Source organism: Brevundimonas sp. SGAir0440 (assembly GCF_005484585.1).
Taxonomy (GTDB): Bacteria; Pseudomonadota; Alphaproteobacteria; order Caulobacterales; family Caulobacteraceae; genus Brevundimonas.
Window position 1 is genome coordinate 673,720 of sequence record NZ_CP039435.1, and the last position, 54,358, is coordinate 728,077.

Consider the following 54,358-nt stretch of genomic DNA (forward strand, 5'->3'; position numbering starts at 1 on the left):
TTTGCCGCAAACGCTGTGCAGGAGGTGTTCCGTCGGCGGGCGATCAATCTTATCGGATTCAACGAGTTTGACAAAAAGGTCGTCGTCTTCACCAAAGGAAAGCTGACCGCCGCAGAGCAGAAGCTCGTCCCTTTCCAGGCTATCCCTGGATACACCATCGAGTACGTAACAGGCGGCCTCGCCGACGTGAAAGGCAGTCCGCCGCCGCCGCAGCGGCACTATCCCTATGCTCTGCGTAATGGGAAATATACCTGCGGCAGCTCCGTCTACCCTGCCGATTGCATTGGTGCCGGAACATTGGGCGCCCTCACTCGGAAGCCCGATGGGAAGCTTTTCGGTCTGACCAACAACCACGTGACGGGAGCCTGCAACAATGCGCAGCCGGGCTTGCCCATCCTCGCGCCTGGCCCTCTCGATGTGTCGAATGAGCATTGCGATCCGTTCACCATTGGTCGTCATTCACAGCTGCTGCCGATCAACGACGGCATCCCGGAGAACATCGAGATTAACCTGAACGCCGATGCGGCATGCTTCGAGATCACCGATCAGGCAACGGTGTCCTCATATCAGGGCGATGCCTTCGATACGCCGGCGGAGGTCGGAACACCTCGGCCGGGAATGAAAGTCGAGAAGATCGGCCGGACCACCGGACACACTACCGGCGTCATCATCGCGCAAGCAGTCTCGCCGGTCCCGGTCGCCTACGCCGTGCAGGAATACAACGTGCGGAAAACGGTCTTCTTCGACAACGTGTTCGTGGTCCACAGCACTACCGGAGAGCCCTTCTCGAAGGCCGGAGACTCTGGATCGCTGATCGTGCAGACCGATCCCGATGGCGTGAAGCGCGCGGTTGGTCTTCTGTTTGCTGGCAACCCCAGGACCGGCGAGACGTTCATTCTGCCGCTCGCTGAAGTGCTGAAGAAACTCGACCTTAACCTTGTCTCAGGTCATAATGTGTAATGGTCGCGATCACCGCCGACACTGCCGCTAGACAGCTGGCATCAGAGCTTGCTCTGCCTCCCTCCAGAGGGAGTGTGTTCGCGTGGTTTGACCCGGCTGGAGCCAAAATCGTCATTCGAGCCGAGCGGAGTTGGCTGCGTCGCCATCCCGAAATCCCGAATACGTACCTCGGTTTCACGGTTGAAACTGACGAGCCTTCAGGCGCGGTCGCCTTTCGATCCAACCGTCGCTAGGCGCGCCGCATCTCGACCACCGTCCCGGTCTTCGGGCGGTCCAGATAGCCCGCCCAGGCATCCATCAGCTTGATGCGCTTCTGGAAGGCATCGCCGCGCCGGTAAGCGCGCTCCGTCTCGTCCCCGACCCTATGCGCCAGCGCCGCCTCTGCGACAGAGTCCGCGAAGGCCGTGCATTCCCCGGCCCAATCCCTGAAGGTCGAGCGGAAGCCGTGGACGCTGTAGGCGTCGTCACCCATGCGCTCGAGCAACGCGGACATCGCCGCCGTAGAGAGCGCCGCGCCGTCTGCCTTGGCGAAGATGAAATCCGCCTTCGGCATTTCCTCCATCAGCTCCGTCACGATCTGAACGGCGCGATCGGTCAGCGGTACCCGGTGCGCGACCTTCATCTTCATGCGGTCGGCGGGGACGTTCCAGACCTTGTTGACCAGATCCACCTCACCCGGCCGGGCGAAGATCGTCTCGCTCGTCCGGGCCGCCGTCAGGATGGTGAACTCCAGGGCGCGCGCGGCGAGCGCCGGGCGGGCGCGCAGACGGGCCATGAAGTCGGCCGCCGCCTCATAGGGCATGGCCGGATGGTGGCCTTGCGTCAGACGTTGCCGCTTCGGCAGCAGCAGGGAAAGGTGGCCCTTCCATCGCGCGGGGTTCTCGCCCTTCCGCAAGCCCTTCGCCTTCGCGGCGTCCAGAACCCGCTCGATCCGGCCGCGAGTGCGTGACGCGGTTTCGGGCTTAATCGACCAGATCGGCTTGAGCACGTCCAGCACGTCCTCGGTCGAGACCGCATCGATGGCCAGCGGCCGCAGGCGGGCGGCATCGACGGTCAGGCTCTGCTTCCACTGATAGAGGTGCTTCGCGTTCTTCCACTCCGGGGCCAGCGCCTTCAGCAGATCGTCCGCGACATCGCCGAAGGTCACGCCCTCAACCTGGGCTGCCTTCTTGGCCTCGATGGGGTTGATGCTCTTCGCCACCTGGCGCCGAGCTTCCTCGGCGATCTCCCGAGCCTCGGCCAGCGACGTGACCGCCAGACCACCGAGGCCCATCTGTTTGCGCGCGCCGCGCCATTGGAAGATGAAGGTCCAGCGCTTGCCGACGCCGCTCTTATCGACTTCCAGATACAGACCACCGCCGTCGGCATGAAGGCCGGGCTGTTTCGTCGTGGTGACGAAGCGGTGTGTCAGACGGTTGGTCGGTCGCGCCATAAGTAGAACGTAGCATGAACTCGCGTTCTTGGCGCGTTCTGCCTTACCCTAAAAGTTACCCTAAAAGCGGACGCGGCTTGCACCGCACCGCCACGGACACTTACGGACGACGCGCCCCGCAACGTCAATGGTAGCGGGCATCTTCTGGACTGATGTGAACCTTCTCGAATACAGGTCGGTGTTCCCTCGGCTCCACCAAATCCTTGCTCCACAAGGGTTTGGACGGAAACAGGCGATAAAACTGACACCACGCTGCTACACACGGCTTCCAAGCGACCGTCGAAAAAGCGTTCTCATACAGTTAGTTCACTGTCGCGAGACTGTAGCACCACCTCGTCGCACACACCGTTCAAACGGCCTCTTCAACCGTCCCCTCGGTCATCTGATGCTCGGCGTCGGCAATCGTCTGGCCTGATCGTTCGGGGATCGACCTACTATCTTCGGCTTCGTGTTCCGCGTTCGTTGGCCGGGATCATCGGCAAGACGGAGGTCATGAAGTCTCTCGGCACCGGCTATCGGGCTGATGCTGTCCGCAAAGCTCGGATCGTCGCAGCAGCGTTCGAGCAGCAATGGCGAGACATCGAAGCCCACGGCATTCAGCCTGTTATCCCGATTACGCCAGACCGTTCGAAGCTCGTGCCGACGACCCCGGCGTCACCAGCGGATAAGACGCTTCGCCAAGCGTTCGAACTGTTCCGATCCGATCCCGCGAAACAGCGCAGCCGGAAGACAGACCTCCACTATCTGAACCTCATCGAGTTGACGGTCGGACTTTGGGGCGAAAGTCGCACGATCCGCTCCATCGACCGTGAAGCGTCACGCGAGCTTCTCGATGTGCTCCTGTGGTTGCCAGCGAACGCCGAGAAGAAGTTTCCGAAGCTGTCGCCTCTCGCGGCTTCGAGGATGGCGAAAGAGAAGGGCCTGACTGGGCGGCTCTCGCCCGCCTCTGTTAACGGCTACATGTGCAAGTTCCGCGCGGTGATGAACTTCTGTCAAAACGAGGGTTGGATCGAACGGAACCCAGCCAAGGGGCTTCAGGTCATCGACCGGGTGAAGCGAAGGGATAAACGCCTACCATTTTCCACCGAGCAGCTACGCCTTATCTTCGATGCGCCGATCTACAGAGGTTGCGTTGACGATTGGGCCGGATACTCCACACCCGGTTACGCGCACCCACGTCGTGGCCGGTTCTGGGTGCCTTTGATCGCCTTGTTCTCGGGCATGCGAATGAACGAGATTTGCCAGCTTCACGTCGCAGACATTCATCGGCTGGACGATGTGGACTGCTTCTTCGTGACGGAGGGGCCGTCCGATGTGGACAACGGGAAACGCCTCAAGACAGAAGCCAGCGAGCGGTTCATTCCGGTCCACCCCGCGTTGATCGAGATCGGGTTCATGACTTTTGTTGAGCAGCGGCGCGAGGCTGGCGCGGTGCGCTTGTTCTCTGAACTCCAGAAGTCCAGCACCGGCTATTATAGCGACCCATTCTCGAAGTGGTTCAGGCGGTTCTTGGAACGCGCCGGTGCTCGCCGAGAGAAGACCTGCTTCCATTCGTTTCGGCACTGCTATCGCGACGCGCTCCGCGAGGCGCGCGTTGAGCATGAGATTGCACTTGCGCTGGGCGGTTGGTCGTCCGGAAGCGGGAACGAAGGCGGCGAGACTGCTGCCGCTTATGGGCGAGGCTACCGAGCCAGCACACTCTATGAAGCAATCGGGAGGGTCAGGTATGATGGGTTGGACCTCTCACACCTCTCTGAAATTACCATAGAGGGAGCTTAAGCGGCCCCAAAGGCTGCAACTCCCGTGCTTCAATCAAATTGATCGCAACAAATCAGAAGCTGAATCTCGGCATCAAAGCCTTGTTGAATCGGAGTCAAGCGGTTTGTGGAGCCTGTTTCGACCTCTACGAATCAAATCACGATCAAATGTCTCGCGGGACCTCAACGCACGTCTAATCCCAGAAAGGCACATAGCCACTTTTGGGCCGATCAGAATCGGCAGGACGTATCAGTCCTTCATCCATAGCTTCACGGATAACGCGGGACACCTGAGCAGCGTTCTGGTCTTCGATTCCAAAGCGTTCTCGCAGACTGGCGTTCGTCATGCGCTTGCGCTCGTGGCGGCGTAGGCAAGCATGCTGATAACAGATTTCAACCCGTTGTTGCCGGTCCAACTCGGCAAAGGATTTTGGTCCCAGCAGGGTCACTCTGGTCGTCCCGTCCACGGTCTCAAAGTTGGGGGCGGGCAGTCTATATTGCTCGGTAGCTTCTACCACTTTGACAAGCCCCGAGCCCAACTCCTCACACATGCCCATGCGTCGCATCAGACTGGCGAGGTGCTCGTTTCGGGACCGAGGTGGGGCTCCGAAAAGCTTTCGGATCATTTCGTTGACCGGAACGCCCGGATTGGAAATCTCGATTCGATCTGCGTAAATTTCTACAATCGGGCTCGTGCCACTGATCGTCATATCTTGGTGGACAAGTGCGTTGGCGATCAACTCACGGATCGCAATCTGCGGGTAGGCGCGGTGACTTGATCGAAGACCATTCTCGATCCGCTCCTCCATAGGCAGGAGATCATCGATAAACTTCAGCATACCGGTGAAGCCAGCAGCGTAGCCTCGAACACCCTCCTGAGTGCGGAGGGTTTTGCCCTTGCTCACACCGTCATACTGAACGACGCGCAGAGCTTTTCGCGCAATCGCAGGGAAGGCGTCCAGACGACGAGCGATAAGGATCGCTCCCAGATTGAGGATATTCCAGCGATCCCCGACATCTTTCGAAATCAACCTGTCGGCTGCAAATCGCTCCAAGACGCCATCATCGGTAGAGGGCGCCTTCTCGCCCAGAAGATTGAAGAACGCTTCGTGATCCAAAGCGGCCAGAACGTCATCTGCTGTTTGAAAGGTCGCCGCGACTCCCGTCTCCCAAGCGAATGGGCGCAGCTTTCCAAGTAGGTCAGCCTCACGCTCTGGATAATCGGTAAGCTTCGGAGTCGCGCTGCCTATCCGAATGTAGGGAATGTCTTGGAACTTGATCGATACCATTCGTGCGGACGGTATCTCCAAAACCACGACACGCCCCTCCTCGAACGAGGCGGTGTGGAAGCGCAACGATGGGCTGGGGATCAGATTTTTTCCGAGCCAGAATTCCAGCGGCTCGTTTCCCTTTTTCTCCGTGCTGGGCTCGAAAGAAGTGCCGACGATCTCGTGGTCATCGTCGCGGATGCCCCACACCAAGTAACCTGATTGTTGACCAGCCAGACAAGCAGCGTTGGCAATGGCGGAGATCGTCTTACCCATTCGCTCTGGATCAAGATTGTTGTGCTTGAACTCCGCCCAGTCCGTTTCGGCCGGGAGTTTTCGGAGGTCGGCAATCAACATCTTCAGGCGATCAGAATCCATTCAGACACCCTACACGAGTTGCACAAGCTTTGCGTCAACGCGGAACACGAAGCCGAAGATAGTAGGTCGATCCCCGAACGATCAGGCCAGACGATTGCCGACGCCGAGCATCAGATGACCGAGGGGACGGTTGAAGAGGCCGTTTGAACGGTGTGTGCGACGAGGTGGTGCTACAGTCTCGCGACAGTGAACTAACTGTATGAGAACGCTTTTTCGACGGTCGCTTGGAAGCCGTGTGTAGCAGCGTGGTGTCAGTTTTATCGCCTGTTTCCGTCCAAACCCTTGTGGAGCAAGGATTTGGTGGAGCCGAGGGGACGCCAGAGGTGCCGTTTTCACGGCTGCCGTGATTTTGGGCTGCACGGCCTCCAGACGGTTCGTCCTGGCCTTGGGTGACCGTAGGGGCGATCTCGTCGGTCATGAGGTCTCCAGGTGGCTCTCAGGCATTCACGTCATCATGCCGCCACGGTGGCAGCATCGGTCTGCCCTGCCGGGGCCATCGACCGTTTTACCCGTTGGACCGTGGCCGTGCTGAATCCGGTCGCCTTTGCGATCGTACGGATGGACTGGCCACGGTTCAGGCGATCGCGGACCGGCTTGAGGTCGATCGGCGCGATGGCGGGGCGGCCCAGGCGGGTGCCTTTGGCGCGAGCGCGGTCGAGCCCCGCATTGATCCTGGTCGTGATGATGGCTCGTTCGAACTCGGCGAAGACGGCCAGCATCTGGAAGAGCATACGGCCCGAGGGCGTCGAGGTATCGACGGCCTGTTGGTGCAGATAGAGGTCGCAGCCCCTGGCCTGGATGTCGGATAGGAAGGCCACCAGATCGGGCAGAGAGCGTCCCAGACGATCGACGGCGAAGGCGGCGACCATATCGACCTCTCGACGATGGACGGCCTTCATCAGAGCATCGAATCCGGGACGCTTGTCCCGGCTCTTGGCTCCGCTGATCCCGGCGTCTTCGAAGACCTGGACGATGGTCCAGCCGGATCGTTCGGCGACCTCGTTCAGGATTCGAAGCTGGTTCTCGGTCGTCTGCTGATCGGTTGAGACCCTGAGGTAAATCCCTGCGCGTTTCACGGGCGTGAGACTCCCACAGTTCTCCAGGGCGTCAAGGAAATGCTGATGTCCTCGGGCGATGGTGTGGACATGACTTCGGCTGAACCAGACCTCCAGGATGTCATGGCCGCCATCGGCGAAGTGATGTTGCGGTGGGGCTTCCTCGAAGCCGTGATGCTGGAGAAGCTCGATCAAGCGAGTGCCGTTATTCATCCAACGGCACCTCCGATTCAGCAATGGCGGCGCGCCAGCACCCATATCGGACAGCCCTTCGTTCAATGGCTGGAAGAGATCGAAAGGGCAGCAGTTGTCCGAAACCTGCTCGCTCATGGCCTCAACGGCGCGCGCTCGGTCCCACGTTGCGAGGTCTATTGCCGACAGCCAGGGGGAGCGATCACTTCCATCAGCCTCGGCGAGCTCCAGGCCGCCGCGCAAGAGATCGACGGCCTCCGTCTTCGCCTTCACCTCAACCGCGCATGACGCCCAACTCGCGTGACTCATTCACATGATTGCTGACACGCCCGGCTGTCCTGAACGGATGCCCGTACGCCGGGCTCGGAGAGAAGATTGTGCGGGCGGGATTTTGTTACGCCCGCAAGGTTGGGCCGGCGGTCCAGCTACTCGGCTACCAGACCCGCCGGCGCCCTTGAGCGGAGGTAAGGAAATCATCGTCCAAGGCTCCTTGGTTCAAATCGAGCCACGCTTTCGCTCGATGATAGGCTGGCATGATCTCCGCTAACGCAGCCCAGAAATCCGGCCCATGGGATCGAACCTTCAGGTGAACCAGTTCGTGCGCGACCACATATTCGAGCACCGCCTTGGGCGCGAAGACGAGGGTCCAGTTAATCAGGATGGCCCCTGTCGGGCCACAGGCACCCCAGCCGGTCTTCATGTCGGCCACGCGGATGGTTCGAGGCTTGAGGTCGAACCGCCGTCGATACGCGGCGGCGATCTCCATCACGTCGCGCCGCACGCGCCGCTTGAGCCATAGCTTGATTTCGGTGGCAACGATCCCGTCCTGATCCTCGCCTCGGACCCACGTGGGAAGGTCCACGACGAAGCCGTTCTTGAAGGCGATCTCGATGTGTGGCCCGTCATGCCGCCGCACGGTCAGCTTCGCCATTCGTCCGCGATAGGGAATCTTCGAGCCCGTCATGAACCGCGGCACGACTGCCCGCTTCGTCACGACCGCCTCAAGCTCGCGCAGGGTGTTGAACAGCCACTGCCGCTTGCGGGTCAGGAAGGCGTCGATCTCCGCGTCGTCGTCCGTCGTCAGAACCAGGACTTCGACATGGCCGGGTGTGACCGTGATCCGCCGCTCCGAAGCGGCTGCGGATCGCCGAAGTTCAAAGGCGACCTCGGTCTGGCCGATGCGCACCACGCCCATCAGCGACCCTCGGCGTAGGCGTGCACCGAATAGGCTTCGATCTCGTCGCGCACCGTGCTGGCGTCGCCGAGGTTCAGACGCCGAAGGAATTTGCGGACCTCGCGCCGCAGTTCCTTCTTGTAGCCGTCCATGAAAAACCACGACGGCTGGCTAGCCTGCGCCTGGGCGTAGAGGTCTCCGATCTCCACGGCGACGGCATGGATCGCCGCGTGGTCCGCGTCCGTGACGTGCGGCTCCATGATCCGCAGAATCGCGAAAGCGCGCTTGTCCATTCCCAGCTCGGCATGGGCCCCGGCCTCGGCTTCGATCCCGCCCGTCAGGTCTTCGAAGTCCTTCAGTCCCTCGGCGGCGGCAATCTGGCCTTCTTCGAACCGGCGGATGATCTCCAGCACACGTTCAGAGAAGCGGCCATATTGGGCGGGGTTCTTGTCCACGAGTTCGCGGGTGACCCGCTTCAGTTCGGCGGCCTTCCGAACGAATGCTTCGTGCAGTTCTTCGTCCGGTTTCCCTTCAGTATCGAAGTCGCCCTTGAACTCGGGGTCCGTGATGTTCCGAAGGCGGACGGTCGTCGTCAGGCCGGTGGCCCGGACGTGCTCCTCCAGCATGTCTTTGATCTTGCCCGAGTAGGTCAGGTGATCGAGGCTCTCGTCCTTGGTGATCGCCTGTTGGGCCAGCCGCAGGAAAGTCGCGGCCCATTTCATATCCTCGGTGAAGTCGAGGATCGCCGGATCGGGCGACAGGTCGCCATAGGTCCGCACGAAGTGGCGGCCCAGCCGCAGAAGCTCGAACCAGTCGTCCTCACGACCATCGGCCACCAGCTTCTCAATGGCGTAGGCGGCGGCCTTCTCGTCCATGCCGTCGAGGCCGAGCAGCCGCCGCTGGCGCATGAACTCTGCGTGGGTCTTCCGCAGGTCGCGGCGCAGCACGTCGAGGTCGCGCAGCGCGTTCTGAACGTCGTCGGCGCGGTAGGAGGACAGGGCGTCGTCGAGGTGTTGGGTGACGCCGATGTAGTCCACGATCCGACCGTGCGGCTTGTCGACCGTCGAGCCGTCCGGTCGCTTGATCGAGCATGTGCGGTTGGTGCGCGCGATGGCTTGAAGCAGCCCATGCTCGCGCAGCGGCTTGTCCAGATACATGACGTGCTCGTTGGGCGCGTCGAAGCCGGTCAGCAGCTTGTCGCAGACGATCAGGAAGCTCGGCTCATCGCCGCTGCCCTTGAAAGCCTTCTTGGCCGCCTTCTCCCCGTCTGCATCAAGGTAATGGGCGCGCAGTTCGGCACGGACGGCTTCGATGTCCGCATCCTCGCTCGGCTTGTCGTCCTCTTGGCTCTTGGAGAAAACGCACGCGATCATCCGCTCGGCCTTAGCCGCCGCGTCCGCCTCCGCCATGCCGTCCTTCACCAGATCAGAGGCAATTACCCCGGCCAAGGCCAACCGGTAGAGCACGACCGACTCGCGGTCGATGGCGACGATCTGGGCCTTGAACCCGTCCGGGCGACAGGTCTCGTTGAAGTGCTCCCGGATGTCTCGCGCGATCAGCCGGATGCGCTCCGGGTGCTTGGCGATCAGCGCGAGGCTGACACCCTTTTGCTTCAGCTTCTCGCGCTTCTCGTCGGACAGATCGACGAACCAGCGGTCGAACAGGATGTCGATCTCGGCCTCGTTGATCGACCATTCGGTTTTCCGGCCCTCGTAGAGGATAGGCACGGTGGCACCGTCGCGCACGGCGTCGTCGATCCCGTATTTGTCGAGGTAGGTCTCCCCCGCCTCGCTGAAGCGGGCGTAGGTGTCCTTGTCGGCCTTTTTGATCGGGGTGCCTGTGAAGCCGAAGAATCGAGCGTCCGGCAGCGTCGCCTGGAGGAAGGCGCCAAGGTCTTTCTCTTGGGTTCGGTGGCACTCGTCCACCAGCACAATCCAGTCCTGCGAGTTTGGGATCGACTCCTTGGAGCCCTGGAACTTGAAGATGGTCGAGAGCAGGATTTGACCCGAGCCGCCGCGCGCCACCGCCTCGCGCAACGCCTTCACATCTCCCGCTTGCTTCGGGTTGGGCAGACCGCAGGCGACGAAGGTCTTGGATATCTGATCGTCCAGATCAATGCGGTCGGTCAGGACGAGGATGTTCGGGTTCTGGAGCGTCGGCGCGTTCAGCGTCAGATGAGTCTTCAGCTTCAGGGCGAGGAAGACCATCGTCAGGCTCTTGCCCGAGCCTTGGGTGTGCCAGATCAGGCCCTTCTTTTTGGTCCCCTCGGCCACGCGGTTCACCGCCTTGTTGACGGCCCGGAACTGCTGATAACGGCAGACCTTCTTGATCCGTCGTCCGGTGTCGGGATCGCTTTCGAAGACGATGAAGTGGGCCAGCAGGTCCAACAGCCGGGAAGGTTCCAGCAGACACCACAGGTCTTTGGTCAGATCGTCAGCGAACTCGTCGCGTGAGCGCGGCCACGGGTCGGGCCACGGGGCGTAGAACTTCGCCGGGGCGCCGGTCGCGCCATACAGCGTCGCCATGCCATCTGTGACGATGCTGAGGGCGTTAGGGTAGAACAGGCGCGGGATGTCGCGCTCATACTGCTTGATTTGCTCGAATGCCTGACCGGAACGATCTGCCGCCTTCAGCGGGCATTTCGCCTCAACTACGACCAGCGGGATGCCGTTCACGAACACCACCAGATCGGCGATGCGCGACCGCTGCGCCTCGACCTTGAACTGGCGCACGACGTGGTAGCGGTTCCTATCGGGCTGCTTGAAGTCGATCAGGGCGACCGGCCTGTCCTTGGCCTCTCCCTTCAGCCGCCGGGAATAGGCGCCGCGCAGTCGCCGCTGCCATTCCTCATTGTCAGACAGAGTGGACAGGTCGCTGTAGATCGCCTCCGCATCCTCGGCGCCCAGCCCTTCGTTCAGAGCCTGAAGGGCCTCGACCAGCACCGGCTTCAGCAGGACGCGGTTCGCCTCCTGCCGCATCAGCATCGCCGCCTCGTGATGAAGTGCGACGTAGCGCATGGCGGTCAGGGCATCGAGCGCAGGCTTCTCGGCGAGGCGGTATTCGCTCATGCGGGCACTCTGACGCGGCCGGAGAGGAGGTCTGACGCGATATGCTGGCGAAGCGCGCGAGCCTGTTCGAAGGTCACATTGGCAGCGGACCGAGCATTTTCCATTTCTGAAAGGGTGGAAGCCACCTCCATTCTCACCTCACGCGATGGCCAGCCTGTTTCATAATCGACGATATTCGCCTTTTGTGTATGGACGAGGGCCGAAGCTCCATGCGCCTCCTCTTCGATCTGTTTGGTCAGTCGGAGCAGGGAGAAGTAGAGAAACTGGGCGTCAGATTTCGATGTCGGGACAACTTTCCATGTATGGTAGTTTAGCAACCCCTCTGGCCCTTTCCAGATGTGCGGGCCGAACGATGTGCCTCGGCTTCCGGACCAAGCGAACAAAAGCTCTCCAGTGCCCACCCTTATCTTCGGATTATATGCGCCGGAGTAGAAGTTGAACTCGGTGCCGCCGTTGAGATTCTGAATGCGAATGATGGGTAGGCCGGTGCTTTCCCATTCGTGAGGTTTAAAGCCTCGGCCGTTGATGAACTCGGCTACTTGGCCAAGGCGCGTCTTTGGCCAGTCAGCTGCGTCACCATCCAACATCTCGCCCAAGGATGCTCTGAAAACCGAGTTCGCAGCGTGCCTCGCCCTATCGGCAGCTTGCAACACATCGTGCACAGAGCGAAGCACCTCGGCGATCCGCCGCTGCTCCTCCAGCGGAGGGACGAGAATAGGCTGGACGTAAGCCTTGTCCCGGTTCAGGCCGGGCACCCCGGTCGCTTCGTTCAACTCGGATAAGCGGGCGTGTTCCAGCGTAGCCGCCAGCCAATCGAAATCAGCTGCCACGCGAGGAACGACGAAGTAAGTCGTGTCGATTGGCCAGAACGGGCCTGTCGTGACAGTCACCGATCCAGCCGTTCCCTTGCGACCGACAACGATGCCGCGCTTGTTCACGAGCGCAACGGAATGCTGGCCGCATACCCCATTTGAGCCGTAGACGGGGATCGGGCCCGGTGCGCGCGCGGAGGCCGAAAGAGCGCGGCCGTATTCCAAGCGGATCACGTCGCCGAGTGTGGCCGAACTCCATCCATCCGGCACCTCACCCGACATAGCCGAGCCTCTTGAGGTGGCCGAACATCACCACCTCGGCCTCGTTGCGCTTGGCGATCAGGTCTTTCAGCTTGGCCACCTCGGCGGCGACATCCACCGCCTCGCTGTCCGCACCGGTCTGAACGTAGCGGCTGATGTTCAGGTTGAAGCCATTGGCTTCGATCTCATCGACCGGCACCACACGCGCCAGCTTCTCGATGTCGGCGAAACCGTGGAAGGCGTCGGCCAGCGTCCGCACATCGGCGTCGGTCAAATGGTTCTGCGCTTTGCCCGGCGTGAAGGTGGCGTCGCCGTTGATGACCAGCACCTTGCCCTTCCGCTCGGCGGGCTTGGTCTTGCGGATGATCATGATCGCCGCCGGGATGCCCGCGCCATAAAACAGGTTGGGCGCCAGCCCGATCACCGCCTCGATGATGTCGGCCTTCAGCATGGCCTCACGGATGCGACCCTCGGCGCCGCCCCGGAACAGCACCCCGTGTGGCACCACCACGCCCAGCATGCCGTCGTCCTTCAGCGAAGCGACCATGTGTTGGACGAAGGCGAGATCGCCGTAGCCCTTGGGCGGCACGCCATATTGGTCACGACCGAACGGATCGCCATTGGTCCAGACCTCGTGGCCCCAGACCTTCTGTGAGAATGGCGGATTGGCCAGCACGCGATCATAGGCGCCGACGCCGGGCGTGAACTCCTGCGCGCGCGGATCGTATCGCTTGGGGTCAAGGAGGGTGTCGCCCTTGGCGATGAAGGCGTCGTCGATGTCGTGGAGGAACAGGTTGATCTGGGCGATGGCCCAGGTGTCGAGTTCCTTCTCCTGCCCGTAGAGGGACAGGCTGCGCGGGTCTTGGCTCTTGTCCTTTAGGTGCTGGGCGGCCTCCAGCAGCATGCCGCCCGAGCCGCAGGTGGGGTCGTAGATCGACATTCCCGGCTGGGGATCGAGGCATTCGACGATCAGCTTCACGACCTGCCGGGGCGTGTAGAACTCGCCGCCCTTCTTGCCCGCGCCCTCGGCGAACTGCTCGATCAGATACATGTAGGCGTCGCCCAGCATGTCGGGCGGCACGTCGCTATTCCGCAGTCGATGCTTCTCGAAGTGGGCGAGCAGCTTCTCCAGGCGGGCGTCGGGGAAACGCTCTTGGTTCGCAAAGTCCACGTCGCCGAACACGCCCCGCAGACGCAGGTTCGCGTCTTCCAAGGCCGCGAAAGCGTTGTTCAGATGCTGGCCGATCTGGGTGGCGTGCTTCCTGACCTCATTCCAATGATGCTGCGGCGGAACGTGGAAGCGGTGCTCGTCAGGATCAGCCGCCTCCTCGCGGTCGCCGGTCTCGGCCAGCAATACCTCGAACTCCTCATCCCACACGTCGCAGAGGCGCCGGTAGAACAGCAGGGCGAAGATGTAGTCCTTGAACTTCCCCGCATCGACGTGACCCCGCAGGATATCCGCCGCCTGCCACAGGTGCCGCTCGAGTTCCGATTGCGTAAATGTGGCCACCTAGTTTCCCCCGTATTCAACCCTTGAATCCTCAGGGAGCTGGCGGGTCAAGCCGTTAGGATATCAGGCGACCGCGTCACCGCGTCACCAAACCGGCGTAACGAACAACCAGTTGCCGGGCCTCCTGCATCGCGACCTGGTGGCGTAGTTCTCCGGATGCACTGGACTGCTCCAGCTCTTTTGCGCACGAGTAGAGCGTCTGTCGCAAGTCGCCGGCGATCGCTTCGTCAATTCCACAGCCGTCCATCATCTTGGGAGAAGCCAGGTTGTTGAGGGCCGACGGATGACCTCCTCGTGCCGCACGGCTGAACCAGTGATGCGCCCCCAACCAGTTTGCTCGGGTGAACTCTCCTGGATGGATCGTGTATTTGCGGGCCCGCCCAAACGACATGCGGTGCCCCACGGCATTCTCATCACCGTGACAGCCGGCCACAGCCCGCTCCCAAGCCGTGACTTCATCCAGTTCCGTGCAGTCGAGGAATGCGTCAATTTCAAGCGGTTCGAGGTCATTGAGGGTGGTGAGTTCGATGATCCCCCGACGCTCCGGCTTCGCCCTTATGAACGCTGGCATATCTCTCGTGGTGAGCACTACCTTACTGATGCCGATGCCGACCGATGCCACATGCTGGTCGGGCCGTCCGACGAGGATTGTGCGACCGTCGCCATGCATGACCGTTATGATCTCAAAGGGGACCCAATCGCCTGGAGCTGCTTCGGGCGGCGGGCGAGTGGGCACCTTCGTCGCGGCGCCAGCGACCCCCGCGATCACTGAGCGCGTCTCGCCCCGATCCATGCAGGGATGCTTGGGCCATGGCCATCCCAATGAGTCGAAGTAGACCGAACCGCCGTTCTCAGAGCGGTAAAAGTACACGCCTACTCCACAAACCGGGCAACGGGCGTTCGGGTTGACGAACTGGACGCGGTGTTCGTCCGGAGCTGAACTGACCAACGGCACCGCATAGGACATGCCGCCCCAGCCGCAGTTGCAGCGAGATGAGTGGTTCCAAGCGTTACAGGCCATCGACACTCCCCTAATTTCCGAATGCCAGTGAAGGCCGGAAAGGCTCCGGACACAACTGGGAGGTGATTGGCCTTGCGTGCTCCCGAGGCCGCTAAATATCCCTATGCAGATACTCAACTTCTTTTCAGGCCGGGCAGAGTCAGGTTTCGCCGATTGGGATACCGGCTGTCCGCACAAAGTCATCCTAACTCTCAACCCGTCGGTCGAAAGCGATGCGGCGGAGATCGAGACCGCTTCAGGCTGGCTGAGCCAACCCGGTCGTCGGGGAGCCGCAAAGCGGAAAATCCATGACGCAACGGGGCAGGTGGAGTTCGCATTCGAGTCTGATGCCGACGCGTTTGAGTTCGCATGCAGCTTCGGAAGTCATGGCCGTCGGGCCTAGGCCATCAAGATATTGATTTAATTGACAAAATTACTGCTTTATACTAAAGCGCAGGTGATGTCCCGCTGCGCAAGAGAGCCTCTCCCTATCTCCTCCCCTTGGGCCCTTGCTGCTATTCGGGAATTAGGCGCGAATTTCCTGGCGTGGGTGCTGTGCGAAGCTGGGATGGAACGCCGGCAGGTCGTATTCGCCCTTTCGGCGCATGGTTGGCTCGATCATCCCGAAGCGATTGTTGCTCAACTCGCTCCGGCACGATTGCATGAATCGCGGGCCGCTCTTTCTGAACTTCTGATCACCCACGATCTGCGTGGCTTGGCACGCGCAGCCTTCGGACATTGTCCGGACGGCTACCTGGGCGGGCTCCGCCGGTTGGGGCCAGACGCATTTTCACTTCCGGAAACGTACGAAAAATATTTCGCGCTGTTCGCCGACCCGGCTTTGCGGCACCGCCGAAAAGTCGCCCAGCATCTCGGCTGCTTGACCGAGGCAAAGATTGAAATGCTGCTGGAGATCGATGCCGCGCTCCTCCACGTGGGATTCTTCGCGCGGCTGTCGTCGCTCGAAGAGGTGAGGGCGATCAACTCCGCCTTGGCGGCGGTCCGTTCGGTTTCTGATCGCGAGCACGAGGCCGCACTTGTCGCTGCCGCGACGGATGGAGGGGAAGACCGGAAGGTTGAGCAGTTCATCACGGCTTGGATTAAACGTTGTCGATTTCCAGGTTTGCCGTTCGAGGCCGATCCGGCGCACGGGGTCTTTCCGATCCAGGATGCTGGGCGGCTCCTGATGAAGTCGATCCAGTACCGGAACTGCGCTCGCGGCCTGCACCGCGTCGTTGACGCGATCGCCGGGAGGTCGGCGTACGTTGTCTATGAACCGAATGGCCTGCCTACTGCGATGGCTTTGCTCTACCGACTGACGAACGGCGGATGGCTCGTAGAGGGTGTGTATGGCGTGAGTAACTCGCGGGTACCTGCGGAAGTACAGAGGCCCTTTCGGGCTTGGCTGGAGTCCCGCGGTGTGACGAGCCTGGACCGTCCAAAGCTAGCGGCTGAGTGGAAGACGGTACTCGGTCTCGTGGGTCAATCCAGGTGGGCCGAACTGGAACCGGAGCACGACCTATTGCCAGCCTAAAGGATCACGCGCTCCACGCCCTTGGCGCGGCCCGCTCCTTGGCCGTCTCTTCCGCTCGCGATGCTCGCTCCCTAGCCGACCTGCGGAAAATCCTAAATGCGAAGCGAAGCAATCAAATCACTCATCCGGTGGAAGTGACACCTTTATCCCCCCCCTCCAATACGACTTCACGAGGAGAGGTCATATTGGAAGGGGGGAGTGCGAGTTCTCATCCGTATGGATTTTCAGAACCTATTGAATAGTCACGTCGCGGATTCTGATCCGCGCAGGTGGTTTCCCGAGACCCTGCTCTGCGACTGCTTCCCCGTCCTCACACCGCGTTGTGCTGTGTCGGCCAGCGTGGATAGCGCAGGAGTGGCGTTTGTTTGGGTCCCATCCGAAGATGTCCCGTGTAGCCTTCAACTCTTTGCGCATCGCTTCCGATCTCGGTGATCGTAGGAACGAAACGGTTAGACGCCTGTGCGGCGCCAGCCTCCGATCTAGTCCATTCAACCGAACCGATCGGAGCGACAGGTCGCAGATGTCGCTGCGGAGCCTGTCGTCTTGCTCAATGCTCTTTCGCCCATAGGCGGAGGGGCCGTTACTCCAGTCGTGTGGTTTCCCCGACGCTGGATGTCCGCCTCTTTGCCCACCCTGGCACGCTGTCGGTTCCGAATCCGATCCACGCTTCGCGAGGGGAGGGCCCGCATCTACTCCCTGGATGACTATGTGGCTCGAATGTCTGTGAAAACGAGACTCCAAGAAGAATGCCAGATCGCTGAGCACTAGTCATTATTTATTTTCAAGGAAATGCAGGTACTTTAATTTTGCTTATCCATATCTGGATGGGTTAATATCTAGTTCTAGGCAATCAAGCCCACGGACATTTTGATAGTGAATAACTACTTCCGTTATGACTGCGCACTAAACATTGCCGGTTTCTATGTAGTTCTTCTTTGGGACCCTGATTATTCTGATACTTCACCTTGGAGTGTTCGAGCCATGTCAAAAGATGAGGCGATTCAGCGTGCGCGAGCAGATTGGCATGCATGGTTGAAAGGTGATGATGATGAAGACGACTGCGAGTCGAACAAACTCGATGATCCAGAGGTATTCAAAGTTTACGCGAACAGTTGGATAGGTGAGCGGATCGACTAATTTCCCAGAACGGTGGAACGCTATCGCTGGGATTTGTTGGAAGATGGTCCGCCGGCGCCTCAAGGGCGCCGGCGGGTCTGGTAGCCGAGTAGCTGGACCGCCGGCCCAACCTTGCGGGCGTAACAAAATCCCGCCCGCACAATCTTCTCTCCGAGCCCGGCGTACGGGCATCCGTTCAGGACAGCCGGGCGTGTCAGCAATCATGTGAATGAGTCACGCGAGTTGGGCGTCATGCGCGGTTGAGGTGAAGGCGAAGACGGAGGCCGTCGATCTCTTGCGCGGCGGCCTGGAGCTCGCCGAGGCTGATGGAAGTGATCGCTCCCCCTGGCTGTCGGCAATAGACCTCGCAACGTGGGACCGAGCGCGCGCCGTTGAGGCCATGAGCGAGCAGGTTTCGGACAACTGCTGCCCTTTCGATCTCTTCCAGCCATTGAACGAAGGGCTGTCCGATATGGGTGCTGGCGCGCCGCCATTGCTGAATCGGAGGTGCCGTTGGATGAATAACGGCACTCGCTTGATCGAGCTTCTCCAGCATCACGGCTTCGAGGAAGCCCCACCGCAACATCACTTCGCCGATGGCGGCCATGACATCCTGGAGGTCTGGTTCAGCCGAAGTCATGTCCACACCATCGCCCGAGGACATCAGCATTTCCTTGACGCCCTGGAGAACTGTGGGAGTCTCACGCCCGTGAAACGCGCAGGGATTTACCTCAGGGTCTCAACCGATCAGCAGACGACCGAGAACCAGCTTCGAATCCTGAACGAGGTCGCCGAACGATCCGGCTGGACCATCGTCCAGGTCTTCGAAGACGCCGGGATCAGCGGAGCCAAGAGCCGGGACAAGCGTCCCGGATTCGATGCTCTGATGAAGGCCGTCCATCGTCGAGAGGTCGATATGGTCGCCGCCTTCGCCGTCGATCGTCTGGGACGCTCTCTGCCCGATCTGGTGGCCTTCCTATCCGACATCCAGGCCAGGGGCTGCGACCTCTATCTGCACCAACAGGCCGTCGATACCTCGACGCCCTCGGGCCGTATGCTCTTCCAGATGCTGGCCGTCTTCGCCGAGTTCGAACGAGCCATCATCACGACCAGGATCAATGCGGGGCTCGACCGCGCTCGCGCCAAAGGCACCCGCCTGGGCCGCCCCGCCATCGCGCCGATCGACCTCAAGCCGGTCCGCGATCGCCTGAACCGTGGCCAGTCCATCCGTACGATCGCAAAGGCGACCGGATTCAGCACGGCCACGGTCCAACGGGTAAAACGGTCGATGGCCCCGGCAGGGCAGACCGATGCTGCCACCGTGGCGGCATGATGACGTGAATGCCTGAGAGCCACCTGGAGACCTCATGACCGACGAGATCGCCCCTACGGTCACCCAAGGCCAGGACGAACCGTCTGGAGGCCGTGCAGCCCAAAATCACGGCAGCCGTGAAAACGGCACCTCTGGCGTCCCCTCGGCTCCACCAGGCACCTTCGATTAGTTCAATCTATTTAAGCTGCTGCGCATGGACGCGCGATCTTACCCTAAAAGATACCCTAAATACATTTTCCGCTCGAAGGAGCGGCGGATCGCAAATGGTGCCGCATGTTGTTCGAGTTCACACTCATCCCGCCAGGCGATGTGGCCTACAGCTTCGAAAATACCGGTGGCCGTTTGGGCGAAGGCTTGGGTGCTGACATCAAGGCTGTATGTTCGGCACCACCGAAGTTCGCCGGCCGAGTAGCCGCGGTGATCCTGAGTTCGTCTGCGCAGTTTGAAGACCCCAACTTCCTGAAGGCTAAACAGGAACATCAGCCCGTAGGATCGGTGTTTGCCGATAAGAACAACGTGGAAGCTTTGGCCGAAATCCCGGCTGCGCGGTTTCTTCCGCTCATGGCAGCGATCGCAGCGGGCCAGATCGCTTACGTGGCATTCGACGTTGAGGCGTTAAAATCCCGAAGAGCGGACGTCAAAGGCTATTATTTCGAGGGCAAGGCCCAAAGGGCGGCTGGGCTAGCCCATCCCTAAAAGCGTCCGCAAACGCGCTCATGTTCTTGTTGCGTTCTCGTTTAGTCGGAGTCATGGGTCCGGCCTCTGGGTCGGTTGGCGCTGCCGGAGATCGAGATGTCAAAACCGCTGTCTGCTATCAGGCTGGATGATCTAGCTCTGGGGCTTTCCCACCCCAGCCTGACGGCGACGCCCGGGCCCGAGTCGAACGTCGCCTATGTGTCGAAGGAAGAGAACGATCGCCTGGTCAGCGCCGCCTTGGCGCTGGGCATGGGCCAGTTCGACAAGATGACGGCGGACGAAACCCATAGGCTCGCGGCGCGCCTCTCGCGCCGATGAGCCGTGGGCTACAAGAAGCCGGAGAACCGGGGCCTCGGCCATCACCTCAGCGTGGCCCCGCACATGACGGTGTCGCAGCTGCGCCGCGACCACTGGACGATCTCGATTCGGTGCCCGCGATGCCATCTGGATTGCTGGGTGGACCTGTCGGTCGTCATTCGACTGTCGGGGCCACAGGTGAAACTCTGGAACCGCTGGGCGCGCTGCCGGCGCTACGGATGCCCCGGCCGGATGGTCTTCCTGTTCACGCCGCCGGGCGAGCCGAAGGGCGTCTTCTGGCCCATGCACGACTCGCCCGAGGCGCGCGTGAAGGCGACGATCAGCGACGATCCGGAGCTGTGACGCCGTGCTGAACTTCTATCGCGACGACACGACGCCCGACGACATCCGACGCGGCGATCAGTGCGCCCTGGTCTGCCAGTGCGGCAGCAGCGTCATCCCGGCCTGGGCGAAGCTGCCCCAAGCGCAGCGCTTCACGCCTCTGCGGGACATGCGCGCGAGGATGGTCTGCAAGCGATGCGGCAATCGGCGGCCGCAGATCGTCATCCGAGGACACCATGGCAGCGGGGGCCAACTGACGGAGTTATGGCGATGGCCGCCGGCGAACCGGACCTGACGCTGGAGGAGATCGACGCCATCACTGGACTTAAGATCAGAGGCGCCGAACGCACTCTTCAGGAATACCCATCACGTTATCCGCAGGTTGCCGAGAACGCAGCGCAAGCGGCCTGGTAAACAATCTGGAAAGTGAGAGTTTCACGGTTCTGCTGGTCTTTCAAGCATGGAAAAGCCCCCGGTGAAGGGGGCTTTGGGGTCTCTTGTTGTCGTGATCTTTAAGCGTTGATCTCGCCGTACTGCGAGGTAAATGATACCCCGTTCACCTCAACTTGTTTATGGTTGAGAGACCTCATGTAAAAGGGGCTGTGCGATTTCGCCGTGTAGTGGGTGACGAGGCTTTTTCTGGTCACGCCAGGGTTAGTAATCTTTGACCCACCGTGCGCCAGGTCGGCATGCCAGACCAGCACGTCGCCAGCGTGGCCCAGGAACTTAGATCGCTTCTGACCTAGCTGTTCGGCGTCACGGTGCAGGCTATCAAGGAAATCTTCGTGCTGGCCCGGGGAGTGTTCCATCCACTTGCTGATGCCGCCGAAGACGTAGTCCGGCGAGCGATGGCTACCGACGTAATATTCCAGTTCGCCCGTGCCTTCGCTGATGTCTTCCAGCGCCAGCCAGGTAGCGGCCATGGACATCGGATTCCCGTCCACCTTCACGTATGCCGTGTCCTTATGGATCGGCTGTTGAGAGCCCATGGTGAAGCAGAGCTGCTGGAACGCGCGCGCGCGCTCCTCGAAGATGGCTTCAAGGAATTTGACGACTCGGGGCGCTGACGTGGCATACCTCGCGGAGGACAGCCGCAAGTGCGGGTCGAGGAGCTTGGTCGAGCCGTACCGATACTGGTTGTCCACTGGAACGACACGCAACAGTCCGATGTCAACCGAGTAGGACTCAATCTTCAGTCCGTCGACCTTGCCTGCCCAAACGTCTTCGATGTCCCGGTTGAGCCGGTCGAGTAAATCTTTGTCCACAGCCCCAGGGATGATGATGTAGCCATCGCGCTCGAAATCTACGAGCTGCTGCGCCAGCGCGTCATCAACCTCGCCCCTCGATATCTTCCCATCGAGAACATCGCGCCAGCCGTCCCGATCGATCCACATGCCGCCGTATAGGCTATGCGTTGCCCGCTCGGGCGCGGAGTCGGCCCCGGTAGGCCTCAAAACCAAGTCGTCGCCCCCTACTCGAAGCGCCATTTTACGCGCCAGCCCACGCGGGAAGTTGGAAATGTCGATTGAGTACCCAACGTTTCTCTGCAAATCAGAACGATAGAGGTCAGCCAGAACCGAGCCTACATATCGACCGTCGATCTCAACGCGAATCTCCGCAGGCGTACCGCCGCCCGGGGTTTCGGCCCAACCTGAAATTATGTTATCAGTCCATACGTCTACATAACCAACCGTCATTTGCCCCTCCGTGATTTTGGGGGGGTATCTGCCCAAAAGTTGCGGCCTGGTCAAGCGGGGCGTGTGTCAGCAGCAAAACGCGTCATTGGCAAGTTGTTGCCGGCGCTAGTTCTCGGCATCTGACCGCTTGTATAGCGCTCCGGCGGAGCTCTTTTGTATAAGTCGCTTGCCTTGATAGTAGAGCAAAGGCTCGACGCTGGACATAGCGGAACGGCGGGTCAGACCCCACGTTGGTTCACCATGACCATCTTAGCCAACCTTCTCATCAGTGCTGACAGTCTCCTTAAGATATTGACGCACCGAGAGCGCTTCCTCTAGCCAGGTCGCGGCGGCGCAGCTGCTGCTGGACATCGGAATGGCAAGTCCGCCCCGCTCGACATGGCCCAGCGGCAAATCCGCCCCACCGCCGCCCAGCCTCGATCACCCCAAGCCTCGACGGCGTCGTCATGCGCCGTCAGCGCCGCGTCGCTGTCCAGATCGGCCGGTGACAGCTGCGGCTTGGCCTCAACCCGCAGATCGGCACCGGATGGGAAGATCGGCGTCACGTGTTCCCTGCTGGCGCAGGATGACGCAGCCACGGCGAATGCGGCGATCAGAAGGGCGGGTGTCAGGCAGCGTAGCGGTCGCATTGGCGCGTTCCTCTTTGCGGTCGTTGATGGTGGTGATGTCGTTCAGGCGCTCTTCGGCCGCCGTTTCCTTGGCGCCGCCGTCGATGACCAGGACGCGGGTATTCGCTTCGACGCGCTTGACCTCGGACCGGGGCGCGCACGTATTCAGGACCACGACAGCCGCGACGATCAGGACGCCCAGGACGAAGGCGAGGGCGAACAGGGGCGACACGCCCCAGGACGCCAAGCGGCGGATCAGGGCGCTCACAGCCCGACGACCTTCTTGGCTGCCGTCGTCGCGGCGATGCGCGCGTCCAGGCCGTTGGTGCCGCCATTCACCTTCAGCGTCACGCCTTTCACGTCATCTCGCAGCGCCGGAGCGATGCAACCGTGCTTGACGAAGAAGTTGGCGGCAGCTCTGGCGGACGCGACTGGGTCAGTCCGCAGGGTGTCCGGATCATGCTCGTGCCAGGCCTCGCGATAGTTGGCCCGGCCGGTGATTTGCTTCTCGCCGCCACCCCTGAACCGCCAGCCGTCGCCCGGCTCCGTGTTGCCCAGGTTCTTGCGGCCCCACTCGCCTCCGTAGATGATATTGGCGATCGCGTTCTGGTGGGCTGGCCGGCCGGGTGCGCGGCCGAACTTACGGGCATCGGCCTCGCTGATCCGGTGCCGGCCGAACATCTTCAGCAGGCCGTCGACCGAATAGTTCAGGTTCTCTTCGCGAGTGGTGAACCCGGCGCTCTCGACGAACGTCTGACCTAGCCAGTGGGCCAGGACCAGGCCGGAGAATCCATTTGCAGCCGCTGCCGCCTCCAACGCCTCGCGCGTGCCAGCCGTCGCCTTGGGCGCAAACGTGCGGAACCTGTCAGCCGGTATCAGGCTCATGGTCAGTCTCCATTGATGGAAATTTGCGGCAGCGCTCGAACCGGTCAGCCCGAGCGAAGTTTGGTCGAAATGCTGTTTGCTGCCTGTGCCTTGAGAGACGAAGCCCGCCGCTATCGGGAGCTAAAGCGGGCGATCAACTGCCCGCGCACGCTCGCCTTGCTGGACCAGATGGCGACAGATCTTGAGGGCAAGGCGGAAGTGATCGAGGCGAATGCCGCGCGACAAGGACGCGCTGAAAACAGCGGGCGATAAGGGGTAGGTCGAACAGGTTGCAGCTCGTGCTGGACTGCGGCAGGCGGTTCGGCCGATGGCGACATCGGTCGGGCCGCCAACCAGGACAGGGATTCGACAGGATCACCCCTCGCAGCTAAGACGCGGTGTGTATCGCTTCCTGACAATCGATATCACCGGCCGCCGCGCACGGATTGACACGCTTGCCGTCGATGACGACGACGCCGTGCGTCAGGGCGAACTCTATTTCGAAAGTGACGTGACGCTGACTGCGCTGGAGGTGCAGACATCTTCCGGAACCACACTTCGGCACTTCGCGAAAGCGATGGCGGGGTCATCCCAAGCCTCAGCTGGTTAGACCATTGAACCAGATCGTCAGCGCCGCCGCGGCGACCAACACCATAGCCACGCAGATCACCGTCACCTTCAATCCGTGATGCGGCTGGTCTGACAACGGCCGATCCAGCAGGCCCGCCGGCGGCAGTTTCATCGCCGCCTCGGCCGCCCAGTCCTCGCGCCGGATCAGCGTAAACAGCCGGATCGCCATCACGCTCCACGGCGGCGGGCTGCGGTCGCGCTGCACGAAGTCCAAAACGATCATCGAGAAAGCAAGCGAACAGAGGGCACCCAAGGGCAGCAGCGGCGACATATGCTCGACTCTGACGAGGCACCCCGGAAACACGGTCGTCGCCCCCCTGACCATCAGGAAGATGGCGATCAGGAACACGACTAGCCGGAGGAATTAGCTGCCCGAAATCCGGGTGTGATAGGTCGGCCCGAGCAACCGGAACACGACCGTCATCACCCCACCTGCCGACAGGAACAGCATCCCCGTCAGAACGACCAATGCGTGATGCGTCATGACGACGCCTCCTTGCTTTCCACGGCCGCCCGAAGGCCGGCCTTGATGATGCGCCCCACCAGATTGAAGAAGCCGCGCGGGTCGTTGGCGGCCATCCAGCCGATCGCCAGGGCCACGACGCGGAAGTCCAGCACCTTGACCAAGGCGACGATCGACGGCGTCGCCGCCTCGGCCGCCACCGGCCCGGCGAAGACGCCGATGCACAACGACAGCCAGGCCCGCACCCGCGCCTCGCGCGTCGCGCCCTTAGACCCATAGGCCGGGATCATGCCGAGGCCGCCCGCGATCAGGCCGCCACACAGGCCCCAGAACAGCGGCAGTTCACGCGGGTCGAACATCCGCCCCTCCGATAGTCAGGCCGTGTGGAACAGCCGTCGGGCGGCTTGTGGAACCGGGTGGGTCCGCGAGGCGCTTGCCCCTCATGGACATGACCACGATGCTTCTTCTGATGCTGATCGCCGCGACGGTGATTGGCGCCATGGCGCTCAACGCTCGCCAGCACACAGACGGCGAGGCCTGATTATGGAATTGGTCTTGCTTTTTATCGGCGCGCTGGTGCTGGCGGGAGCTTTGTTCGCGGCGTCCAGCCGAATAGAGGGCTGGAGCAAGCCAAACCACTTCACCGACAAAGACGCGGACGGCGAACCAGACGAGCCGAACGGGCCGGCGAAAGGCCTTTAGGCCTCGGCCGGTGTAACAGGGGCCGGCTGGGCATCATCGGCGGGAGGCGCGGGCTGCAAGGCGGCGACGCGGGTTTGGGCCGCCGTCAGGCCGCCTTCGAACGACGCGACGATGCGCTGGAGCATCTGTTTCGTGCCTTCTGCTCCAGGCTGGCCCAACGGGCGGGCCAGATTGTCGGCGATGGCTTCCACCGCGGCCTTGAGCAGGGCTAAGAACGCCTGCCCCTTCGTGCCGGTCAGCAGATCCACGGCGGCCTGCGCGGACGGGAGGCAGGCTGCTTTCGCCAGAGCAGCAGCTTCGGCCATCATGGCTTCGGCCTCAGCCAGCTTTTCGGCGTCGGTTTTTTCGGTCGCCATGATCAGTCCTCACCACGCGGGCGGGCCGGCGACTGCGGGCCGCGCCGGCGGATCGAACCGGCCGATTTCGGCTTGCGGGTCAGGGCGTAGACGGCGAAGCAGACGACAGCGACGACGAACAGGACAGCGAGGATCGCATCCATGGCAGGCTCCTTGGGTTGAGGGGTTATACGTTGTCGGAGAACTCGACGTTGACGTAGACGAGGTCCACGTCGCCGCCCTTGGCCACCAGTCCGACGAACAGGGCGGTCTTGGTTTGGCCGGCCGCCAGCGTCGTGTTGAACACGGGCGTGAAGCCGGTTGAGGGATAGCTGATCGACGTGTCGCCAGAGACGCGGGACCAGGTGCAGGTCGCGCCCGAGGTTCCCGTGTAGCAGGTGACGATAACGTCATTCAGGGCGGTGCTGATCGGCCCAGCGCCTGTGCGCGACCGGCTGATCTGCGTCGGCGTCACCTTGGCCCAGAAGAGCGGGGCAGGAAGGGGGCCGTAGGCGCCCGACTGGTCCTGCCAGAATCCTGCGTTGGCCTTCGTCATCGAGCCCAAGCCAATGTTGCTGGGGCCAGCCCAATGGATCAAATTGTCTGGGCCGAAAGGCGGGCCATTCGCGATCACCCGGCGCGTAGAGCCCCAAACGCCCTGCTGGGTCTGTGACGCGGTGTCGATGACGGTGTTCTCGCCGAAATAGACTTGCTCGGCCTCGAGTGCGATGAAGTTGCCAAAGGCGGAAGACTGCAGGCCAATCCTTGTCGGCTTGCCGCCAGCGGCGTCCGCAACCTTGTACCAACTCGCGATGGCGTGCTGGTTCTCCAGATCGATGATGGCGAGGGACTGGTCGGTGACGGTTGCCGAAATCTCCGCGTCCGTCGTCATGTCGTTGAACGGGGCTGCGACCGTCCCGGTATTGACCATGACCATTCCGGCGTCTGAATAGCCGCCCGATCCGGCGTAGGCGTAAATATCGGCCCGTGCGCGGATCGCATTGGCCGGAGCCACGCTGCCGATGCTCTTGCGTTGTTCGCCAGCACCCGCGATCTCGGCTCCGTTGGCTATGGACTGACCGGGGCCGTCGACCTGCGCCGCCGCGTCGCTGAAGTAGCGAAGACGCACGCCCATCCAGCCGCCGTTCCGCTGGCTCAACAGTGAGGCGCCGACGAAGTAAGTTTCTCCGCCGAAAACTGGAAAAGGCGCACTGAGAGCGGACCAGTTCGCGGCATTCGCTGTGATCACCCGTCCGCGAACCGGGTTCGCCACGCCGACCGCGCCGGCATTCAGCAGCCAGCCCCTGGCGCCATCCGCCAGTCCCCCGTTCGGCACGTGGTTTGGGCGAACGGCCTGTCGTGCGGAGAGCTGGTTGATGGCGTCTGCACGAGCGCCGGCTTCCGTAGCCAGCGCGATTTCCAGATCAATGACGCCTGCCTCTGCCGTTGTTGTGCGAGCCTCTACTTCCTCCAGCGCGGTTGCCGACGCCTTTCCTCGAAGGTCAACCTCGGCTTGATCCAGCCGCCCTACAGCCGCCGAGACTTCGCCGTTCAGCCCCGACAGGTCGACGCTGATCTGCTGCAGGTCCTCGGCGGACGCCTTGCCGGATTCCAGATCAATCAGGGCTTCCTGGTGATCGATCAGGGTGGCGGCGAAGGAAGCGGAGGTCTCGCTGTCCACAAAGGGCGCGGCCTCGCTCCCTGGATTGATCATCGCCAATCCAAAGTCAAAGTAGCCCGCCCCACCCGCGTCTTGAACGATGAATGCCGCACGAACTGCATTGACGGGGTGTGTGATCGCCATCACGAACAGCGGTGCGCCCTCCGGGCCTTTCGCCACCAGAGCGGCAGCGGGCAGGGCGGCGACTGCGCCGAACAGCGCGGTCAAACGCTGGCCTTCGATCGTCTTGGACTCTGCTGGGGTCACGGCGCTCTCACGGGTATGAGCATCCATTGTCCGCCTCGCGATGTCTACGGGTGTCGCTGCCGATCACCAGAGCCAGCCCTATGCCGCAGCGCAGACGTGGTCGGTGGCAGAAACGAAAACGGCCCCGCCGCGAGGAGGAGCCGTCTGATGGGCAAATCGCCCGTTTGCCTGATGTCGCCCAAGTGAAGCCCCGCGTCAAGTTCGGACATCGCCGGCTAGAGATCAGAGCTTCCCTTGAATCGCGAGGGAAGTTGCAATGACGAGCGGATATCCGGCTCCCAGAAGGAACGCCACCATGGATGTGATGGCGCATCCTGCAGCAAACTTCCTCGACTCCTTGGCGGCTAGAGTCTCGGTATTGACCGCCCCTTCATCAACTTTGCCTTCCTCGCCAATCTGTCGCCACGTGTTGTTTGCCGCTTCGTAGCGCCCTTCGCTTTCATCATGTCGCCAAGCAGCACCCAGCGCGCCCATCGCCATAAAGCCCGCAGCGACACCAAGTAGGAACGGCCACATAGACGGCAGCAGGCGGTAAAGCGCGAGCGCGTTTTCGGTCGGCGCGACAATAGCTGCGCAGCCAAGCAGCGCGGCTCCATTGCCGAGGCAGAGGGTGGTTACCCACTTCTTCGAGACTTCGTCGGCATGCGACGCTGCGCTGGCTATGTTGGCCTCCAGCAGCTTCTTGTAACCCTCTGTCTCGGTCATCTTTTACCCCAGCCCATACACAATAGCGCAGGTGTCAAGCGCAAACGTCAAGTCGTCCTTAGTCCGGCTACGGGCGCGGCTTCCGGACACTAGTTCGTTGATCATGAAGCCTTGGCCCGCAATCAGGTTAAGGGCTGTGATGGACCGGAGGGCGGGATGTTCTCGCGGAAGGAGGGGGAGCATTCCTTTAGCCCCAGGCTTCGTGTCTACGCCGCAGATCATCCGATAGATGCACATAATCCGATCGATCGCCTCGGCACGCTTATCGCTCCAGTTTTCACCGCCGTGAGGGACGATCTCTTTCGACGGGTCCAACTGGCGCGGCGTCATCTCTTTCTCCGGGTCCATCTTCTCATAGTCGATGCGGAAGCGTTGACCGGCGTCATGTTGCGTCTTTGTGATCGCCTTGCGTGCGAACAGGAAGTCCAAACCATCTTTCGCGATACGCGCCACACCAGCCGCACCCTCGATCTCGGATTGGTCGATGATCACGCCGCGTAGCGCTTCCAAGCTGCGCCGTTCGTCCAGCGCTGCGTCCACCTGGTCCGCAGTCAGCCTGACGTCGATCTCTTACTGAAGCGCTTCCAGCATCCGATGGCCCAGCCGCTGATCTGCCAGGTCGTCCGAGGCAATCCGGTCTTCCGCAAGCCGCATGCGGTACTGCTGGTTCTCGGTCAGCCTGACGCCGCGGATCGTCACCGGCGCGGTGTTGTCATTGACGTGGTTGTCGTTGGCGCCGACGTTCCCCGGCGTGGGGCGCTTCCATGATCCCGGCGCCGACGGCTGGGCATAGCGTTTCCGGTCGCGCTTCTTCGCACGGTCAGATTTGCTCATCGCGAGCCTCCATGGCTCGAAGCTGCGCCATCGCCGCGTTAGCCAAGGCGATGTCGCCCCAATAATTGGCGCGGATTACGATGAGGACGAGTTCAGCTTCGGTCATTCGATCCAGCCTCGGCCGCGAAGGTGATCGCGGTTCATGATCGGACGCTCGTCCTCAGCTACGCGATACGGCTCCGATAACAGGCCATAGGTCAGCCCGATGATGGTTTCGATCTGGCGATCGGTGCGGCCGGCGGTGCGCAGGCGCTTGACCTCGTCGGCTTGGTTCTGGGTGATGCGGGCGATGCTCATACCCAGGTCGCCCGGCTCGGGCTAAACGACAGGGCGGAAGGCGGCATTGGCGGCCGGTCGAAGTTTGAACGATTGTCTGCGAGAAGCGGCACGGTTTCGATCCATCGGCGCACGTCCGCTGCCCAAGCAACGATCTCGCCGTATCTGTCGATGATTTTGACGCTGACCTTCAGGCTGGCGTGAACCTCCTTCGCTTTCGCCAGCACTTCGGCGGCCGTGGGCGCGAATGTGGCCGTCAGGAGATCTCGTTGCAGGTCTTAGCGACCGCCGCTGGTGGCAGCTGCAGTTGCTCCAGCGCCTCTATCAGCGCCTCCATGTAGAACTCCGGGCTGTGGGGCCGAACGTTGCGACCAACGCCGCCACGCTGCGAGACCGAAGCTACCCGTCAGACTGGCGCGCGATGCTGGACGGCTTCCTGTCAGTTCACGACGGCGGCCGGGATGCGGTGCGCGCCGCTTATGACGCGCGGCTTCTGGCAAGCGATCTAGTCGACGTCGTCCTCGATCCTCGTGACGGAATCAAGCAGCCGGTCCTGTTGTTCCGCACCATTCACGGCACCGGCATCCAGGCGCGACCCGGCGAGGTCTGGAAGTGGGAGAAGGTCAAATGACCCCGGCCGTGTTCGAACACCCCGGCGTCCGCGCGTTCGAAGTCCGCGGCGAAGGCATGGCGCCGACGGTGCGGGCCGGCGACTTCCTGATGGTTCGCCACGCCCACGGCTATGACGGGGAGGGCGTCTACATCCTCGACTTCATCGGCGACGGCGGCGCGCCCTATCGGGCTGAACGCGTCCCGGTCATGGGCCGGCGCGAGGTCAGGATCCACCACGACAACCCGGCCTACAGCCGTCACGTCATCGGCCTGGACGAGTTCAACAACGTCTGCCGCGCCAAGGTCGTGGCCGAGCTGCGGATGAAGGTGTCGCGCTGCGAGCTGAAGGAGTTGGCGGCATGAGACTTGTAGCGATCATTCGAGTTGCTTGGCTCAGATACCGAATCCGGCGCAACACCGCCGCTGCTGCTTCACGGATGTCGAAGCTGGGCGACGTCATGGAACTGAAGGCCATGATCGGGACGCGCTGGGAATACCGAGCAGTCGATGCTGCGGTCCGGATCGTGCATGAAACGCTTGAAGACCAGCGCTTCAATGGGCCCTGGCGGCCTGATCATCGCCGGGTAGCCCTACAAGTCATCCGCGAGCTGTTCGACGCGACTTTCCCTCCGGGGTTCGTCAGCGACGTGTTCGAGATGGTCGAGATGATGGAGCCTGCTCGATGATCATCCATCGCTTGCGTGAAATCCAGAAGTCGCCCCATCAGACGACCCATCAGCAGCTTGATGCCCTGTTTCCGGCAGAGATCGTGGAGGAAGTGCTGCGATGACCAGGGCCGCCAACTGCAACGAGCCGCGCCGAAAGAAGGCCTGTGACCTCCCACCTGGCTCCAAGCTGGCCTACACCGTCGACGAGGCCGGCTCAGCCATGGGCGTCAGCAGGACCACCGTCTTCGACATGATCCGAAACGGCGAGGTCATTGCTAAAAAGCTGCGTGGTCGCACGATCATCACCCGCGATGAACTGCAGCGGGTCATCGACGAGGCGCCACCGGCTCGCGCGGCTTAAAGGTCGTGCAGCCCCGGGTATTGAAGCTCAAGCTCCCAGCGACGCCGATGGAATGTCGCCTGGGCGCAACCGATGCCGGCTTCAGCACAGAGCTTTATCACCTCGTCCCGATATAGAGGGTTCATGGCAGCGCCCAGGATCACCCGTGAAACGACGCCCTGCGGAAGCGTCTTCAGCCCCTCCGGCTCGTGCATCACCGCCCGCCATTCGGCTTCATATTCCCAGACCGACGACTTCGGTAGAGCGCCTTCACCACCTTGGCGTCGCCGGTGTCGAACAGGACATCGACCACCGGCCGCTCCTGATCATAGTGGACGGGGAGCGACGTCGTGACGACGCTCTCAGGCTCCCAGCGATTTAGCTCGATGCAGACCCCTGCATGGGCTTGCGCGTAGTGCGACCACATCAGCAGGCTATCCCACTTTTCAGACATCGAGAGCGCGCAGGTATTGCTCAGGGTCTGCTGCAGCCCGGCTTCGAGCAAATCAGTGAGCTCGCCTGTGTCTTTCATCGCGGACACTTCCTTCGCTCGTTTCCGTCGCTCCTTCCCCCGATCCGAGGCCAGACTCATAGAACGACGCTGAGAGGGCGCGCCGCCTTTGGTCAGGCCTGCCAGCGATGACTGGTGCCGGGAAGCAGTCGAACGGGTCGTTGAAGCTGAGGGGGGTGGCGAACCAGATGCGGTTCCTGATCAAGATGTCCCGAAGCTTGGCGATGTCGTCCTGAGAGGATGCGCCCCTGCATTTGTAGAGCACAAGCGGCTCCTTCAGGACGGCGCGATCGACAAGCGCCTGCAACACACCTGAGTCGAACGTCGTCACGCCGGGCGCCGCATCTCGACCACCGTCGCGGATTTGGGACGGTCCAGGTAGCCCGCCCAAGCATCCATCAGCTTGATGTGCTTCTGGAAGGCATCGCCGCGCCGGTAGGCGCGCTCCGTCTCGTCCCCGACCCTGTGCGCCAGCGCCGCCTCGGCGACGGAGTCCGCGAAGGCCGTGCATTCCTCGGCCCAATCCCTGAAGGTCGAGCGGAAGCCGTGGACGCTGTAGGCGTCGTCACCCATGCGCTCCAGCAGCGCGGACATCGCCGCCGTCGATAGGGCCGCGCCGTCAGCCTTGGCGAAGATGAAATCCGCCTTCGGCATTTCCTCCATCGGCTCCGTCACGATCTGGACGGCGCGATCGGTCAGCGGCACCCGGTGCGCGACCTTCATCTTCATGCGGTCCGCTGGGACGTTCCAGACCTTGTTGACCAGATCCACCTCACCCGGCCGGGCGAAGATTTTCTCGCTCGTCCGGGCGGCCGTCAGGATCGTGAACTCCAGAGCGCGCGCGGCGAGCGCCGGCCGGGCGCGCAGGCGAGCCATGAAGTCGGCCGCCGCTTCATAGGGCATGGCTGGGTGATGGCCCTGTGTCAGCCGTTGGCGCTTCGGCAGCAGCAGGGACAGGTGGCCCTTCCAGCGCGCCGGGTTCTCGCCCTTGCGCAGGCCCTTGGCCTTGGCGGCGTCCAGCACCCGCTCAATCCGTCCGCGCGTGCGCGATGCGGTTTCCGGCTTCACCGACCAAATCTGCTTCAGCACGTCCAGCACGTCCTCGGTCGAGACGGCATCAACGGCGAGCGGCCGAAGAGCGGCGGCCTCGACGGTTAGGCTCTGCTTCCACTGGTAGAGGTGCTCCGCGTTCTTCCACTCCGGCGCCAACGCCTTCAGCAGATCATCCGCCACGTCGCCGAAGGTCACGCCCTCGACCTGGGCCGCCTTCTTCGCCTCGATGGGATTGACGCCCTTAGCGACCTGGCGCCGGGCTTCCTCGGCGATCTCTCGCGCCTCGGCCAGCGACGTGACCGCCAGACCACCAAGACCCATCTGCTTGCGCGCCCCGCGCCACTGAAACAGGAAGGTCCAGCGCTTGCCGACGCCGCTCTTATCGACCTCCAGATACAGACCACCGCCATCGGCATGAAGGCCGGGCTGTTTCGTCGTGGTGACGAAGCGGTGTGTAAGACGGTTGGTCGGTCGCGTCATAAGTAGAACGTAGCATGAACTCGCGTTCTTGGCGCGTTCTGCCTTACCCTAAAAGTTACCCTAAAAGCGGACGCGGCTTGAGCCGCACCACTACGGACACTTACGGACGACCCGGTGCGCATCGTCAATGGTGGCGGGCATCTTCTGGACTGATGTGAACCCTCGCGAATACAGGTCGGTATTCCCTCGGCTCCACCAGGCGCTCCTGATCAGACTCGAGGTATAAGCCGCCCGTCCGGCCGCCGCCTCAGTTGCCGCGGTAGGTGCTGTAGCCGTAGGGGCTGACGACGACGGGGACGTGGTAGTGGATGCTGGGGTCGCGGACCTGGAACACGACGTCGATCTCGGGGAAAAAGGGCTGGGCGTCCTTGTCGCCGTATTGCGACATGTCGAAGGTCAGCTTGTAGGTCGCCGCCTGGGTCGTGACCTTATCGCCGAACGAGCGGACGCGACCGTTCTCGTCGGTGCGCGCGGTCGCCAGTTGCCGCCAACCGCCGTCGACGTCCTTGATCGCCAGGGTGACGGGCACGTCGCGGCCGCCGACGCCGCGCGCCAGATCCAGGACGTGGGTCGAAATGGTCTCGGCCGAGGCCGATCCTGCGGAGATTAGAAAGGCCGGCAGGGCGGCGAGCGCTGCAATACGCATGGATTGCCCTTGAAGATGGCGACGGGGCGGCGTGAGGCGGGCGATCAGTGTTGGGTCGGCCGGACCAGGGTCAGGTCATAGCCCAAGGCGCGGGTGCGGTTCAGGATGGTCTCGCGGGTCTGGGGCGAAGGTTGCGCGGTGCGGCTGAGCAGCCAGAGGTAGCGACCCGTCGGCTCGCCGACGATGGACCAGGAATAGTCGTCGGCGTGGTCCAGTACCCAATAGTCGCCGACGTAGAAGGGGCCGAAGAAGGACACCTTCAGCTTGGCGTTGTCGCTGCCCTGGACGATCTTCGCCTTGCCCGCGGAGGTCTTTTCCGGGCCGTCGACCGCACCCTGTCGGCAGGTGTTCAGCACCCCGACCAGACCGTCGTCGCGCACCGTATATTGGGCCGTCACGCCTTCGCAGCCGCGCTCGAACCCGTTCTCGTAGCGCCCGATTTCATACCACAGCCCGGCGTAGCGGTTCAGGTCGACCGGCTTTGCGGGCTGGGGCACGGCGGCGTTGCCGACGGGGCCGCGTTGCAGGGTGGCGCAGGCGCCCAGCGCCAGGGCGGCGCCGGCGATCAGGGCGATGGAAGCGATGCGAGCGATTTTCATGGCCGCAGAACGATGATGAGGGCGCCCGGTTCCGGACATGCCGGCGATGCGGTCACCTCAGGGCGATGTAGCCTCGTTCGATGATGCGGCGCAGCGCCTCATAGGCTTCGGCCAGCTCGTCATAGGCGGTGCGGGCGGCGGTCAGGCGGGCGACCTGATCGGGCGTGACGGCCGAGCCGGAGTGGGCCAGACGCAGCGATTCCGCCACCCATTTGGCGCGGGCCGTCGCCGTCATGACCGCCAGCTTTTGCAGCGATGCGGCGTCCACCCCGTTCAGGGCATGACCGATCACCTCCTTGTTGGCGACGTAGGCGGCGTAGTCGATCTGCTCCAGTTGGCCGCGTAGGCGACGCTGCTCGTGCGGATCGGTGTCCTGCGGTTCGAAATGATCGCTGTGGCGGCGGATGCTGGAGGTCATCTTGGTCGGCATGGGCGGGCCCTTCCCGGCCTGTCCAAACGGGTGCTGGCGGCCGCTCGGATACGAAGGTGCGCCGCGTCGGTTAACGCCGCGTTGCGCCGGACGGGCCGGCGTCCGATATGCGGAGCTGGAAATCGGAGCCGGAGATCGACCATGGACCTGAAACTGAACGGCAAGCGCGCCCTGATCTGCGGCGGCTCATCCGGCCTGGGTCGCGCCGTGGCGACGGCCCTGGTCGCCGAAGGGGCGCATGTGGCCCTGCTGTCGCGCGATGCGGAAAAGCTTCAGGCCGTGGCGGATGCGCTGAACGCGGCCGGGCCGGGCAAGGCGGTCGTGGCGGCGGCGGATCTGGCGGATCATGAGGCGCTGCTGAAGGCGGTGGATCGGGCCGAGGATTTGCTGGGCGGGTCGATCGAAATCCTGCTGAACAACACCGGGGGGCCGCCGCCGTCGGGCGTGTCGGGGCTGGAGCCGGCGGTTTGGCGCGATCATTTCGAGTCGATGGTGCTGTCGATCTTCCGCCTGACGGACCGGGTGCTGCCGGCCATGCGGGCCGCAGGCTGGGGGCGGATCCTGAACGTCGCCTCGATCACGGTGGTCGAGCCGTCGGCGGCGCTGGGCGTGTCCAACACCCTGCGGGCCTCGGTCGCGGCCTGGGCCAAGACCCTGGCCAATGAGGTCGGACCGGACGGGGTGACGGTCAACACCCTGCTGCCGGGGCGGATCGATACGCCGCGGATCGAAAGGCTGGACCAGGCGACCGCCGAGCGCACCGGCACGACGCCGCAAGAGGCGCGGGCCGAATCCGTCAAATCCATCCCCGTCGGCCGCATCGGCACGACCGAGGAGTTCGGCGCCACCGCCGCCTTCCTGGCCAGTCCGCTGGCGGCCTATGTCACCGGCTCGCTGATCCGACTGGACGGCGGGGCGATCAAGGCGATCTGATCAGCCGGGCGTCCGACGGCGCAGCACGCCGCCGAAGGCCACGCGGCTGCGGCCGTAATCCAGGGTGATGCGGCTGAACCGGCTCAGGATATCGGCGCCCAGCAGCAGGGCCGGCTTGTCGATCAGGTCCATGATCTGAAACACATGCAGGTCTGCGAACAGCAGCGGGGTCGGTCCCAGCGATCGTCCCGCGATTTGCAGCGCGGGCGTCGTGCCGGTGCGGGCCGTCACCGCCCCGCCGACGATGCCGACCATCCGCACGGGCTCGGACGGGGCGGCGGCCGGCCCCATGTCGATCGCCTGCATCAGGGCCAGATTGCCGATCGAATATTGCGCGCCGCTGTCGATGAAGGCGGCGACCTCCACGCCGGCGACCTCGATCCGGGTCAGGATCAACTGACCAAATCGGCCGCGACGACCGGCGACCAGCACGTCCTGTTGCTGGGGCCGGGATGAGTCGGGGCTGGTCGTCAGCGCGATGCTGGTCGCGCCTGACGGCGACAGGGCGACCTGGCGGGCGTTGACGTCCAGCGTCAGGCGATAGCGCGAAAGCAGGTCAAGACCCAGCAGGCCGTTGGCGCCCAGGGCGTCGCGCGGGAAGACTGGCAGGGTCAGGTCGGTGAAGCGCCGCCGCCCGATCTCGATCTGCGCCAGTTCGACGGTCGGCGTGACCTCGGCCGCCGTAATCCCGTGCACCACGACGGGGCGGCCGGGCGGCAAGGCCAAGGCCTGGGCTAGTTCGGCCGAAACCGCGCTTCGCTCGGCACCGGTGTCGATGACGAAGACCTGCTGGACGCCCTCGTTCAGACGCACGCCGACGCCCATCCGCGTCAGCAGATTTTGCAAGAGCCGCACCTGATCGGGCGGGTCCGCCGGGATGGCGGTCTGGGCGGACACAAACGGAACAGCCGCCAGCAGGCCCAGCGTCTTGCGCCGCGACGTTTTCACACTCGATCCTTCGCCAAACCCTGGCCGCACCCGCCTGTCCTCCTCGGGCCTTCGCCAGGGCAGGGCAGGCTACGCGCTTTTGGCGAAGAGCCGGAGACATATTCTTGTCCGTCGTGTCTCAGCCCGGCTGCGCCACCGCTCTCGTCGCTAGGCGACTGCGAAGATTTCTACCGCATTAAGCGCGGGGATGAGCGGCCGCATAGGCGTTCAAAAGGCGATCCGCATCGACGCCGGTGTATTTCTGGGTCGTCGACAGGCTGGCGTGGCCTAGCAGTTCCTGGATGGAACGCAGGTCGGCGCCGGCGCCCAGCAGATGGGTCGCGAAACTGTGGCGCAGGGCGTGGGGCGTCGTACGCTCGGGCAGGCCCAAGCGGCCGCGCAACTTCTGCACCGAGGCCTGGACGTGACGGGGGCTCAAGGGGCCGCCGCGTCGCGCGCGGAACAGAGCGTCGGCGGGCTGGAGCGGGAAGGGCAGCAGGGCCAGATAGGCGTCCACCGCCTCGCGCACGGCGGGCAGGATCGGCGCGATCCGGGTCTTGGACCCCTTGCCCACGATACGCAGAGTCTCGCCCAGCGGCGCATCGGCGCGGGTCAGGGACATGGCCTCTGATATCCGCAGGCCGCAGCCGTACAACAGGGTCAGCACGGCCCGGTCGCGCGCGGCCTCCCACGGTTCGGCGTCGGGATCGGCGTCCGGTTCGGCCAGCAGGCCGCGCGCCTGATCCTCGGTTACGGGCCGGGGCAGGGACGGCTTGACCTTGGGACCGCGGACCAGGGCCAGCTGCGAGGCGGGGGTGTCCAGCCGCCGGTCGAGGAAGGCGTGGAAGCCGCGAATGGCCGACAGGCTCTGGCTCAGCGACCGGGCCGCCAGCGGGTGATCGCCTGAGCGCCGCTCGGCCATGTGGGCGCGGACCTCGGCGGCGGCGATCGTGCCCATGTCCTTGAGCGACAGCGTCGCGCCGCGATGGCGTTCGAGGAAGGCGACATACAGTCGGCCGATGTGGCCATAGGCCTCCAGCGTGCGCGGCGACAGCCGACGTTCGTGCGCCAGGTGATCGAGCCAGGCGCGCAGGGCGTCGGAGGCGGTCAGTTGAGAGCTTTTCAGTTCAGGACGGGCCATCGCTCGGCCATCCGCTCCGTCACCCGCGCCAGGAAGGCGGCCAGTTCGCAGCCCATGTTGGGGGTGAAGCCCTCGGGCTCGGGCGAGCCGAAGGCGCAGATGCAGGGGCGCGGCGGGCCGCCCGGCGTCAGGTGCGGGGCCATGCGGACCAGGGCGATGGACCTCACCTGATCCTCGGCCGCGCCGAAAAAATTCAGTCCCGAGATCATCGGGCCAAGCCAGGTCAGGCCGTGCTCGCCCAACAGGTTGTCGACATCGCCCTCTTCCAGGGCGCGCCAGCCGAAGGGCACGCCGCCGGGCTTTTCCAGGGCGATGGCGGCGCCGGCCAGCCCAAACCGCCCCTGCGCCGACGCATCCAATCGCCGGGCCAGGTCGGAATGGTTCTTGGCCTCCATCAGGTCCAACGTCGCAACGTGCGTCTGGGTCTGGGCGGCGAAGTTGGCGCGCGCGACCAATTCGATCTCGCGCCGGGCGCCGGTCTCGCGCTCGACCACGGCCTCCAGCCGCGTCAGGGCGGCGGCGCCGAACTCGACGACGTTGCGGCCATGCGGCCGCAGACCGATCTCTTCCAGCAGTGACCGGTCGTCCAGCAGGGTCTGAGGATGGGTCTGCAGCCAGCCGCGCACGTCGGGCCAATGCAAGCCGTCGCCGATATGGGGCGTTGCGTCCGATTCCGACGTTTCGAAAAGGTCCAATGAGCCGCTCAAACAGACCTCTCCGTGAACCGCGATGCTACAGAATAGACTGACCCGTCTTGGCCCAGTCCGACACGAAGGCATCAAGACCCTTGTCGGTTAACGGGTGGTTCACCAAGGCCTTGAATGTGTCGGCGCCGAAGGTGGCGGCGTCCGATCCGGCGACGGCGGCGGCGGCGACATGGCCCACATTGCGCAGGGACGCGGCCAGGATCTGGGTCTCGAAACCATGCACGTCATACAGGACGCGGATTTCTTCCAGCAGGCCGATGCCGTCGGCGCCATTGTCTTCCAGACGTCCGACGAACGGCGAGACGAAGGTGGCGCCGGCCTTGGCGGCCAGCAGGGCCTGAGCGGCCGAGAAGCACAGGGTGACGTTGGTCTTGATACCCTTGTCGGTGAAGACGCGGCAGGCGCGCAGGCCGTCCCAGGTCAGGGGCAGTTTGACCACCACGTTCGGGGCGATGGCGGCCAGCTTGTCGCCTTCCTTGACCATGGTCTCGAAATCGAGCGAGACGGCCTCGGCGGAAATCGGCCCCTCGACCAGGGCGCAGATTTCGGCGATGACCTCGGCGATGTTCCGACCCGACTTGGCGATCAGCGACGGATTGGTGGTGACGCCGTCCACCATTCCGGTGGGGACCATGTCCTTGATGACGGCGACGTCGGCGGTATCGAGAAAGAGTTTCATGGGCGGCTTCATAGCCGAGGGCGCAGTTCGGTGAAAGTCGCCTCGGTCCTCATTCCCCTGCCGGTGCCGGAGGCCTTCGACTACGAGGTTCCCGAGGCGCTGAGCCTGGCCCACGGAGATTTAACGCGGGGCGATCAGGTCGCCGTGCCGCTGGGGCCGCGCCTGATCCGGGGCGTTGTGTCCGAGGTGTTCGAGACGACGGGATCGAACCGGCGGCTGAAGGCGATCGACAGCCGCCTGGACGATCCGACCCTGCCGGCGGGCGTGATGGATTTTGTTGAATGGGCCGGGCGCTGGACCTTGTCGGCGCCGGGCGAGATGGCGGCGACGGCGTTGAAGGGCTTGCGCGCGCCCCGGCCCCGGCCGGAGCGCCGGGTGCGTCGGGTGGGCGAGCGGTCGCCCTCGCGCGCCACCCCGGCGCGGACCGGCGTGCTGGAGGCCCTGGGCGATCGCGCCATGCCGCCGGCCGACCTCGCGCGGGCGGCGGGCGTGTCGTCGGGCGTGGTCAAGGGCCTGATCGACGAGGGCGTGCTGGAGATCATCGAGATCCCGGCCGAGGCGGCGTTCGACCGGCCCGATCCCGACCACGCCCCCGCCGCGCTGAACGGCGACCAGGCGGCGTCGGCGACGGCGATGGCGGAGGGCGTGGCGGGCGGCGGCTTTCGCCCCTTCCTGCTGGATGGGGTCACGGGGTCGGGCAAGACCGAGGCCTATCTGGAGGCCATCGCGCGGGTGTTGCGGGCCGATCCAGCCGCGCAAATCCTCATCCTGCTGCCCGAAATCGCCCTGACCCAGGCCCTGATCGAGCGGATCACGGCGCGGTTCGACGCCGCCCCGGCCGAATGGCATTCCGGCGTCGCCCCGCCGCGCCGCCGCCAGGTGTGGGAGGCGGTCGTCGCCGGGCGCTGCAACATCGTGGTCGGGGCGCGCTCAGCCCTGTTCCTGCCGTTCGTGAACCTGTGCCTGATCGTCGTTGACGAGGAGCACGACGGCTCGTTCAAACAGGAAGAGGGCCTGGTCTATCACGGCCGCGACCTGGCCGTGGCGCGGGCGCGGATCGAGGGCGCGGCGGTGGTCCTGGCCTCGGCGACGCCGTCGCTGGAGACGCTGTGGAATGCGCAGAGCGGGCGCTACGACTGGCTGAGGCTGGGCGCGCGGCACGGGACGGCGGTCCTGCCGGACATCGCTCTGCTGGATTTGCGGCAGAACACGCCCGACCCGCAGACCTGGCTGTCGCAGCCGCTGCGCCTGGCCATCGGCGAGACGTTGGCGCGGGGGGAGCAGACCCTGCTGTTCCTGAACCGGCGCGGCTATGCGCCCGTGGTCCTGTGCCGCGCCTGCGGCCATCGGCTGACGGCGCCGGACACCGACAGCTGGCTGGTCGAGCATCGCTATACCGGGCGGCTGGTCTGTCACCTGACCGGCTTCTCCATGGCGCGTCCCAAACTGTGTCCCTCGTGCGGGGCCGAGGACTCGCTGGTCTCGGTCGGGCCAGGGGTCGAGCGGGTCGAGGAAGAGGTGCGCCAACTGTTCCCCGAGGCGCGCACCGCGGTGTTCAGCTCCGACACCGCGCCGGACGCCCGATCGGCCCGCGTCCTGATCCAGAAGATGACGGACGGCGAGATCGACATTCTGGTGGCGACGCAGGCCGCGGCCAAGGGCCACAACTTCCCGCGCCTGACCCTGGTGGGCGTGGTGGATGCGGATCTGGGCCTGCGCGGCGGCGACCTGCGCGCGGCCGAGCGGACCTATCAGCTTTTGGCCCAGGCGACGGGCCGGGCGGGTCGGGCGGATCGGCCGGGACGGGCGCTGCTTCAGACCTGGACGCCCGAGCACCCGGTGCTGACAGCCCTGGCGGCCGGCGATCGCGACGCGTTCGTCGAGGCGGAAATGGCCGAACGCGAGGCCGCGTCCCTGCCACCCTATGGCCGGCTGGCGGCGATCATCCTGTCCAGCGAGAATGCGGCCGCCGTAGAGAAGACCGCGAACGATCTGGCCCAGGCCATCCCCAACGCCGAACGGCTGGAGGTCTATGGCCCCGCCGATGCGCCGCTGGCCCTGGTGCGGGGGAGGCGGCGCAAGCGGCTGCTGGTGCGGGCCGACCGTGACGTGAACCTCCAGGCCTTCCTGCGGGCCTGGCTTCAGCGGGTGAAGGTGCCGCGGTCGGTCCGCCTGACGGTGGACGTGGACCCTTACTCGTTCCTTTAGAGGCGGAAGTCAGACCGCCATGACGGTGCCAAGCAGCAGGCGGGCTCCGGGGCGGCCCAGGGTGGCGTTGGTCGCCGCCTGAAGCTGGGCCGACAACTGGTCGATGTCGGGCACGACGCCGGGACGCAGGCCGTTGGCGAAACGCTGGGCGGCGGTGTTGTAGGCGGCGCGAAGACGCGGCGCGGACTGCTGGGCGCGTGTGCGCAGGGCCGCATCGGGCACATCGACCCCGGTTTCGATGGTCAACACGCCCCGACGGCCGTTCGCCTGAAGGATCGAGGCGGTGACGACCGGCAGGGCGAAATAGGTGCTGGCCGACGCCGCCGCGCCGCCGCTCGAAGCGAGGGCGGAGGTCGAGGCGGCGGCCGTCGAGACGACGGCGAGACCGAGAAGAGCGCGGCGTTCCATGCCGCAGCCCTAGCCGAAATCCCTTAATCCGCCGTTGCCTGATCCAGGGCGCCTGCGGGCATGGGCTTCAGATCAAGCACGGCGAACAGACGGGCGTCCTCGTCCTGTTCGGGATTGGGGGTGGTCAGCAGCTTGCCGCCGACGAAGATGGAGTTGGCCCCGGCGAGGAAGCACAGGGCCTGCATCTCGACGCTCATGGTCTCGCGTCCCGCCGACAAGCGCACCATCGCCTTGGGACAGACCAGACGGGCGACCGCGACGGTGCGGACGAACTCGATCGGATCGATCTCGCCAGTCTTCAGGACGCGCTCCCCCAGCGGGGTGCCGGTGACGGGGACCAGGGCGTTGACCGGCAGGCTGTCGGGATGGACGGGCAGGGTCGCCAGGGCGTGCAGCAGGCCGGCGCGATCACGCCGCCCCTCGCCCATGCCGACGATGCCGCCGCAGCAGGTGCTCATGCCCGCGTCGCGGACATGCTCAAGCGTGTCCAGCCGGTCCTGATAGCTGCGGGTGGTGACGACCTCGGCATAGTAGTCGGGGCCGGTGTCGAGGTTGTGGTTGTAGTAGTCGAGACCGGCGTCCTTGAGTTGACGCGCCTGATCGGCGGTCAGCATGCCCAGGGTGGCGCAGGTCTCGAGCCCCAGCGCCTTCACGCCCGAGATCATCGCCGCCAGCTTGGGCGTGTCGCGATCCTTCAGCTCCCGCCAGGCCGCGCCCATGCAGAACCGGCTGGCGCCGCCCGCCTTGGCGGCCATGGCCTCGGCGATGACGGCCGACGGCTCCATCAGCTTCTCAGCCTTCAGGCCGGTCTTGAAGCTGGCCGATTGCGAACAGTAGCCGCAGTTCTCGGCGCAGCCGCCGGTCTTGATCGACAGCAGTTGCGACTTCTGGACCTGGCTGGGGTCGAACCAGCGGCGGTGGACCGAGGCGGCGTCGAACACCAGCTCCATGAAGGGTCGCGCGAACAGGGCCTCGACCTCCTCAAGCGTCCAGTCGTGGCGCGGTTGGGCCGCATCGAGATCGTCGGGGAGACAGGCGGTAAGGGTGCGGGAAAGGTCGTCAGCCATGCGCCACGACTAGCATCCGTATTCCCTGAAGCAAGCAGGGTCGTACGCAAAAACGCAATTTTGCAAATACGAGCTTTCACAAAATTGGTCGCGGTGGCGTCGCATCACATAAGGATATCTTTATGGGTTTCTTGCTCATAAAGGCCTAGCGGGCTATGAGGCCCCCAAACCTTCCTGAGGCTCGGAGCCCAAGCCATGACCGACTACATCGTTCGCGACATCACCCTGGCCGATTGGGGCAACAAGGAAATTGAGATCGCGGAAACCGAAATGCCGGGCCTCATGTCCCTGCGTGACGAGTTCGGCGCCAGCCAGCCGCTGAAGGGTGCCCGCATCGCCGGCAGCCTGCACATGACCATCCAGACGGCGGTCCTGATCCAGACGCTGGAAGCCCTGGGCGCCGAAGTGCGCTGGGCCTCGTGCAACATCTTCTCGACCCAGGACCATGCCGCCGCCGCCATCGCCGCCAACGGCACGCCGGTCTTCGCCACCAAGGGCGAGACGCTGGAAGAGTACTGGGACTACGCCCACAAGATCTTCGAATGGGCCGACGGCGGCTATCCGAACCTGATCCTGGACGACGGCGGCGACGCGACCCTGCTGTGCGTGCTGGGTCCGAAGGCCGAGAAGGACATCTCGGTCCTGGCGAACCCGCAGAACGAAGAGGAAGAGGCTCTCTTCAAGGTCATGAAGCGCTATCTGGCTGAGAAGCCCGGCTTCTATTCGGCCATCCGCGACGCCATTGGCGGCGTGTCGGAAGAGACGACGACGGGCGTGCACCGCCTGTATCAGATGGCCGAAAAGGGCGAGCTGCCCTTCCCCGCCATCAACGTCAACGACAGCGTCACCAAGTCCAAGTTCGACAACCTGTACGGCTGCCGGGAATCGCTGGTCGACGCGATCCGTCGCGGCACCGACGTCATGCTGTCGGGCAAGGTCGCGGTGGTCTGCGGCTACGGCGACGTGGGCAAGGGCTCGGCCGCTTCGCTGCGCCAGGGCGGCGCCCGCGTGATCGTGACCGAGATCGACCCGATCTGCGCCCTACAGGCCGCGATGGAAGGCTATGAGGTCCAGACGCTGGACGACACCGCCGGCCGCGCCGACATCTATGTGACCACGACCGGCAACAAGGACGTCATCACCGTCGATCACATGCGGCAGATGAAGAACAACGCCATCGTCTGCAACATCGGCCACTTCGACTCCGAGATTCAGGTCGCCGGCCTGAAGAACTTCAAGTGGGACGAGATCAAGCCGCAGGTCCACCACGTCGAGTTCCCGGACGGCAAGAAGATCATCCTGCTGTCGGAAGGCCGCCTGGTGAACCTGGGCAACGCCACGGGCCACCCGTCCTTCGTGATGTCGGCTTCGTTCACCAACCAGACGCTGGCCCAGATCGAACTGTGGACCAACGCCGACAAGTACGAGAACAAGGTCTACACCCTGCCCAAGCACCTGGACGAGAAGGTCGCCATGCTGCACCTGGCCAAGCTGGGCGCCAAGCTGACCGTCCTGACCAAGGACCAGGCCGACTACATCAACGTGCCCGTCGAAGGCCCGTTCAAGGCGGATCACTACCGTTACTAAGCTCTCCCCGAGGCTGGAACCGCGAGGTTCCCAGTGACGAGGGCGTCTCCGGACGCCCTCGTCGACGTCCTTGTGGTCGGGGCCGGCGCGGCCGGGATGATGGCCGCGATCGAGGCCGGGCGACGCGGGCGGCGGGTCAGGGTCGTGGACCATGCCGACCGGCCCGGCGAGAAGATCCGCATCTCGGGCGGCGGACGCTGCAACTTCACCAATCTGGGCTGTGGACCGGCGAACTTCCTGGGCGAGAACCCCCGGTTCGCGACCTCGGCCCTGCGCCGCTACACCCAGCACGACTTCGTCAAGCGCATCGATAGGGCCGGCATCGCCTGGCACGAGAAGACGCTGGGTCAGCTGTTCTGCGACGACAGCGCCAAGCAGATCGTCCGTATGCTGACCGACGACATGGCGGCGGCGGGCGTGACCCTGAGCCTGAAGACCGGCGTGACGCGGATCGAACGATCCGGCGAGGGCTTCACGGCAATCCTGTCGGACGGATCACAGGTTACGGCGGCGTCGCTGGTCGTGGCGACGGGCGGCAAGTCGATCCCCAAGATGGGGGCGACCGGCTGGGCCTATGAGGTGGCGCGCCAGTTCGACATTCGCGTCACCGAGACCCGGCCGGCGCTGGTCCCCCTGACGTTCGAGGCGGGACTGCTGGAGACGCTGACGCCGCTGGCGGGGGTGGCGGTCGACGCCTCGGTCGCCTCGGCGCCCGATAGCGCCAAGGCGCGCAAGGCCAGCTTCAACGAGGCCATGCTGTTCACCCACCGCGGCCTGTCGGGTCCGGCCATTCTTCAGATCAGCTCCTACTGGCGCGAGGGCGAGGCGGTGGTGGCCTCGATGGCGCCCGGCCGCGACGTGTTCGAGGAACTGAAGGCGGCCAAGGCGTCGAACGGCAAACAGGCCGTGCATACGGCGCTGGGCCATATCGTGCCGCGTCGTCTGGCCGAGAGCCTGTGCCAGCGCGAAGGGGCGTCGGGCAATCTGGCGGACCTGTCGGACAAGGTGCTGCGGCGGCTGGACCAGGCGGTCAACGCCTGGGCGGTCAAGCCGGTGGGCTCCGAAGGTTACAGGACCGCCGAGGTGACGCTGGGCGGGGTCGATACGGCCGCGCTGGACCAGCAGACGATGCAGGCCAAGGCGGTCACGGGTCTGTATTTCATCGGCGAGGCGGTCGATGTGACCGGCTGGCTGGGCGGCTATAACTTCCAGTGGGCCTGGTCGTCGGGCTGGGCCGCCGGGCAGGTCTGCTAGAATTTTTAAGGTGCAATCTGTGCACTTCAGCCGGCGGGTCCGCTGACAAAAACACCGTCTAATTCGTCTAATCTGTCTAATTCGGCGCAGGTTCTGGCGGCGCGCGAAGATGTCAAAGACCGGGGCGCCATTCTAACACGGTTTGCGACCATGACCGGCAAAGGGTCGCTGGTCGATCGTAAGGCACGGTAAAGGCGCGCAATCGTCATCGCCGATAGGATGGCAGGGGCGGCCGAAGCGCCTGCGGCCCCGCGACGCATGGCGGCGGGCGGCGACGGCGCCTAGCTTGATGAGGCGGAACGGGCCCCTCTGGCGTTCTCGCGGTCTGGCGTCCCCCTTCCTTGCGCCGGATCGTGCGACGCGATGTCGGACCGCAAGGGCGTGTCGATGCGGCGAAGCTTTCCCCTCCTGGCCTGTCGCATCGACCGCCCATTCTTTTTCGATCGGAGCCCGACATGCCTCTTCTGATGTGCCCCAACGACAACGCCGCCATGCAGACGCTGGAGCGCAACGGCGTTCAGTTCGACATGTGCCCCGACTGCCGGGGCGTCTGGCTGGATCGCGGCGAATTGGAAAAGCTGATGGCCGCCGCCGTCGAGGAGGGCCGCGCCGCTACGCCGGTCGCGCCCGCGCCGCAGGCCTATGCGCCGCCGCCGCAGCCCTATGCCCAGCCGCATGCTCACCCTCAGGCCCAACCGTGGGGCGGCGGGGCGTCGCAGCCGTATCGCGACGATCGGGGCTACCGGAGCGACAAATACCGCGACGACCGGCATCGCGACGACGACTATCGCTACAAGAAAAAGAAGCGCGACAGCATCTTCGATATCTTCGACTGAGGTCGGCTAGGCCGCCAGACCCGCCTGCTGCATCAGACCTCTCAACGCCGCGACGTTTTGCGGGGCGGCGGTCAGGGCTGTGCGGACGTCGGGCGAGCGCAGCAGCTTGATGGCCTCGGCGCGGGCGCGGTCGGCGACGGGGCCGAGCGGGCCGGCTTCCCCGGTGGCCAGTTTCAGCAGGGCCGTCAGCTTTTGAGGCGCAGCCGCCTGGGCGCGGACGATCTGGGCGATCAGATGGGCGTCGGCCTCCAGATTGGCGCCGACCGCACCGATCGCGTCCATAATCTGGGTCTGGTCGTGGTCGGCCAGATGCGCGGCCTGCACCGAGCGTTGAAGCCGGGCCAGAGTGGCCAGCTTGTGCGAGGCGGTCGGGCCGCCCGGGACGGACTGGCGAATCTCGGTTTCGAAGCGCAGCGAGCCGATACAGGCGCTGAGCCAGCGCGCGGCGGCGCGCTTGTTGGCCCCGCCGGTGACGTTCTCGCACAGACGGGTCAGCTGCTCGGCCTCGGCCAGAACCGTCGGGCAAGGATTGACGTAGGCGCCGACGAAATCGGCCGTGACCAGGCTCTTGGAGCGTTCGACGAAGGCGGTCTGGACCTCTTCCAGCGTCAGCAGACGGCCGGCCGAGGCGGTCAGGGCCATGGCCAGAAGACGCAGGATGTCGATCTCTCCGGCCGGATCATGGGGCCGAAGGCGGCGCTGGCTGGTCAGTTCCCGGGTGACGAGACGGGCCAGGGACGCGGCGAGAAGCGGAAACTCGCCCGAGGCGAGATGCAGGCCCAAGCGCGCGGCCGGTCCCTCGACCTGGGGCATCATCAGGGCGAGGCGCGGGTCCATCCGCAACAGGGCGTCCATCTCCTCCGGCGCGACCATGCGGACGATGGCCGCCAGATTGGCGCCCTGGTCCAGCGACGGGCCCAGAATCTCGGTCAGGTTCGTGCGCACGGCCAGCATTTCGGCGACGATCTGCTCGACCACCACCACGACCAGGGCGCGCGGCGGGCCGTCGGCGGGCGCGGCGTCCATCAGATCCATCAGCACGGTCAGGCGATCGCGGGCGCCGCGCCGATCCTTCAGCGCGCCGGCGACGACGCCGCCCATGCGCAGCGCCCGATCCGGCGCGCCGGTCAACCGATGCGCCAGATCGGCGATGGAGCGGTCGTCCAGCGCGGGGAACAGGCCGTCCCGTCCGGCCTTGCGCAGCCGGGCCATCGCCTGTTCGGTCAGTTTTTGATAGTGGCGCACGACGCCGTGCACCTCCTGGCCCGTGGCCTGGCTTTCGGGGACTGCGACCTTCTGGATGGCGTGCTGAAGTTCGACCCCGGCCGCCTCCAGCCGTTCGGCCACATCGGGGCGATGCAGCAGTTCGAAGGCGGTCACGCCCTCGCGTTTCAGCCAGTCCTCCAGCACCCGGCCGATCAGGGCGCGGGCATGGGGCGAATAGAGTTCGGCCGGACTGCTGCAGGCTGGCGGGACCGCCTTGTCGGCGACCTTCTTCTTTCGCTCCTCCGGCGCGCCCAGCGTCAGGATGGTCAGGGAGCTGAACTCCATCGTCTCGGGGTCCAGCGTCTCCTTGGTCACGCGCGAGGCGATGGCGAGACGGTCCCGAAGCTGTTCCTCGGCGGTCTCGATGGCGTGTTTGCGATCTTCGGTCGCGATCAGCAGCGTCCACGACGACGGCGCGCTCTTGCGGACATAGACTTCGTAATGGATCGGACCCGCCATGGGCCGATCCTGCATCCCAAGCCTTTAAGGCGAGGTTTTCAGGGTAGAGTGTTTCAGGGCGCGCTGGAGCGACGGCGCGTGCGCGTTGAAAAAAGGCGCCGTCGTAACCATCTGGCTGTCACCGAACCGCTTTCGGGTTGCAGGCGATTTTCATTCGGCCCGAAACGCTCTAGCCCTAATGTGACCGAGATCGAACGGTTACGCTTGCTGTGCGTTCTCGCTCGCGGGAACGTAAAGTTCAGGAGAAGACACCCTTGGCCAACATCACTCTGGTCGATGACGACGAGAACATCGTGGCGTCCGTTTCGCTGGCGCTGGAAAGCCATGGCCACAAGATCACCGCCTATCACGACGGGGCCTCGGGTCTGGCCGCGCTGGAATCCTCGCCGCCCGATCTGGCGATCCTGGACGTGAAGATGCCGCGCATGGACGGGATGGAGGTGCTGCGTCGCCTGCGCCAGACCTCGCAGATCCCGGTCATCATGCTGACGTCCAAGGACGAGGAGATCGACGAGATCCTGGGCTTCAACCTGGGCGCCGACGACTATATCCACAAACCCTTCAGCCAGCGTCTGCTGATCGAGCGGGTCAAGGCGCTGCTGCGCCGCACGGGCGCCGACGGCGGCGAGCCGGAAACGGCGGCCGAGGTCTCGGGCCGGGCGATCAAGCGCGGCAAGCTGTCGATGGACCCGGCGCGCCACGAGTCGACCTGGGACGGCAAGCCCGTCAAGCTGACCGTCACCGAGTTCCTGCTGCTGCAGGCCCTGGCCCAGCGTCCCGGCTTCGTGAAGAGCCGCGACAACCTGATGGACGCCGCCTACGACGACCAGGTCTATGTCGACGACCGCACCATCGACAGCCACGTGAAGCGGATGCGCAAGAAGTTCCGCGCCGTGGACAATGAGTTCGACGCGATCGAGACCCTGTATGGCGTCGGCTACCGCTACCGCGAGAGCTGAACCGGGCGGGCGCGAGCCTGACGAGGAGCCCCAGCGCCGGCCGTTGTTCCGCTTCGGCGGATCGCGGCTGGGCGGCTTCATCCTGGTGCTCAATCTGCTCAGCCTGCTGATCCTGTTCGGCGGGGCTCTGGCGATCAACGAATGGCGTCCGGGCCTGATCGAGGCGCGTCAGGAATCGCTGACGGTCCAGGCCGAGCTGCTGGCAAACGTGTTGCGCGAAGAAGGCGTGACGCGGGGCGAGCCGACGCCCGAACTGGACCCCATCCGCGCGTCGATCTGGCTGACCGACCGGTTCATCCCGGCGGGGCAGCGGGTGCGGCTGTATGATGTGAACGGCCTGTTGCTGGTCGACAGCTATCAGGTGACCGAGGCCATCGGCGGGCGACCCCTGCCCGACGCGCAGCCGGCGGGGGCGGCGACCGAGGACGCCGCCAAGGCCAATCTGCTGTCCGAGCGCCGGGTCGCCCGCGCCGACAGCGAACTGGCGGCCGAGGTGGCGGCGGCGCTGGACGGCTCGCCCCAATCGACCCTGCGTCGCAACGAATCCGGCGACCGCGTCGTCTCCGTCTCCATTCCCGTGCGCCATGTGCGTCAGGTGCTGGGCGTGCTGACCGTCGAATCCGGGGACGTGGACGAAATCCTGGGCGCTCAGAGGCAGGCCCTGTTCCCGTTCGCCCTGGTGGCGCTGGGGGTGAATCTGCTGGGATCGCTGCTGCTGCATCTGTTCGTGGCGCGGCCGATCATGCGGCTGTCGGCGGCGGCGGATCAGGTGAAGCTGCAACGCGCGCGGGCCATCTCCTTGCCGGACCTCGAGGATCGCAAGGACGAGATCGGCGATCTGGCGCGGTCGCTGGAATCCATGACCGACACCCTGTCCACGCGGATGGACGCCATCGAACGGTTCGCGGCCGATGTGTCGCATGAGATCAAGAACCCCCTGACCTCGATCCGTTCGGCCCTGGAGACCCTGCCGCTGGTCAAGACCGATGCGCACCGCGAGAAGCTGACGGCGCTGTTGAAACAGGACGTGCGTCGGCTGGACCGGCTGATCACCGACATCTCCAACGCCTCGCGGCTGGATGCGGAGCTGTCGCGCGACCGGCCGCGGCCGGTCGATCTGAACCGGCTGCTGGTCGATATCGTCGGCGTCTATGAGACGACGGCCAAGCCTGGCGACATTCCGGTCGTGCTGACGGCGCCCGAACAGGCCCTGCGGGTCATGGGGCGCGATGGGCCGTTGGGGCAGGTGTTCCGCAACCTGATCGACAACGCCCGCTCGTTCAGCCCCGCAGGCGGCGTGGTGCGGGTGACGCTGGAGGACATCGGGGACGACCGGCCGATCCGCGTGCGGGTCGAGGACCAGGGGCCGGGCATTCCGGCCGAGAATCTGGAGACGGTGTTCGAGCGGTTCTACACCTCGCGGCCCAAGGGGGCGGTGTTCGGCTCCAACTCGGGCCTTGGGCTGTCCATCGTGCGTCAGATCGTCGAGGCGCATGGCGGCCGCGTCCACGCTGAAAACAAGGCCGAAGGCGGCGCGCGGTTCGAGATCGTCTTCCCGGCGGTCGGCCGCTGGTCGTGACCTCGGGCCAGCCGGTCCACGCCACGACCGTCGCCGTGCGCCGGCGCGGGACCTGGCAGGGGGTGATGATCCTGGGATCCTCGGGCGCGGGCAAAAGCGATTTGGCGCTGCGGCTGATCGGGCGCGGCTGGCGGTTGGTCAGCGACGACTACACCCAGGTCTGGGCCTCGGACGGGGCCGTTCATGCGTCGGCGCCGGCCTCCATCGCCGGTCGGATCGAGGTGCGCGGCCTCGGAATCGTGGCCGCCAGAACACGCCCGGTCTGTCGCGTGGCGCTGGTCGTGGCCTGTGTGGCGGAAGGGGTCGAACGGCTTCCGGAGCCGCAGACACAGGCTTTCGCGGGGGTCGATCTGCCCCTGCTGGCGCTCGATCCCCGACCGGCTTCGGCCGTCGATGTGGTCGCAGCGGCGTTGGAGACGCTTTGAAACCCCGAAAGACGGGTCTATGACACGCCCCTTGCGGTCCATAGAGGGCGGCGTCCGGCCTCCCTTGCCGGGCGGGGGAATGCCTGGGACGGTTCGGGGCGGGATGCGAGTGAAGTCCTCATGATCGGTCTGGTGATCGTCACCCACGGTGGGTTGGCGTCCGAGTTTCTCTCCGCCATGGAGCATGTGGTCGGCCCGCAGCGCGGCGTCGCGGCCATCTGCATCGGCCCGGAAGACGACATGGAGCGTCGGCGTCGCGACATCGTCGATGCGGCCGCCGCCGTGGACGACGGCGAAGGGGTCATCCTGCTGACCGACATGTTCGGCGGTACGCCGTCGAACCTGGCGATTTCGGTGATGGAACAGACGCGCGCCGAGGTCATCGCCGGGCTGAACCTGCCCATGCTGATCAAGCTGGCCAGCGTGCGCGGGCGCGAGACGCTGGAATCCTGCGTGGCCCATGCGCAGGACGCCGGGCGCAAATACATCTCCGTCGCGTCCTGGGTGCTCGCAGGCGAAAAATGACCGTCACCGCGACCCTGAACATCTGCAACACGCGCGGCCTACACGCCCGCGCCTCGGCCAAGTTCGTCAAACTGGCCTCCAGCTTCGAAAGCGAGATCCACGTCACCCGCGACGGCGTGACGGTGGACGCCCGCTCGATCATGGGCCTGCTGATGCTGGGCGCCGGCATCGGCTGCAGCATCGACGTCTCCGCCGAAGGCCCGGACGCGGAAGAGGCGATGGAGGCCTTGACCGACCTGGTCGCGCGCAAGTTCGACGAGGATCAGTAGGGCGCCGTCAGCCCCGGACTTGGAACCGCTTCGATTTTTGAGAGGTCGATCGCCGCGCGGGTGATCTGAAAACGCACCTACGAGACGGCGGGGATGCGGATCTCGATACGGGATCCCAGGCGCGCGCCGGTCAAATAACGCGCCGATCCGCCGTGGGCCTCGGCGATTGCTCGGACCGCCGCCAAGCCCAGGCCGGTCCCGCCATTCTCGCCTGAACCGTGTTTGAAGGCGGTGAAAACGGATTGGGTCATGGCGTCGGGCAGGCCCGGACCGCTGTCCTCCACAGCGATGACCACGAAGCGTTTATCGGCCGTCAAGGTAACCGACACAGGGCCGGGATCAGCGTGGCGGCGCACGTTGTCGAGCAGAGCCAAGACAGCCTGCTGAATGCGGTCGCCGTCGCAAACGACCACAGTGGCCGGCGTCGTCCAGGTGATCGGATAGCCCTCCGCCTCGGCTTCCGCGCCGACCAGGGCGCGGACATCGTTCAATCGCTGACCCAGGTCCTGGGGCGTCAGGCGCAGTTGCAAACGGCCGCTATCGGCCAGACTGACGACGCGCAAATCCTCGATCAGGCGGCCCAGGGCGTCGACCGGCTTGAGCAGGGTCAGGATCATCTCGCGGTCCAGCGGCAGGACGCCGTCGGCGGCCGCTTGCAGGCGGCCTTTGACGATCGTGACGGGCGTTCGCAGTTCGTGCGCGATCGAGGCGTTCCACGTCGTCATGTCGGCGGCGAGCGTCTCAAGCCGCGCCGCCATCAGGTTGAAGTCGTCCACCAGGTCGGCGGTCTCGGAAAAAGACCGATCGCCAGCCATGGCGCGCGCCGACAGGTCGCCATCGGCGATCGCACGCGCGGCGCCGGACAATGAGGCGAGAGGCATGACAAGGCGGCGGGCCAACTGCAGCCCGGCCACGGTCGCGCCGATCAGGGCCACGACGGCTGCTGACGCCAAAGCGACATAGTCCACCGACTGCGGTCGCCAGGCCTGGGGCGAGGCCACCGCATCGGGATAGTTTTCGAAGACCCAGCCGTACAGGGCGAATGCGCCGGCGGCGCTCAGTCCAAGCACGCCCAGGATGACCAGAGCCGTGCGCACGGCGATGCGACGGCCGAGCGCGCGGGCGGCCCTCACGTCAGGACCTCGAGGCGATAACCCACGCCGCGAACGCCGACGAGGACGCCGTCGGCGCCTGCGTTTCGTAACTTGAGCCGCAGCTTGCTGAGATGGCTGTCCACCGTGCGATCAAGCACCTCATCGCCTTTCAAACAGGCGTCGGCCAACTCGGCGCGAGAAAAGACCCGCATCGGATAGCGCGCCATGTGGGCCAGCATGCGGAACTCGGTCAGGGTCAAGGGCAGGCGCTGCGGTTTGTCCAGCCCGCACCACTGGACGATGTGCGCCTCCAGATCGATCTCGAGCGGACCCAGGCGGATCACGCCGCCTTGGCCCGAGCCGCCGCTGCGGCGCAGTATGGCGTGGGCGCGCGCTACGACCTCGACCGGATTGAACGGTTTGACGACATAGTCGTCCGCGCCGATGCGCAACGCCTGAAGCTTGTCGATGTCCTGATCCAGAGCGGTGAGCATAATGACGGGCGTCTCGCCCCTACGCCTGAGTTCGCCCAGCACGCCCCAGCCATCGACGCGCGGCATGCGCACGTCCAGCAGGACCAGATCGGGCCGAAGGGCGGCGTGCAGGTCCAGCGCGATCTGACCATCCATGGCGCGGACGGTGCGAAAGCCCTCGCGCACGAGATAGGCGTCCAGCACGGCGGCGATCTCGGGTTCGTCTTCGGCGATGATGACCAGGGCGCTCATGGTGTCTCCACGACATCGCCCAGCGATGGACTTTGATCCAGATCAGATGGGGTGTCTCCACGATTTCTCCACCAAGTCCACACCCAGGCCCCACGGCCCCGTGCGAAGCGGCCCCAAACCGAAACCGCCTACGGGATCCAATGAAGTTCAGCGCCCACCAGATCTTCGTCGCCGCCATGACCGCCGTAAACGTCGCCGTGCTGGCCGCCTGTGGCGTGTTCATCCTGGCGATGCTGTGAAGCACAGGGATAGGCATCGGGCGCGGGTTGCGGCGGCCGCGAGCCTGATCGCGCTGATCGCGGGGTGCGCCAAACCGGTCGAACCGCCTGCGCCGCCCCCGCCGCCGCCACCTTCGATTCAGCTGGACGACAGTGTGGCGCAGACGGCGTCGGTCTATCTGGTCTTCATGCGGGACGTCGCCACATTCGAGGGCGGCTTCGTCGATCCGGAGGCGGTGCAGACGGCGTTGCAGCGCGGCGCGACTTCCAACGCCGAGCAGTTGGCGCGGGGTCTGGTGGCCTATGGAGCGGTGTTGGCGATGCAGTCGCCGGACTTCGTGGCGGGGGTGCGGGCCTATGCGGCCGATCCCGCTCAGCGGCGCGAAATCCTGGACCGTCTGGCGACTGACCCCGCCTATGCCGTAACCCTGCCTGGCGCAGACGTGGCGGCCGGGCTGATCGCCGAGGTCATGGAGGAGGGGACCGCAGCCATCGAGGCCGCGGCGGATCGGGTGGAGGCGGACGCC

The 54,358-nt window shown here is 64.4% G+C and carries 64 protein-coding genes (2 of these 64 running past the window's edge); 29 read left to right on the top strand and 35 right to left on the bottom strand.

All coding sequences use genetic code 11. From position 1 onward, the window contains the following. Window positions 1-960, top strand: partial view of a hypothetical protein gene (locus E7T10_RS03250; protein WP_137720707.1) — the 3' portion only. It extends 207 nt beyond the left edge of the window; only the last 960 of its 1,167 coding nucleotides appear in the window; its start codon lies off the left edge, out of view; it ends in the stop codon at window positions 958-960. 229 nt (window positions 961-1,189) lie between these two features. Here E7T10_RS03250 and E7T10_RS03255 read toward each other — a convergent pair whose 3' ends face one another. After that, complete coding sequence (locus tag E7T10_RS03255) at window positions 1,190-2,392, bottom strand: site-specific integrase (RefSeq protein ID WP_137720708.1); 1,203 nt, start codon at window positions 2,390-2,392, stop codon at window positions 1,190-1,192. A 462-nt stretch (window positions 2,393-2,854) separates the two neighbouring features. On the opposite strand from E7T10_RS03255, the gene E7T10_RS03260 reads away from it, so the two are divergent. Then, window positions 2,855-4,171: a DUF6538 domain-containing protein gene (locus E7T10_RS03260; RefSeq protein WP_371275995.1), complete on the top strand. Its 1,317-nt coding sequence runs from the start codon at window positions 2,855-2,857 to the stop codon at window positions 4,169-4,171. A gap of 172 nt (window positions 4,172-4,343) precedes the next feature. Here E7T10_RS03260 and E7T10_RS03265 read toward each other — a convergent pair whose 3' ends face one another. After that, a complete protein-coding gene (locus tag E7T10_RS03265; protein WP_137720710.1) occupies window positions 4,344-5,795 on the bottom strand; it encodes an ATP-binding protein in 1,452 nt (483 codons plus the stop codon). Between the two features lie 452 nt (window positions 5,796-6,247). Next, the gene (locus E7T10_RS03270; RefSeq protein WP_246846086.1) at window positions 6,248-6,871 is read right to left on the bottom strand and encodes a recombinase family protein; all 624 of its coding nucleotides are present in this window, start codon (window positions 6,869-6,871) and stop codon (window positions 6,248-6,250) included. A gap of 45 nt (window positions 6,872-6,916) precedes the next feature. Between E7T10_RS03270 and E7T10_RS15870 the strand changes: the two genes are divergently transcribed. After that, window positions 6,917-7,330 carry a hypothetical protein gene (locus E7T10_RS15870; RefSeq protein ID WP_246846087.1) on the top strand — a complete coding sequence of 138 codons (414 nt, stop codon included), beginning with the start codon at window positions 6,917-6,919 and terminating at the stop codon, window positions 7,328-7,330. Between the two features lie 145 nt (window positions 7,331-7,475). On the opposite strand, the gene E7T10_RS03275 is transcribed toward E7T10_RS15870, so the two are convergent. The 5 genes from E7T10_RS03275 to E7T10_RS03295 form a co-directional block, all read right to left on the bottom strand. After that, window positions 7,476-8,237 (bottom strand): M48 family metallopeptidase, encoded by a 762-nt coding sequence (locus E7T10_RS03275; RefSeq protein ID WP_137720711.1) that lies wholly within the window; start codon window positions 8,235-8,237, stop codon window positions 7,476-7,478. Further along, a complete protein-coding gene (locus E7T10_RS03280) occupies window positions 8,237-11,284 on the bottom strand; it encodes a type I restriction endonuclease subunit R (protein ID WP_137720712.1) in 3,048 nt (1,015 codons plus the stop codon). Before E7T10_RS03280 ends, E7T10_RS03275 begins: the two co-directional genes overlap by 1 nt. Next, complete coding sequence (locus E7T10_RS03285) at window positions 11,281-12,378, bottom strand: restriction endonuclease subunit S (protein ID WP_137720713.1); 1,098 nt, start codon at window positions 12,376-12,378, stop codon at window positions 11,281-11,283. The genes E7T10_RS03280 and E7T10_RS03285 overlap by 4 nt, the downstream gene beginning before the upstream one ends. After that, window positions 12,368-13,867 carry a class I SAM-dependent DNA methyltransferase gene (locus E7T10_RS03290; RefSeq protein WP_137720714.1) on the bottom strand — a complete coding sequence of 500 codons (1,500 nt, stop codon included), beginning with the start codon at window positions 13,865-13,867 and terminating at the stop codon, window positions 12,368-12,370. Before E7T10_RS03290 ends, E7T10_RS03285 begins: the two co-directional genes overlap by 11 nt. Window positions 13,868-13,943: 76 nt before the next feature. After that, the gene (locus E7T10_RS03295) at window positions 13,944-14,834 is read right to left on the bottom strand and encodes a hypothetical protein (RefSeq protein WP_137720715.1); all 891 of its coding nucleotides are present in this window, start codon (window positions 14,832-14,834) and stop codon (window positions 13,944-13,946) included. Between the two features lie 157 nt (window positions 14,835-14,991). On the opposite strand from E7T10_RS03295, the gene E7T10_RS03300 reads away from it, so the two are divergent. The 3 genes from E7T10_RS03300 (at window position 14,992) to E7T10_RS03310 (ending at window position 17,538) form a co-directional block, all read left to right on the top strand. Continuing rightward, on the top strand, window positions 14,992-15,270 hold the full coding sequence (locus E7T10_RS03300) for a hypothetical protein (protein WP_137720716.1): 279 nt from the start codon (window positions 14,992-14,994) through the stop codon (window positions 15,268-15,270). A gap of 21 nt (window positions 15,271-15,291) precedes the next feature. Further along, entirely contained in the window at window positions 15,292-16,401 is a 1,110-nt protein-coding gene (locus tag E7T10_RS03305) for a hypothetical protein (RefSeq protein ID WP_137720717.1), read from the top strand. Window positions 16,402-17,274: 873 nt separating this feature from the next. Next, the gene (locus E7T10_RS03310) at window positions 17,275-17,538 is read left to right on the top strand and encodes a hypothetical protein (protein WP_137720718.1); all 264 of its coding nucleotides are present in this window, start codon (window positions 17,275-17,277) and stop codon (window positions 17,536-17,538) included. A gap of 229 nt (window positions 17,539-17,767) precedes the next feature. Here E7T10_RS03310 and E7T10_RS15875 read toward each other — a convergent pair whose 3' ends face one another. Beyond that, window positions 17,768-18,181, bottom strand: a complete 414-nt coding sequence (locus E7T10_RS15875; protein WP_246846087.1) for a hypothetical protein — start codon at window positions 18,179-18,181, stop codon at window positions 17,768-17,770. A gap of 45 nt (window positions 18,182-18,226) precedes the next feature. Here E7T10_RS15875 and E7T10_RS03315 point away from each other — a divergent pair, with 45 nt between their 5' ends. The 5 genes from E7T10_RS03315 (at window position 18,227) to E7T10_RS15655 (ending at window position 20,599) form a co-directional block, all read left to right on the top strand. Next, the gene (locus tag E7T10_RS03315) at window positions 18,227-18,850 is read left to right on the top strand and encodes a recombinase family protein (RefSeq protein WP_246846086.1); all 624 of its coding nucleotides are present in this window, start codon (window positions 18,227-18,229) and stop codon (window positions 18,848-18,850) included. A 273-nt stretch (window positions 18,851-19,123) separates the two neighbouring features. After that, window positions 19,124-19,546 carry a hypothetical protein gene (locus tag E7T10_RS03320; protein ID WP_137720719.1) on the top strand — a complete coding sequence of 141 codons (423 nt, stop codon included), beginning with the start codon at window positions 19,124-19,126 and terminating at the stop codon, window positions 19,544-19,546. Window positions 19,547-19,642: 96 nt separating this feature from the next. Next, a complete protein-coding gene (locus E7T10_RS03325) occupies window positions 19,643-19,864 on the top strand; it encodes a hypothetical protein (RefSeq protein ID WP_137720720.1) in 222 nt (73 codons plus the stop codon). A 3-nt stretch (window positions 19,865-19,867) separates the two neighbouring features. Continuing rightward, complete coding sequence (locus tag E7T10_RS03330; protein WP_137720721.1) at window positions 19,868-20,206, top strand: hypothetical protein; 339 nt, start codon at window positions 19,868-19,870, stop codon at window positions 20,204-20,206. Window positions 20,207-20,455: 249 nt separating this feature from the next. After that, window positions 20,456-20,599: a hypothetical protein gene (locus E7T10_RS15655; protein WP_168189876.1), complete on the top strand. Its 144-nt coding sequence runs from the start codon at window positions 20,456-20,458 to the stop codon at window positions 20,597-20,599. A gap of 98 nt (window positions 20,600-20,697) precedes the next feature. On the opposite strand, the gene E7T10_RS03335 is transcribed toward E7T10_RS15655, so the two are convergent. From E7T10_RS03335 to E7T10_RS03345, 3 genes are all read right to left on the bottom strand, one after another. Beyond that, complete coding sequence (locus tag E7T10_RS03335; protein ID WP_137720722.1) at window positions 20,698-21,882, bottom strand: phytanoyl-CoA dioxygenase family protein; 1,185 nt, start codon at window positions 21,880-21,882, stop codon at window positions 20,698-20,700. A 504-nt stretch (window positions 21,883-22,386) separates the two neighbouring features. Next, complete coding sequence (locus E7T10_RS03340; protein ID WP_137720723.1) at window positions 22,387-22,758, bottom strand: hypothetical protein; 372 nt, start codon at window positions 22,756-22,758, stop codon at window positions 22,387-22,389. After that, complete coding sequence (locus tag E7T10_RS03345; RefSeq protein WP_137720724.1) at window positions 22,755-23,375, bottom strand: glycoside hydrolase family 19 protein; 621 nt, start codon at window positions 23,373-23,375, stop codon at window positions 22,755-22,757. The genes E7T10_RS03340 and E7T10_RS03345 overlap by 4 nt, the downstream gene beginning before the upstream one ends. Window positions 23,376-23,435: 60 nt before the next feature. Between E7T10_RS03345 and E7T10_RS03350 the strand changes: the two genes are divergently transcribed. Then, window positions 23,436-23,627 (top strand): hypothetical protein, encoded by a 192-nt coding sequence (locus tag E7T10_RS03350; protein WP_137720725.1) that lies wholly within the window; start codon window positions 23,436-23,438, stop codon window positions 23,625-23,627. 127 nt (window positions 23,628-23,754) lie between these two features. After that, on the top strand, window positions 23,755-23,964 hold the full coding sequence (locus E7T10_RS03355) for a hypothetical protein (RefSeq protein WP_137720726.1): 210 nt from the start codon (window positions 23,755-23,757) through the stop codon (window positions 23,962-23,964). Here E7T10_RS03355 and E7T10_RS03360 read toward each other — a convergent pair. After that, a complete protein-coding gene (locus E7T10_RS03360) occupies window positions 23,953-24,333 on the bottom strand; it encodes a hypothetical protein (RefSeq protein ID WP_137720727.1) in 381 nt (126 codons plus the stop codon). The two genes, E7T10_RS03355 and E7T10_RS03360, sit on opposite strands and share 12 nt — an antisense overlap. 131 nt (window positions 24,334-24,464) lie before the next feature. Next, entirely contained in the window at window positions 24,465-24,806 is a 342-nt protein-coding gene (locus E7T10_RS03365) for a hypothetical protein (protein ID WP_137720728.1), read from the bottom strand. A gap of 184 nt (window positions 24,807-24,990) precedes the next feature. On the opposite strand from E7T10_RS03365, the gene E7T10_RS15660 reads away from it, so the two are divergent. After that, window positions 24,991-25,149, top strand: coding sequence for a hypothetical protein (locus E7T10_RS15660; protein WP_168189877.1), 159 nt, complete (start codon window positions 24,991-24,993; stop codon window positions 25,147-25,149). Here the strand turns inward: E7T10_RS15660 and E7T10_RS03370 are convergent. From E7T10_RS03370 to E7T10_RS03395, 7 genes are all read right to left on the bottom strand, one after another. Beyond that, window positions 25,146-25,505, bottom strand: coding sequence for a hypothetical protein (locus tag E7T10_RS03370; protein ID WP_137720729.1), 360 nt, complete (start codon window positions 25,503-25,505; stop codon window positions 25,146-25,148). The genes E7T10_RS15660 and E7T10_RS03370 overlap by 4 nt on opposite strands. 2 nt (window positions 25,506-25,507) lie before the next feature. Further along, on the bottom strand, window positions 25,508-25,648 hold the full coding sequence (locus tag E7T10_RS15665) for a hypothetical protein (RefSeq protein WP_168189878.1): 141 nt from the start codon (window positions 25,646-25,648) through the stop codon (window positions 25,508-25,510). A 23-nt stretch (window positions 25,649-25,671) separates the two neighbouring features. Further along, complete coding sequence (locus E7T10_RS03375; protein ID WP_137720730.1) at window positions 25,672-27,438, bottom strand: hypothetical protein; 1,767 nt, start codon at window positions 27,436-27,438, stop codon at window positions 25,672-25,674. A gap of 195 nt (window positions 27,439-27,633) precedes the next feature. After that, window positions 27,634-28,116: a hypothetical protein gene (locus tag E7T10_RS03380; protein ID WP_137720731.1), complete on the bottom strand. Its 483-nt coding sequence runs from the start codon at window positions 28,114-28,116 to the stop codon at window positions 27,634-27,636. Window positions 28,117-28,119: 3 nt separating this feature from the next. Continuing rightward, on the bottom strand, window positions 28,120-28,656 hold the full coding sequence (locus E7T10_RS03385; RefSeq protein WP_137720732.1) for a hypothetical protein: 537 nt from the start codon (window positions 28,654-28,656) through the stop codon (window positions 28,120-28,122). 30 nt (window positions 28,657-28,686) lie between these two features. Then, complete coding sequence (locus E7T10_RS03390) at window positions 28,687-28,950, bottom strand: hypothetical protein (protein ID WP_137720733.1); 264 nt, start codon at window positions 28,948-28,950, stop codon at window positions 28,687-28,689. A gap of 102 nt (window positions 28,951-29,052) precedes the next feature. Further along, window positions 29,053-29,247 (bottom strand): hypothetical protein, encoded by a 195-nt coding sequence (locus E7T10_RS03395; RefSeq protein ID WP_137720734.1) that lies wholly within the window; start codon window positions 29,245-29,247, stop codon window positions 29,053-29,055. Window positions 29,248-29,647: 400 nt separating this feature from the next. On the opposite strand from E7T10_RS03395, the gene E7T10_RS03400 reads away from it, so the two are divergent. The 4 genes from E7T10_RS03400 to E7T10_RS03415 all read left to right on the top strand — a co-directional run bounded on the left by E7T10_RS03400 (window position 29,648) and on the right by E7T10_RS03415 (window position 30,867). Next, window positions 29,648-29,857, top strand: a complete 210-nt coding sequence (locus tag E7T10_RS03400; protein WP_137720735.1) for a hypothetical protein — start codon at window positions 29,648-29,650, stop codon at window positions 29,855-29,857. Then, window positions 29,854-30,201 (top strand): S24 family peptidase, encoded by a 348-nt coding sequence (locus tag E7T10_RS03405; protein WP_137720736.1) that lies wholly within the window; start codon window positions 29,854-29,856, stop codon window positions 30,199-30,201. Before E7T10_RS03400 ends, E7T10_RS03405 begins: the two co-directional genes overlap by 4 nt. After that, on the top strand, window positions 30,198-30,524 hold the full coding sequence (locus E7T10_RS03410; protein ID WP_137720737.1) for a hypothetical protein: 327 nt from the start codon (window positions 30,198-30,200) through the stop codon (window positions 30,522-30,524). Before E7T10_RS03405 ends, E7T10_RS03410 begins: the two co-directional genes overlap by 4 nt. A gap of 100 nt (window positions 30,525-30,624) precedes the next feature. Continuing rightward, window positions 30,625-30,867, top strand: coding sequence for a helix-turn-helix domain-containing protein (locus E7T10_RS03415; RefSeq protein WP_137720738.1), 243 nt, complete (start codon window positions 30,625-30,627; stop codon window positions 30,865-30,867). 193 nt (window positions 30,868-31,060) lie between these two features. Here E7T10_RS03415 and E7T10_RS03420 read toward each other — a convergent pair whose 3' ends face one another. The 5 genes from E7T10_RS03420 to E7T10_RS03440 all read right to left on the bottom strand — a co-directional run bounded on the left by E7T10_RS03420 (window position 31,061) and on the right by E7T10_RS03440 (window position 34,565). Continuing rightward, window positions 31,061-31,378, bottom strand: a complete 318-nt coding sequence (locus E7T10_RS03420; RefSeq protein ID WP_137720739.1) for a DUF2971 domain-containing protein — start codon at window positions 31,376-31,378, stop codon at window positions 31,061-31,063. Window positions 31,379-31,684: 306 nt separating this feature from the next. Then, window positions 31,685-32,890: a site-specific integrase gene (locus tag E7T10_RS03425; protein WP_137720740.1), complete on the bottom strand. Its 1,206-nt coding sequence runs from the start codon at window positions 32,888-32,890 to the stop codon at window positions 31,685-31,687. 247 nt (window positions 32,891-33,137) lie between these two features. Continuing rightward, on the bottom strand, window positions 33,138-33,536 hold the full coding sequence (gene uraH, locus E7T10_RS03430; RefSeq protein WP_137720741.1) for a hydroxyisourate hydrolase: 399 nt from the start codon (window positions 33,534-33,536) through the stop codon (window positions 33,138-33,140). 44 nt (window positions 33,537-33,580) lie between these two features. Beyond that, window positions 33,581-34,135 (bottom strand): lipocalin family protein, encoded by a 555-nt coding sequence (locus E7T10_RS03435; protein ID WP_137720742.1) that lies wholly within the window; start codon window positions 34,133-34,135, stop codon window positions 33,581-33,583. 52 nt (window positions 34,136-34,187) lie between these two features. Next, entirely contained in the window at window positions 34,188-34,565 is a 378-nt protein-coding gene (locus E7T10_RS03440) for a hypothetical protein (RefSeq protein WP_137720743.1), read from the bottom strand. Between the two features lie 141 nt (window positions 34,566-34,706). Between E7T10_RS03440 and E7T10_RS03445 the strand changes: the two genes are divergently transcribed. Next, on the top strand, window positions 34,707-35,498 hold the full coding sequence (locus E7T10_RS03445; RefSeq protein WP_137720744.1) for an SDR family oxidoreductase: 792 nt from the start codon (window positions 34,707-34,709) through the stop codon (window positions 35,496-35,498). On the opposite strand, the gene E7T10_RS03450 is transcribed toward E7T10_RS03445, so the two are convergent. The 4 genes from E7T10_RS03450 to fsa form a co-directional block, all read right to left on the bottom strand. Further along, window positions 35,499-36,446 (bottom strand): aspartyl protease family protein, encoded by a 948-nt coding sequence (locus tag E7T10_RS03450; protein ID WP_137720745.1) that lies wholly within the window; start codon window positions 36,444-36,446, stop codon window positions 35,499-35,501. It abuts the gene before it with no gap. A gap of 175 nt (window positions 36,447-36,621) precedes the next feature. Further along, window positions 36,622-37,566: a tyrosine recombinase XerC gene (locus E7T10_RS03455; RefSeq protein ID WP_210416143.1), complete on the bottom strand. Its 945-nt coding sequence runs from the start codon at window positions 37,564-37,566 to the stop codon at window positions 36,622-36,624. Beyond that, complete coding sequence (locus tag E7T10_RS03460) at window positions 37,548-38,261, bottom strand: DUF484 family protein (RefSeq protein ID WP_137720746.1); 714 nt, start codon at window positions 38,259-38,261, stop codon at window positions 37,548-37,550. Before E7T10_RS03460 ends, E7T10_RS03455 begins: the two co-directional genes overlap by 19 nt. Before the next feature lie 37 nt (window positions 38,262-38,298). Continuing rightward, a complete protein-coding gene (fsa, locus tag E7T10_RS03465) occupies window positions 38,299-38,952 on the bottom strand; it encodes a fructose-6-phosphate aldolase (protein WP_045810707.1) in 654 nt (217 codons plus the stop codon). Window positions 38,953-38,982: 30 nt separating this feature from the next. On the opposite strand from fsa, the gene E7T10_RS03470 reads away from it, so the two are divergent. Further along, window positions 38,983-41,160 carry a primosomal protein N' gene (locus E7T10_RS03470; RefSeq protein ID WP_137720747.1) on the top strand — a complete coding sequence of 726 codons (2,178 nt, stop codon included), beginning with the start codon at window positions 38,983-38,985 and terminating at the stop codon, window positions 41,158-41,160. A 9-nt stretch (window positions 41,161-41,169) separates the two neighbouring features. On the opposite strand, the gene E7T10_RS03475 is transcribed toward E7T10_RS03470, so the two are convergent. Beyond that, window positions 41,170-41,568, bottom strand: a complete 399-nt coding sequence (locus E7T10_RS03475) for a Tat pathway signal protein (RefSeq protein WP_137720748.1) — start codon at window positions 41,566-41,568, stop codon at window positions 41,170-41,172. Window positions 41,569-41,591: 23 nt separating this feature from the next. After that, window positions 41,592-42,635, bottom strand: coding sequence for a biotin synthase BioB (gene bioB / locus E7T10_RS03480; RefSeq protein WP_137720749.1), 1,044 nt, complete (start codon window positions 42,633-42,635; stop codon window positions 41,592-41,594). 195 nt (window positions 42,636-42,830) lie between these two features. Between bioB and ahcY the strand changes: the two genes are divergently transcribed. From ahcY to E7T10_RS03495, 3 genes are all read left to right on the top strand, one after another. Next, window positions 42,831-44,222 carry an adenosylhomocysteinase gene (gene ahcY, locus E7T10_RS03485; RefSeq protein ID WP_017506126.1) on the top strand — a complete coding sequence of 464 codons (1,392 nt, stop codon included), beginning with the start codon at window positions 42,831-42,833 and terminating at the stop codon, window positions 44,220-44,222. A gap of 96 nt (window positions 44,223-44,318) precedes the next feature. Then, window positions 44,319-45,476: an NAD(P)/FAD-dependent oxidoreductase gene (locus E7T10_RS03490; protein WP_246846135.1), complete on the top strand. Its 1,158-nt coding sequence runs from the start codon at window positions 44,319-44,321 to the stop codon at window positions 45,474-45,476. A gap of 455 nt (window positions 45,477-45,931) precedes the next feature. Continuing rightward, a complete protein-coding gene (locus tag E7T10_RS03495; RefSeq protein WP_137720751.1) occupies window positions 45,932-46,312 on the top strand; it encodes a zf-TFIIB domain-containing protein in 381 nt (126 codons plus the stop codon). A gap of 6 nt (window positions 46,313-46,318) precedes the next feature. On the opposite strand, the gene E7T10_RS03500 is transcribed toward E7T10_RS03495, so the two are convergent. Beyond that, entirely contained in the window at window positions 46,319-48,037 is a 1,719-nt protein-coding gene (locus E7T10_RS03500; RefSeq protein ID WP_168189880.1) for a hypothetical protein, read from the bottom strand. A 254-nt stretch (window positions 48,038-48,291) separates the two neighbouring features. Between E7T10_RS03500 and E7T10_RS03505 the strand changes: the two genes are divergently transcribed. From E7T10_RS03505 to E7T10_RS03525, 5 genes are all read left to right on the top strand, one after another. Next, window positions 48,292-48,996, top strand: a complete 705-nt coding sequence (locus E7T10_RS03505) for a response regulator transcription factor (protein ID WP_045810684.1) — start codon at window positions 48,292-48,294, stop codon at window positions 48,994-48,996. Continuing rightward, entirely contained in the window at window positions 48,965-50,575 is a 1,611-nt protein-coding gene (locus E7T10_RS03510; RefSeq protein WP_137720753.1) for an ATP-binding protein, read from the top strand. The genes E7T10_RS03505 and E7T10_RS03510 overlap by 32 nt, the downstream gene beginning before the upstream one ends. Further along, window positions 50,572-51,000, top strand: coding sequence for an HPr kinase/phosphorylase (locus E7T10_RS03515; protein WP_137720754.1), 429 nt, complete (start codon window positions 50,572-50,574; stop codon window positions 50,998-51,000). Before E7T10_RS03510 ends, E7T10_RS03515 begins: the two co-directional genes overlap by 4 nt. 120 nt (window positions 51,001-51,120) lie before the next feature. After that, a complete protein-coding gene (locus E7T10_RS03520; RefSeq protein ID WP_039243956.1) occupies window positions 51,121-51,525 on the top strand; it encodes a PTS sugar transporter subunit IIA in 405 nt (134 codons plus the stop codon). Further along, window positions 51,522-51,794, top strand: a complete 273-nt coding sequence (locus E7T10_RS03525) for an HPr family phosphocarrier protein (protein ID WP_017506134.1) — start codon at window positions 51,522-51,524, stop codon at window positions 51,792-51,794. The genes E7T10_RS03520 and E7T10_RS03525 overlap by 4 nt, the downstream gene beginning before the upstream one ends. A 77-nt stretch (window positions 51,795-51,871) precedes the next feature. On the opposite strand, the gene E7T10_RS03530 is transcribed toward E7T10_RS03525, so the two are convergent. After that, window positions 51,872-52,927 (bottom strand): ATP-binding protein, encoded by a 1,056-nt coding sequence (locus E7T10_RS03530; RefSeq protein ID WP_137720755.1) that lies wholly within the window; start codon window positions 52,925-52,927, stop codon window positions 51,872-51,874. Beyond that, complete coding sequence (locus tag E7T10_RS03535; protein WP_137720756.1) at window positions 52,924-53,613, bottom strand: response regulator; 690 nt, start codon at window positions 53,611-53,613, stop codon at window positions 52,924-52,926. The genes E7T10_RS03530 and E7T10_RS03535 overlap by 4 nt, the downstream gene beginning before the upstream one ends. A gap of 373 nt (window positions 53,614-53,986) precedes the next feature. Here E7T10_RS03535 and E7T10_RS03540 point away from each other — a divergent pair, with 373 nt between their 5' ends. Beyond that, a protein-coding gene (locus E7T10_RS03540) for a hypothetical protein (RefSeq protein ID WP_137720757.1) crosses the window boundary here: on the top strand, window positions 53,987-54,358 show its 5' portion. Its footprint extends 450 nt past the window's final position; 372 of the gene's 822 nt are visible here — the first part of the coding sequence; its start codon is at window positions 53,987-53,989; its stop codon lies off the right edge, out of view.

Excerpts from the sequence above, each read along its gene's own strand:
- fsa (WP_045810707.1), bottom strand. The coding sequence starts at position 38,952 with ATGAAACTCTTTCTCGATACCGCCGACGTCGCCGTCATCAAGGACATG.
- E7T10_RS03415 (WP_137720738.1), top strand. The coding sequence starts at position 30,625 with ATGACCAGGGCCGCCAACTGCAACGAGCCGCGCCGAAAGAAGGCCTGT.
- E7T10_RS15870 (WP_246846087.1), top strand. The coding sequence starts at position 6,917 with ATGTCCTCGGGCGATGGTGTGGACATGACTTCGGCTGAACCAGACCTC.
- E7T10_RS03405 (WP_137720736.1), top strand. The coding sequence starts at position 29,854 with ATGACCCCGGCCGTGTTCGAACACCCCGGCGTCCGCGCGTTCGAAGTC.
- E7T10_RS15655 (WP_168189876.1), top strand. The coding sequence starts at position 20,456 with ATGGCCGCCGGCGAACCGGACCTGACGCTGGAGGAGATCGACGCCATC.
- E7T10_RS03435 (WP_137720742.1), bottom strand. The coding sequence starts at position 34,135 with ATGAAAATCGCTCGCATCGCTTCCATCGCCCTGATCGCCGGCGCCGCC.
- bioB (WP_137720749.1), bottom strand. The coding sequence starts at position 42,635 with ATGGCTGACGACCTTTCCCGCACCCTTACCGCCTGTCTCCCCGACGAT.
- E7T10_RS15660 (WP_168189877.1), top strand. The coding sequence starts at position 24,991 with ATGGAATTGGTCTTGCTTTTTATCGGCGCGCTGGTGCTGGCGGGAGCT.
- uraH (WP_137720741.1), bottom strand. The coding sequence starts at position 33,536 with ATGCGTATTGCAGCGCTCGCCGCCCTGCCGGCCTTTCTAATCTCCGCA.
- E7T10_RS03390 (WP_137720733.1), bottom strand. The coding sequence starts at position 28,950 with ATGAGCAAATCTGACCGTGCGAAGAAGCGCGACCGGAAACGCTATGCC.
- ahcY (WP_017506126.1), top strand. The coding sequence starts at position 42,831 with ATGACCGACTACATCGTTCGCGACATCACCCTGGCCGATTGGGGCAAC.
- E7T10_RS03400 (WP_137720735.1), top strand. The coding sequence starts at position 29,648 with ATGCTGGACGGCTTCCTGTCAGTTCACGACGGCGGCCGGGATGCGGTG.
- E7T10_RS03500 (WP_168189880.1), bottom strand. The coding sequence starts at position 48,037 with ATGGCGGGTCCGATCCATTACGAAGTCTATGTCCGCAAGAGCGCGCCG.
- E7T10_RS03440 (WP_137720743.1), bottom strand. The coding sequence starts at position 34,565 with ATGCCGACCAAGATGACCTCCAGCATCCGCCGCCACAGCGATCATTTC.
- E7T10_RS03285 (WP_137720713.1), bottom strand. The coding sequence starts at position 12,378 with ATGTCGGGTGAGGTGCCGGATGGATGGAGTTCGGCCACACTCGGCGAC.
- E7T10_RS03380 (WP_137720731.1), bottom strand. The coding sequence starts at position 28,116 with ATGACCGAGACAGAGGGTTACAAGAAGCTGCTGGAGGCCAACATAGCC.
- E7T10_RS03300 (WP_137720716.1), top strand. The coding sequence starts at position 14,992 with ATGCAGATACTCAACTTCTTTTCAGGCCGGGCAGAGTCAGGTTTCGCC.
- E7T10_RS03295 (WP_137720715.1), bottom strand. The coding sequence starts at position 14,834 with ATGTCCTATGCGGTGCCGTTGGTCAGTTCAGCTCCGGACGAACACCGC.
- E7T10_RS03445 (WP_137720744.1), top strand. The coding sequence starts at position 34,707 with ATGGACCTGAAACTGAACGGCAAGCGCGCCCTGATCTGCGGCGGCTCA.
- E7T10_RS03475 (WP_137720748.1), bottom strand. The coding sequence starts at position 41,568 with ATGGAACGCCGCGCTCTTCTCGGTCTCGCCGTCGTCTCGACGGCCGCC.
- E7T10_RS03320 (WP_137720719.1), top strand. The coding sequence starts at position 19,124 with ATGTTGTTCGAGTTCACACTCATCCCGCCAGGCGATGTGGCCTACAGC.
- E7T10_RS15875 (WP_246846087.1), bottom strand. The coding sequence starts at position 18,181 with ATGTCCTCGGGCGATGGTGTGGACATGACTTCGGCTGAACCAGACCTC.
- E7T10_RS03265 (WP_137720710.1), bottom strand. The coding sequence starts at position 5,795 with ATGGATTCTGATCGCCTGAAGATGTTGATTGCCGACCTCCGAAAACTC.
- E7T10_RS03365 (WP_137720728.1), bottom strand. The coding sequence starts at position 24,806 with ATGTTCGACCCGCGTGAACTGCCGCTGTTCTGGGGCCTGTGTGGCGGC.
- E7T10_RS03325 (WP_137720720.1), top strand. The coding sequence starts at position 19,643 with ATGTCAAAACCGCTGTCTGCTATCAGGCTGGATGATCTAGCTCTGGGG.
- E7T10_RS03375 (WP_137720730.1), bottom strand. The coding sequence starts at position 27,438 with ATGGATGCTCATACCCGTGAGAGCGCCGTGACCCCAGCAGAGTCCAAG.
- E7T10_RS03420 (WP_137720739.1), bottom strand. The coding sequence starts at position 31,378 with ATGAAAGACACAGGCGAGCTCACTGATTTGCTCGAAGCCGGGCTGCAG.
- E7T10_RS03345 (WP_137720724.1), bottom strand. The coding sequence starts at position 23,375 with ATGAGCCTGATACCGGCTGACAGGTTCCGCACGTTTGCGCCCAAGGCG.
- E7T10_RS03525 (WP_017506134.1), top strand. The coding sequence starts at position 51,522 with ATGACCGTCACCGCGACCCTGAACATCTGCAACACGCGCGGCCTACAC.
- E7T10_RS03410 (WP_137720737.1), top strand. The coding sequence starts at position 30,198 with ATGAGACTTGTAGCGATCATTCGAGTTGCTTGGCTCAGATACCGAATC.
- E7T10_RS03395 (WP_137720734.1), bottom strand. The coding sequence starts at position 29,247 with ATGAGCATCGCCCGCATCACCCAGAACCAAGCCGACGAGGTCAAGCGC.
- E7T10_RS03535 (WP_137720756.1), bottom strand. The coding sequence starts at position 53,613 with ATGAGCGCCCTGGTCATCATCGCCGAAGACGAACCCGAGATCGCCGCC.
- E7T10_RS03425 (WP_137720740.1), bottom strand. The coding sequence starts at position 32,890 with ATGACGCGACCGACCAACCGTCTTACACACCGCTTCGTCACCACGACG.
- E7T10_RS03510 (WP_137720753.1), top strand. The coding sequence starts at position 48,965 with ATGGCGTCGGCTACCGCTACCGCGAGAGCTGAACCGGGCGGGCGCGAG.
- E7T10_RS03255 (WP_137720708.1), bottom strand. The coding sequence starts at position 2,392 with ATGGCGCGACCGACCAACCGTCTGACACACCGCTTCGTCACCACGACG.
- E7T10_RS03520 (WP_039243956.1), top strand. The coding sequence starts at position 51,121 with ATGATCGGTCTGGTGATCGTCACCCACGGTGGGTTGGCGTCCGAGTTT.
- E7T10_RS03490 (WP_246846135.1), top strand. The coding sequence starts at position 44,319 with ATGATGGCCGCGATCGAGGCCGGGCGACGCGGGCGGCGGGTCAGGGTC.
- E7T10_RS03275 (WP_137720711.1), bottom strand. The coding sequence starts at position 8,237 with ATGGGCGTGGTGCGCATCGGCCAGACCGAGGTCGCCTTTGAACTTCGG.
- E7T10_RS03280 (WP_137720712.1), bottom strand. The coding sequence starts at position 11,284 with ATGAGCGAATACCGCCTCGCCGAGAAGCCTGCGCTCGATGCCCTGACC.
- E7T10_RS03455 (WP_210416143.1), bottom strand. The coding sequence starts at position 37,566 with ATGGCCCGTCCTGAACTGAAAAGCTCTCAACTGACCGCCTCCGACGCC.
- E7T10_RS03335 (WP_137720722.1), bottom strand. The coding sequence starts at position 21,882 with ATGACGGTTGGTTATGTAGACGTATGGACTGATAACATAATTTCAGGT.
- E7T10_RS03370 (WP_137720729.1), bottom strand. The coding sequence starts at position 25,505 with ATGGCGACCGAAAAAACCGACGCCGAAAAGCTGGCTGAGGCCGAAGCC.
- E7T10_RS03495 (WP_137720751.1), top strand. The coding sequence starts at position 45,932 with ATGCCTCTTCTGATGTGCCCCAACGACAACGCCGCCATGCAGACGCTG.
- E7T10_RS15665 (WP_168189878.1), bottom strand. The coding sequence starts at position 25,648 with ATGGATGCGATCCTCGCTGTCCTGTTCGTCGTCGCTGTCGTCTGCTTC.